This is a genomic window from Halomarina ordinaria (genome assembly GCF_030553305.1).
Lineage (GTDB): Archaea > Halobacteriota > Halobacteria > Halobacteriales > Haloarculaceae > Halomarina > Halomarina ordinaria.
This window is the reverse complement of sequence record NZ_JARRAH010000003.1, coordinates 1-56,171: the sequence shown is the minus strand read 5'-3', so window position 1 is coordinate 56,171 and position 56,171 is coordinate 1. Positions and strand designations below refer to the sequence as shown.

Below are 56,171 nucleotides of genomic sequence, written 5' to 3'. Positions count from 1 at the left end.
GTCTTCTGGGGCGTCTTCCAGGGCGCGGTGGCCGTCTCGGTGCTGGTGGTCGGCGGGGGCGAGACGCTGCAGGCGCTGGCGGTGCTGACCGGCGGGCCGTTCGCCGTCCTCGCCCTCGTCGCGCTCGCCGGGGTGACGCTGACGTTCGCCCGCCACGAGCGGGGGCACGTCTCGCTGCTCAGGCGGGCGCTCGCGCGCCTGCCGGCGATCCAACTCCACCACGACGTCGACCCGCCCGAGAAGGAGTGAGGGCCTCAGACGCCGGCGAAGCCCCGGCAGAAGTTCTCGACGATGCGCTTGCCGGCGTCGGTGAGGATGCTCTCGGGGTGGAACTGCACGCCGACGTGCGGGCGCTCCGCGTGCTGGACGCCCATCACGACGCCCTGCTCGTCGGCCGTCGTGGCCGTCGTGCGGAGGACCGCGGGGAGGTCGTCGCCCTCGACGGCGAGCGAGTGGTAGCGGCCCACCTCGAAGGGGTCGTCGACGCCGTCGTAGAGGCGCGAGCCGTCGTGGTGGACCGTCGAGGGCTTCCCGTGGACCACGTCCGGGGCGTGGCCGACGGGCGCACCGTGGGCGGCACAGAGCGCCTGGTGGCCGAGACAGACGCCGAGCGCGGGGTAGGTCGTCTCCGCGAAGACCGGAATCGAGACGCCGGCGTCGGCGGGCGTCCCCGGTCCGGGGGAGACGACGATGCCGTCCGGGTCGAGTTCTCGAATCCCGGCCACGTCGATGGCGTCGTTGCGCCGGACCGTCACCTCGTCGAACTCGCCGACGTACTGGACGAGGTTGTAGGCGAACGAGTCGTAGTTGTCGACGACGAGTATCACCGCGCACCCTCCGCGCTGACGGCGAACGACCCCGTCTCGCCGAGCGCCTCGTCGACGGCCGTCACGAGCGCGCGGGCCTTGTCGAGGGTCTCCCTGTACTCGCGGTCGGGCACCGAGTCGTGGACGATGCCGGCGCCGACCCGGAGTCGGTACTGCTCGCCCCGGCGCACGAGCGTCCGGATGACGATGTTGAGCGTCGCGCGGTCGTCGAACCCGAAGACGCCGATGGCACCCGTGTAGGGACCGCGGCGGGTCGTCTCGACCTCGTCGATTATCTCCATCGTCCGGGGCTTCGGCGCGCCGGTGATGGTGCCGCCGGGGAAGACGGCCGCGACGGCGTCGGCGAGGCTCGCATCCGCCCGGCGGCGCCCCTCGACGAGCGAGACGAGGTGCATCACCTCCGAGTAACGGTCGACGCGGCGATACTCACTCACCTCGACGCTCCCGTACTCGCTCACCTTCCCCAGGTCGTTGCGCTCCAAGTCGACGAGCATCGCGTGTTCGGCGCGCTCCTTCTCGTCGGTCAGGAGGTCGCGTTCGAGGTCGGCGTCGGCCGCGGGCGTCTCGCCACGCGGGCGCGTGCCGGCGATGGGTTCGGTCAGCAGGCGGTCGCCGTCGACCGCGAGGAGCAGTTCCGGGCTGGCGCTCACGAGGTCGACGCCCGGGAACTCGAGGAGGCCGGAGTACGGTGCCGGGTTCACGCGCCGGAGCGCGGCGAACGTCTCGACCGGGTGGACGGCGGCCGGAGCCACGAGTCGGTGCGAGACGTTCGCCTGGAAGGTGTCGCCGTCGCGGACGTAGCGCTTGACGGTCCGGACGCGGTCGGCGAACGCCGCCTCGCCGCACTCGCTCTCGAACGTCGCCGCGCGGTCGGCGCTGGGGGGCGGTCCGACCGTCGGGTCGCCGTGGCGTGCCGCCGCCGCGAGCGCCGACGCGCGCTCGACGCCCGCCTCGTAGGCCGCCCGCGGCGACGCGTACTCGTCGACGACGGGACACGCGGTCACGCGAAGGTCCACCTCGCCGTCGCGGGGCTCCCGCCAGGCGGCGACGGTGTCGAACACCCCCAACTGGAGGCGCGGGAGGCCGTCGTCGACCGTCGTCGCGGGGAGGTCCTCCAGTTCACGTGCGACGTCGTAGGAGAGCCAGCCGAACGCGCCGCAGGGGTAGGGAACCTCGCAGTCGCCGCGAGCGAGGTGCTCGCGCTCCAGCAGCGCGTCGATGGCGTCGATACTCGAACTCCCGCCGCTGGCGCCGTCGAGGGGCGTCGCCTCCGGGCTCACCCGGACGCGCTCGACGGGGTCGACGGCGAAGTAGCCCCACCCGGACTGCCCACCGGTCGTCTCCAGGTAGACGCCGTCGCGCTCCGTGGTCCGGACGCGGCGGTACGCCTCGAACGGGTCGGCGACGTCGACCCGGACCTCGACGGGGACGCGCGCTCCCGGCGGCGCCGCTGCCGCCGTCTCGACGAACGATACCTGCCGCGTGACGACCCTCGTTCCTCCCATCTGTCGTGACTCCGCGGGGACCGACCCCCGGTCCCCGCCGTGGCTGTCCGTCACCTGCATGGGTGCGGAGAAAAGCCTTGCGCGACCCGCTGCACCGCCCGAGACGGCATCGAACGGGGAGAACCGCGCGGCGAACAGCGTCCCGGACTTCAAGGGGTGGACTATTCGCCGTGCTGGACTATACCACTGCGACGGGACGTCTTCGGGAGTGCGCGGCGGACGGGCCGCCGCAGGGACTCTCGCGCCGTCGCGCGGCGCGACCCATCCACGAACACACCAACGATGACGACAGTAATCGACGGCAACGAGGTGGCGGACCGCATCAGGAGCGAGGTGACGGCGTGCGCAGACAGGCTAGCCGAGGCTGGCGTGACGCCCGGCCTCGCGACCGTGCTGATGAGCGACGACGGGGCCAGCGAGACGTACGTCTCGATGAAACAGCGGGCCTGCGAGGAGACGGGTATCGAGGGGTCGCACTACGAGCTATCGCCGGACGACCCCGCCGAGGCGCTGTTCGACCGCGTCGAGACGCTGAACGCGGACTCGTCGGTGCACGGAATCCTGGTACAGATGCCGGTGCCCGAGCACGTCGAGACGCGCCGGGTGTTGCGCGCCATCGACCCCGCGAAGGACGTCGACGGCTTCCACCCCGAGAACGTCGGGCGATTAGTGGCTGGAAACGCCCGCTACAAACCCTGTACTCCACACGGTGTCCAGAAGTTGCTGGAGGCGGCCGACGTCGACCCCGAGGGGAAAGACGCCGTCGTCGTCGGGCGCTCCGACATCGTCGGCAAACCCATGGCCAACCTCCTCCTCCAGAAACAACCGGGAGGAAACGCCACCGTCACCGTTTGCCACTCCCGGACGGAGGACTTGGCGGCGAAGACCCGGCAAGCGGACATCGTCGTCGCGGCCGCCGGCGTCCCCGAGATGGTCGATGGAAGTATGCTCTCGGAGGGGGTCACCGTCATCGACGTGGGCGTCAATCGCGTCGACGTCGCCGAGCGAAGCTCGGCGGGCAGTCGGACTCCGTCCGACGATGCCGACACGGAGAAGGGCTACGAACTCGTCGGCGACGTCGACTTCGAGAGCGCCAAAGAGAAAGCCGGCGCCATCACCCCCGTTCCCGGCGGCGTCGGGCCGATGACCATCGCGATGCTCATGTACAACACGGTGAAGGCCGCCAGCGAACAGGAAGGAGTGGCCGTCGACCTCCCGTAGTGTGCGTGCTCGTGGTCGACGCTGTGGGGTCCGGCTCACCCCTCAGTGCGTCTCGGCGACGCCACACTCCGGGCACGTCACCGCCACCCCCTCCTCGTCGGTCGGTTCGTCGACGAGGCCGTGGCCCTCGGCGCACTCCCTGTGGACGTACACCCGGTGGTCGCCGTGGCGGTCCAGCACGAGGTCGTCGGCCTCGCCCGCGAGGACGATGCCCCGACAGAAGTAACACTCCCCGTTCATGGTCCCACGTGGCAACCGAACGTCAAATAGGTGTGCGTCGCTCGGGGGACCGGTCGCTCGGCGGTCCGGCGAGCGCCGACAACTAAGGCGTGCGCGACGGAAGGTGACCTATGGAGTACAGCTACTCCGGCGACGCACACCGGCGGCTGTTCGCCTCCTACCGGGCGGACGACGACCCGTTCCCGGCCCAGCCCTCGACCGGGTTCCCGCGGCGCGAACACCGCTTCGAGGAGGTGAACCTGCTCAAGCGACTGTTCTTTCCCACGTGCTGGAACGCGACGGACCTGTTGCGTGACGAACTGGCGGTCTGCGACTGCCTCGACGACCTCGGTGGGCTGTTCTACGCGGGGGTCCGGTCCTACGGGAGCGACGACCCCGAGGGGACGGTGGCCGACGTCATCGACCGCCTGCCGGCCATCCGAGCGCTGCTCAAGAAGGACGTGGAGGCCGCCTACAAGGGTGACCCCGCGGCGACGTCGTACGTGGAGGTCATCCGGTCGTACCCCGGCTTCCTCGCCATCCTTATCCAGCGCGTCGCCCACGCGCTCTACGAGGCGGGCGCGACGGCGTACGCCCGCGAACTGACCGAGTACGGGAAGACGGAGACCGGCATCGACCTCCACCCCGGCGCCGAGGTGGGCGAGTACTTCTTCATCGACCACGGGACGGGCGTGGTCGTCGGCGAGACGGCCACCGTCGGCGACTGGGTGCGCCTCTACCAGGACGTGACGCTCGGCGCGCTCCACTTCGAGGAGGACGAACGCGAGTCCCACACCCTTCGCAAGGGGTACAAGCGCCACCCGGACGTCGGCGACCACGTCGTCATCGGCGCCGGCACGAAGGTCCTCGGCGCCATCACCGTCGGCGACCACGTCAGTATCGGTGCCAACTCGTGGGTCACTGAGGACGTTCCCGACCGTACGACGGTGTACGTCAGCGACCACCCGACGCAGGAGCGAAAGCGGACCGAAGGACGGTAGCCGGCGAGTCGCCACAGTCCCGTGTGTGCACTCGTCTATGTACAACATAAATAGACGATTAACCGACGTGACGAGGTTCCGCCCGTCGGACCGTGACGGGGCGCCGTCTGCGGGTCCCTCGTCGGGAACGGGCATGTACGTCCGCCACCCGACCGACCGGCCCCGCGGGCGACGGGCCGAATAACACGCTACCGTTGTTATCCTGTTGACATCCCGGCGACAGTACGTCCCGACGTCCGGGAGCACCGTCTCGCTCCCGCGGTGACGGACGCGTCGCCTCGCTCACTCCCCGCGCGTCGATTCACGACCACGCCGGGACGGCGGGGTGCGACCGCGTCGCCCGGACTCTCCTCGCCGACGTGCGACGCGAGCGCGAGGGCGACCGGAGGCACCGCGACGACACCGGCGTCACCTGCGGGGCGGTCCCCCGTCGGTGGGCCCGTCACCGTCCGGGAGGACCGTGTGTCGGACCAGTCGGTCGACGGCGCGTCGGAGGCGTTCGGACGCCGCCTGGTGGGAGATGCCCACCTCGTCGGCGACCGTCGAGAGGTCGACCCTCCGGGGGACCCGGTAGTAGCCCGCCTCGGCGGCCCGAACGAGCATCCGACGCTGTTTCTCCGAGAGGCCGAAGTCGTAGCCGGCGTCCGGCTCGCCGACCTGCTCGAACTTGTTGAGGAGCCTGAACGCGACGTCGCGGTCGACGCAGGCCCGGTGGAACCGGGAGAGGGCCTCGTGGTCGGGAAACAGCACCTGAAAGCACCACCCCTCGTGGGTGGCGGTCAGCTCCTGAACGATGGCGCCCGTCTCGACGAGCGCCGGGTAGACGCTCCGCTCCTTCCCCGCGTCGACCTGTTCGACCCGATAGAGCCGTCGGCCGTCGAACGTGGTGAGGTGGCGCGGGTCGCGCACCGTCGGGTCGTCCGCCATCGCGGCCTCGAAGGCGTCGTAGTCGTCCGACGCCGCCCAGAACAGGACGAAGGTCTCCCCGCAGTCGGTCGCGTCCGTCTGCTCCCAGGTGAGTCGCGTCGACGGGACGGCGGCGAGCGCCTGCATCAGCGTCGGCTGCTGGAGGACGAACGTCGCTATCATCGGCTCGGAGAGGGCGTTGTCGGACGGCACACGGTCTGGAATCGAGTGATTGCCGAGTGGCGCATAAGCGTCCTGCCTGCTCACGAATGCGCCGCGCGGTTCCGGTACGACCCGTTACCCGATGCCTCCTCCCCGGGCACGTTCGGGTGCGTCGTCGGGGAACGCGCGGACGAGGAGGTGACGGACCGCGTCCGTGAAGAACGCGGGGTCGTCGAGGTTCGAGGCGTGTCCCGCGCCCGGCACCACCCGGACCGTGACGTCGGGGAGTTCCGCGCCCAGTGTCGCCGCGTGGCGGCGGACGAACGGCGGTTCGTGTTCGCCGTACAGCACCAGCGTCGGGGCGGTGATGGCCGAGAGGTCGACCGACGTCTCGTGGAAGGCGGCGACGGCACGGATCACCTTCGCGAACTCCTCGGTCGCCATCTTCGGGCCCGTCGCCCGGAGCCCCTCGATGCGTTCGTAGTCGCCGCTGACGCCCTCCCCGTGGAGACGTTCGTGGAGCCACACCAGGACCCGCTCGACGCGCTCGTAGCCGACGAGGCGCACCGGCGGGACGGTCGCGCGCAGCAGGACCGACCGCTGGAGCCACTCGCGCCGGTCGAACAGGGCCGGCGTGAACGTGTCCGCGAGCACCAGCCCCGAGACGCGCTCCGGGTATCGCGCCGCGTACACCTGGGCGATACAGCCCCCGGTCGAGAGGCCGCAGACGACGGGGCGGTCGAGGTCCAGGGCGTCGACGAGCGCCGCGAGGTCCTCGGCGAACAGGTCGACCGAGTAGCGCTCGCGCGCCGACCCGCCGGTCCGGCCGTGGCCCCGCACGTCGTAGGCGACGGTGGTGTACTCGTCCGCGAGCGCCTCGACCTGGGCGTCCCACTGCGAGTGGTCGAGGACGGCACCGTGGACGAACACGACCGGCGGGCCGTCGCCGCGGCGCTCGAAGTACGTTTCGATGTCAGCTGTCCGAACGGTTGGCATGAGGGGATACCGTTGGACGCGGACGGGGATGAACCCGTCTCCCCTCCGTGAACCTCGTGCAGTTGGAGAGTGGAACCAAACAGCAGTACCTCGACGGACGTCCCGCCACGGACCGGGGAGCGCACGTCGGATATTCATCGTTAGAGAATTAACGTTGAAATTATGTTTACTGGTTTCGGACGTATCCGGAATGAGTGTACGTGGTTTCGACGACGGCCGAGGGCAGAGCCACGTCGTCGGCGTCGTGCTGTTGCTCGGGCTCACCGTCATCGGCGTCGGAAGCGTGCTCCTGCTCGGCGGGGAGGTCCTGACGCTGTTGCAGGACAGCGCCGACGCGGAGGCCGCGGAGGTGGCGATGACGACCCTCGACTCGCGCGCGAGCGACGTCGTCCTGGGCACGTCGGGTGGCAAGCGCGTCGAACTCGGGGGGCGCGGGACGACCCGCGTCGACGAGGACGCGGGCGCGATATCCATCGAGTACGTCGGCTGTGAGACGTGTCCCCGGGAGCTCGCGAACACCACCCTCGGGGCCGTCGAGTACACCACGGGGTCGACGACGGTGGCCTACCAGGGCGGCGGCGTGTGGCGAACCGACGGCGAACACGCGGAGATGGTCTCGCCGCCGGAGTTCCACTACCAGCGGACCGTGACGTCGTCGGGCGACCCGACGCTCACGTTCCCGCTGGCGGTCGTCCGCGGCACCGCGTCCGGCGGGACGCTCCAGTTGTCCGAGGGCGACGCCACCGCCGTCTTCCCGAACGAGACGGCGAGGAACCCGCTCGGAGCGGGGAGCGTCCGAATCACCATCCGGAGCCAGTACTACGAGGGGTGGGCGGCGTACTTCGAGTCGCGGACGACCGTCGAGAGCGTCGACGTCGACGACGACGCGGAGACGGTGGAACTCGTCCTCACCATCCCGAACAAGAGCCGCAACGTGACCGACGGCATCGCCTCCCACCGCTCGGACCTGCGCGTCCAGGGCGGCGCGACGGTCGACAGCTACGACTCCTCGCGCGGGAGCTACTCGGAGACGCGGGGGTCGAACGGGAGCGTCTACGTCGGCGACGACCTCCGGAACGCCGGCGGCGGGACCGTCCGCGGCGACATGCGCGTCGCCGGCGACTTCGACGGCGGGGGCGGCATCGACGTGACGGGGGACCTGATAACGAACGGCGACGTGACGCTGAGCGGCGGCGTCGGCGTCGACGGCGAGGTGGTCGCGGACGGCGACTTCTCCATCAGCGGCGGCGGGAAGGTCACCAGTCCCGTGAGCGTCGGCGGGGACGTCGTCGAGACGGGCGGGGGCGTCGCCGTCGAGGACGACGTCGTCGCGGGCGGCGACTACTACGCCAAGAGCGGTTCGATATCCGGCGACGTCCACGTCGGTGGGGACTTCCACGCCGCGAACGGGCAGAACCTGAACGGCGACGTCACCGTCGGCGGACGGTTCGACGACGACGGCGTCAACCCGAACGTCAACGGTCGGGTGACCGAAGGGGCGGCGGGACCGGACCTGAGCCGGGTCGCGGCGGCGAGCGACCTCACGCCGCCGGAGCTGACGCCCATCGACGCGACCATCGACGGCCGCCTCGAGGCGCACGCGGCGCGGAACAACAACACGGGGAGCGACGTCGAGCGCCTCGAGGCGGGGAACTGCGGCGGCCGGTTCGAGTCGTGTACGCTGACGGCGGGCACGTACCACCTCGACGACCTGACGCTGTCGGGGAGCGACGCGCTCACCTTCGACACCAGCGATGGACCCATCCACCTCGCCGTCGACGGCGACGTCAGTTCGACGGGTGGGTCGACGGTGAACACCGTCGGGTCGGACAGGGTCCACGTCTACGCCGGCGGCGACTACACCATCAGGACGCGGTGGGAGAGCGTCGGCGAACGCGGCGACCAACTGTGGCTCTACGGGTCGAGTGGCTCCACGGTCACCGTCCAGGGCGGGGCGACCCTCTACGGGGTCATCTACGCCCCGGCGAACGAGGACGTCACCGTCCGTGGGGGGTCAGAGGTGTACGGCGGCATCGTCGGCAGCACGAGCACCGTCCAGGGCGGCACGGCCGTCCACTACGACACCGTCCTCGCCGACCAGCGGCCGGACCTCCTCGGCGGGGGGACGGCACCGGTGACCTACCTCCACATCAGCGTCAACGAGCTACACGTGAGCGACGGGTGACCCCAGCGACGGACAGCCTCGCGCACCGTCCCCGAATCACTCGGACGACACGCGCTCGCCGTACTGTTCGAACCAGCCGTCGACGAGACGGGCGAGCAGCGCCGCGAACGTGGTGTCCTCGCTCCACATCGCCGTCTCGCGTTCGCCCCCGCCGTCGTCGACCATACCGACGAGCACCGTCCGGTCGTCGACGACGAGGAGCCGGCTGGTCGCGACGTTCGGCGTCCGGCCGTCGGGGACGTGGACGCGTTCGAGACCGGGAACCGACCCGAAGCGCTCGACCACGCGCTCGTGCTCGCTGACCCCGACGACGGTGACGCCGGCGTCGACCAGGACCGCGAGCGCCTCGACCGTCGAGTCGGGGAGGCGAGTCGGCCGGTCGACGCCGACGACGACCCGCTCCTCGGCCGTGGCGAGCAGTTCCTCGACTCGGCGGCCGACGTTCGTCGTGCCCCGGGTGACCCAGATGTTCGGCTGGCGGTCGTCGCCCTCGCGCGCGAGCGACCCCCGCACCTCCCGGAGGTACTCCGTCGCCCGCCGCCGCTCGCGGTCGAGGCGCTCGTAGAGGCGGTCCATCCCCTCCTCGAGGTCGACGGCGCGATAGCGCGTCGGCGAGGCGTTCTGCACCTCGACGAGGCCGCGCGCCTCGAGCGAGTCGGCGGTGCTGTACACCTGCGAGCGCGGCACGTCGACGACCCGCGCCACCTCGCGGGCCGTTCCCGTCTCGAGCTTCTGGAGGCCGACGAACACCCGCGCCTCGTAGCCCGTCAGGCCGAGGTGCGAGAGGGCGTCGACGGCGTCCCCGTCGTCCATCTCAGTCCTCCGCGGGGGAGGCGGTGGCCGCCTGTTCGCCCGTCGTGGCGGACCGTCCCGGCCCGAGGTAGCGGTGCCAGACGACCAGCAGGCTGGGGAGGACGAGCACGCTCGCGAGGAACGCGTAGATGATGGTCAGCCCGGTGATGATGCCGAACTGCCGGAGCGGCGGGAGGATGGCGAACGCGAGCACGCCGAACCCGCCGACGGTCGTCGCCGCCGACCCGAGCAGCGCGCCGCCGGTCCCGGTGACCGCCAGGCGCATCGACTCCCACAGGTCGCCCGTCCGTTCGAGTTCCTGGTTGAAGCGCTCGGAGAGGTGGATGGAGTACGCGACCCCCAGCCCGACGGTGAGACTGGTTATCATCCCCGTCAGGATGTTGAACGGGATGTCGAGCAGGTACATCGTCCCGAGGATCCACGAGACGCTCAGCACGACCGGCAACAGTGTGACCGCCCCGAGCGTCGCGCTCCCCTCCGTGACCCGGTAGGTCAGCATCAGGAAGGCGAACACCGCGACGAGCGTGACGATGAGGCTCTCGACGACGGTCTGGAGCAACTGGTTCTGGACGATGTCGAAGAGGACCGACTGGCCGGTCGCCGTCGCCTCGAGGCCGTCGCCGTCGATGTCGGCGGCGAGCGCGCGCATCTCGTCGGTGACGTCGCTCGACGGCGCGTTCCCCTGCGTGGAGATGACGAGCCGGAGCGCCTCGTACTCGCCGTCGTCGGTCCGGTAGACGACGCTCTCCGCCTCGTCGGGGGCGACCTCGTAGAGCGCGTCGTACACCTCTTCGACGTCCTGGTCGGGGACGCCGTCGCCGTCGGTGTCGGCGTCCTCGAAGGTGGCGTTGAACGTCTCGTTCTCCGCCGCGACACCCTCCATCACCGACAGCGGGCTCTGGATGTCCGCCTCGTCGTCCGACAGCACCTGGACGACGTCGCTCTCGGCGGCGTCGCGCTCGGCGGCGGCCACCCGTTCGAGCGCCGACGGGTCCGTCACCGACCCCTCGACGAGAATCTGCGCCTGGGAGTCCTCACGGACGAAGTTCTCGTTGACGTAGTCGAGGTTCGACTTCGCCGTGTACTCGTTGGGCGCGAACGGTTCGGGGAGGTCGTCCATCCACGCCGGCGGGTCGTCGGCGAGGAAGTCCTCCTGGTTGAAGCTCGTCGAGACCTGCGAGGCGCCGTAGACGCCGCCGGCGCTGACGAGCAGCGCGACGAGGATGACGGCGACGGGTGCCCGCCGGGCGGCCGTCGCACCCGTCGCGAGCACCGACGAGAACCGACCGCCGCCGGTCCCGAACGCCCGCTTCTGCCGGTCGATACCCCGTCCTTCGAGGAACGTGTCGAGCTCGATCTTCAGCGCCGGGATCATGACGCCGAAGACGAGCAGCGCCGCGGTGATGCCGACGGAGCTGACGACGCCGAACTCCTGGATGGGCGGGACGGGGCTGGTGAGGTTCGAGAGGAAACCGATGACCGTCGTGGCGGTCACCCAGACGAGGGCGACGCCGACGCCGGCCATCGCCACCCGCATCGACGGGCGGACGCCCTCGGTGCGCTCGCGTTCCTCGCGGTGGCGCATGAAGACGTGGATGGCGTAGTCGATGGAGAGGCCGATGAGCAGCACGGGGACGGCGACGAACAGCTGGTTGAACGCGATGCCCGCCCAGCCCATGAACCCGAACGTCCAGACGAGGACGGCGAGGATGCCGACGAACCCGAGGACGATGTCGAGCAGGTCGCGGTAGGCGACCGCCAGCGCGAGCAGGACGAACAGCAGCGCCAGCGGCCCGACGATGACGAGGCTGTCGGTCATCGACTGGTTGATCTCCTCGCCGATGATGCCACCGCCGAACACGAGCGTCCGGTCGTCCTGTTCCGTGGCGATGGCCTGCATCGCCAGTTGTGCGTCGGTGATGCGGTCGCTCGCGGCGCCGGTCGACGCGTCGGTCTCCCCGTCCGTCCGCTGGGTGACGAGCAGCATCGTCGCCTCCGCCTCGCCCGACCCCGTCTCGTAGTCGGTAGGGACGAACGCGACGGCGGGCGAGTCGCCCGAACCGCCCTCGTCGTCGCTCTCGCCCAGCAGCAGCGAGAGCGTCTCGTCGACCTCCGATTCGTTCATCGACGCCAGTTGCTCGCGCTGTTCGGCGAGCGTGGCGTTCGAGGCGTTCTCGAACGCCGCGTTGCGGTCCTGGAGTTCCTCGCCCAGGTCACCCAGCCGTTCGCCCTGTCGTTCGAGGTCCTCGCCGCGCTGTTCGAGCGCGCGGTAGTCCTCGGCGAGGACGCCCTGCGTACCGAGCCGGTAGGCCTGGTCGACCTGCGTCTCGTTCTCGGCGACCAGGAGCGCGCCCGTCGCGCGCTGGAAGGTCGCCAGGTCGGTCTCGTTCAACTCGACCGACGTGTTCGCCCGGACCGCGTCGAACTCCGCTTCGGCACTCTCGTTCGCGTCCCCCCGGACGCTCGTCAGCGCCTCGCGGAGGTCGGTGGCGGTCGCGTCGAGGTCGGCGCTTCGCTCCTCGATGGCCCGCCGCTCCTCGGTGACGGCGGCGTTGCGGTCCTGGAGCTCCTCGCCCTGGTCGGCGAGTCGCTCGCCCTGCCGTTCGAGGTCCTCGCCACGCTGTTCGAGCGCACGGTACTCCTCGGCGAGGACGCCCTGTGTACCGAGCTGGTAGGCCTGTCGAACCTCTGTCTCGTTCTCCGCCGTCCGGAGGTCGTCCGCTGCTCGCTGGAAGGTCGCGAAGTCGGTCTCGTTCAGCTCGACCGACGTGTTCGCCCGGACCGCGTCGAACTCCGCTTCGGCGCTCGCGTTCGGGTCCTGCTGGAGCGTCGTGAGTGCCCCCCGGAGGTCGTCGGCGGTCGCGTTGAGTTCGGCGCTCCGTTCCGTGACCGCGCGGCGCTCCTCGGTGACGGTCGCGTTCAACGCCTCGAACTCCTCGGCCCGGTCGGAGAGACGCTCTCCCTGTCGTTCGAGGTCCTCGCCGCGCTGTTCGAGCGCGCGGTACTCCTCGGCGAGGACGCCCTGTGTACCGAGCTGGTACGCCTGGTCGACCTGCGTCTCGTTCTCGGCGACCAGGAGCGCGCCCGCCGCGCGCTGGAAGGTCGCCAGGTCGGTCTCGTTCAACTCGGCCGACGTGTTCGCCCGAACCGCGTCGAACTCCGATTCCGTGCTCGCGTTCACGTCCCCTCGGACGCTCGTCAGTGCCCCCTCGAGGTCGTCGGCGGTCGCGTTGAGGTCGGCGCTTCGCTCCTCGATGGCCCGCCGCTCCTCGGTGACGGTCGCGTTCAGCGCCTGGAACTCGTCGTTCGTCGCCTGAAGCTCCTCGCCGGCCTCCTGCTGGAGGGCCGTCGTCGCGACGAGGGTCGGCATCCCGACGACGGCGTCGTCGTCGGTCAGCGTCCGGTTGACGGTCTCGTTCGCCCGGAGGCGCTGTTCGAGTTCGAGCAGGGCGAGCAGCGACTCCTTGTCGAGGACGTCGTCGTCGCGGGCGACGACCTGGACGGTCGTGGTGTTGTTCGCGCCCGTCGAGAAGTTGGCCTCGATGTACTCCAGTTTCTCCGACTCGGGCGAGTCGCTCTGGAACTGGTCGAGCGAGGAGGACTGGTCTATCATCCCCGCGCCCGACCCGAGGAGGAGGGTCGCGACGAGCATGAGGACGATGGCGACCCGCGTGTGGTCGGTGATGGCGCGAACGAGCCGGTCGACCCGACTCATGCGCACCGCCGGTGTCGTGTCGTCATTGTGAGTATCTACCTACGAACAGTACTGTTGTTCGCTTCCTACTAACAGTACACCACGTTAAGAGCTATCGGAACCGGTGACGAGTTCCGGACGGTTGTCGGGTGTGCTCATCGACGGAGGACGGTGTCGAGGTACGAGGAGAGCGAGACGCGGGCGGCGGCGACGGCGGCCTCCCGGTCGGTCGTCGCGCGCGCCACCATCGCGCCGTTCAACACCGCGAGGACGTGTTCCGCGACCCGGGTCGCGTCCACCTCGTTGAACGTGCCGCGCTCGATGCCGCGCTCGATGACCTCGGTGAGCGTCGTGACGAGGCGTTCGTCGATGTCGGCGAACCGTTCGCGAAAGCGCTCGTCGGTGACGGCCTGCGAGCGGAGGTCCACCAGCAGCGCCTGAATCTGCCGCTGCTCGTCGGTGGGGCGAAGCGGGAGCAGGCGTTCGATGACGCCCTCGAGGTCGGCCATCGGGTCGTCGCTCCGTTCGGTGGCGACCGACGCCTCGAAGCGGTCGACGGCGAAGGTGAGGAACGCAACGAGGAGGTCGTCCTTCGAGTCGTAGTGGTAGTACAGCGACGACTTGCTCTTCTCGAACTCGTCGGCGATGCGCGAGATGGAGAGGCCGCTGTACCCGTGTTTGCAGAGCGCGCGGTACGTCGCCTCCATGATCTCCGTCTCGGTGCTCCCGCGTTCGTCGGCGTCCGGGTCGACCGCCATCAGCGCTCCCCCGTCGCGGACGTGGCCACCTCGACGTCACCGAGGTCGCGCGTACACCAGTGACAGAACGTCAGGTCGGGGTCGAGGTCGCCCCCGCAGGACGGGCACCGCGTGAGACGGCCCCCGTCGTCGACGGCTTCGCGCGCGTGTGCGAGTCGTCTGTCCGCGACGGCGAGGAGGTACGCGTCGACGGTACAGAGCAGTCCGACGAGCCAGACGGGTGCCATCGCCCACAGGTCGACCGATTCGCCCGCGGCCGCCGCTTCGAGGGCCGCCGCCGGGACGAGCGCGGACGCCGCCACCGCGACGCCGAGCCAGACGAGCGCCCGGAGCCACCGGCGGAGGTAGAGGTGACCGAGTCCCGCCACCGCCGCGCTGAGCAGGGCGGCGAGCCATGGACGAACTGTCGAACGTGCGTTACGCATGTTACTGAATGAGCGTTCAGCTCGTATAGTCCTTTCCGTCGGTACGTTCGGGAGAGGAACCCGGAGACGAGCGACGAAGACACTCTCGAAGGGGAAGCGCTGTTCTCGACCGAGGGAAAACGGGCCGCGTGTGGAATGTCGGAGGCGTCGGCCACGATTCGGCGGGAATCGGCCAAGTGCGGCGCGGCCCGCCCGGCATGGCGTCCCTCGGGTGAGCCGGTTCGCGTCCCCCTCCGACGTGTGTACTAATCGTTCGGTCAGTCTTAAGCCCGTCGCTCGTCCGTCCGGGACGCGAGTGCACGAGGCGGTTCGAGGAGAGAACGGGAAGGGTGAGGCGGACGGTAGTCGGGAGTCACTCGACGACGAGCCACGGTACGTCGACGAGCGGGGGGATGTAGGTCTCGATGTGGTGTTCCCAGACGCCCTGCTCGCCGAAGGCCTCGCCGTGGTCGGCCGTGACGACGACCCGTCCGTCGAGGTCCTCGATGAGGTCGGCGGCCGACTCCAGTGCGAGCCGGAGGTTCTCCTCGTGGTAGCGCTTGAGCACGGCGGCGACCCCGTCCGTCCGGAGGTCGGCGAGCGCCGCGACGTCGAGTTCGACGAGCATCCCGAGTTGCATGGCGAGACGGCTGTCGCCGAGCGCCGACTCGACTCTCGAACGCAGGTCGTCGCCGACCGACCGGAGGACGCCCCGGTACCCGTCCGCGTCGCCGTCGGGGGTCGCCGTACCCCGGGAGCGGTCCCCCGCGTCGGTCACGCCGGCGCGTATCTGCCTGAGCTTGCGCCCCTTCCCCCGCCGGAGGTAGGGCGCGTGGGGCTGGAGGTAGTGGACGACCATCCGGCGGTCCGACCCGTCGTCGAGGCGCTCCCGGGCGGCGGCGGTGACGGCCTCCGGCGTGACCGCCCCGAGGTCGTCGTCCCACGCCTCCCGCCAGAGGTCGACGACCTCGTCGATGTGGTCGGCGGCCGCCCAGTCGTAGTCGCACGACGCACCCCACCGCAGGTCGCACAGCGGTATCCCGAGGCTGTTGATGAACGGTATCGTCGAGAAGTAGACGAGGTCGTGCTGGCCGGTGAACGTCTTCGACGCCCACTCCGGGGTCGCCGACCCGGGGCTGCGGCGGCGTTCGAGGTCGCCGTCGAGGTACTCCTCGTAGACCGATTCGAACGCGTCGTACCGGCAGGCGTCGAGGACGATGAGGTAGTCCCAGTCGGTTCCGAACACGTCCTGTTCCTTCGGCGGGGTACGGGTGCTCCGTTGCATGGTTTGTCACGCCCGCGACCGCACGAACCGCGTCGCGTCCCGCGAGGTGGGACCGGGGGACCGTCCCGGAGGGGGAGACGGTCGTCCGGAGGGGGCCGACGACCGGTCGTCCCCCGCCGGGGGGAGACGACGGGAGGCTCGCGTGCGGTCCATCGGGTTCCGTACCCGACGAAGTACTCCGACACCGATAGCTTTTTCCACGGAAGCGGCGCGAGCGGCTTCGCTACACTGATGGGAGCGGGCGACCCAGCGCAACCGTGCGACGGGAGACCCTCATCACGACCGGTGGCGGCGTCCTCGCGGCGCTCGCCGTCTTCGCGGTGATGCTCTGGCTCACCGACGCCCGGGCCGTCGTCGACGCCGTGGTCGACGGCGACCCGTGGCTGCTCGCGGCCGTCGCCGCGACGGTCCTCCTCTGGAACGTCGCCTGGGGGTTCGCGCTGTGGAACGTGCTGTGCACCCAGGCCGTCGACGCCTCGCTCGGACAGGCGCTGCTCGTCCACGCGGCCGCGGGCTTCGCGAACCACGTCACGCCGCTGGGGCAGGCCGGCGGCGAACCCGTCACCGCGTGGCTGCTCTCGCGGACCGTCGACACCGACTACGAGGTCGGCCTCGCCTCCGTCGCCAGCCTCGACGCCATCAACGTCGTGCCGTCGCTCTCGTTCGTCACCGTCGGGGTCTCGTACTACGCGCTGACCGGGACGCCCGCCGTCCGCGACCGACTGGGCCTCGCGCCCGCGGTCGTCCTCGTGCTGGCGGTGGCGCTCCCCACGCTCGCCGTCCTCGGGTGGCGGCGACGGCGGGGCGTCGAGCGACTGTTCGGTGCCGCCGTCGAGGGCGCGTGGCGGCGTCTCGCCGCCGTCGTCCCCTTCGTGTCGCTCCCGGAGCGCGGCGCGGTCGGCGCACGCGTCGCCGGGTTCCGGGCGGCCGTCGAACGCGTCGCCGCCGACCGCCGCCGCCTCGCCGCGGCCGTCTGCCTCTCCGCGCTCGGGTGGGCGTTCCAGGCGGTCGGCCTCTGGGCGACGTTCCTCGCGCTCGGGGCGTCGATACCGGTGGTGCTCCCGTTCTTCGTCGTCCCGCTGGGGACGCTCGGCGGCGCCGTCCCGACGCCGGGCGGTCTCGGGGGGACCGAGGCGGTCAACGTGGGGTTGCTCACCCTCCTCACCGGGGCGCCCGCGTCGACGGTCGTCGCCGCCGTCCTCGTCCACAGCGTCGGGGGCTACCTCCTGACGACGTCGGTGGGTGCGGCCGCGACCGCCGCCCTCGGCGTCAGGGTGGTCCGCTAGAGGTAGCCGAGGTCGCGGAGGTGGTCGTCGATGTCGAGGCGGGTCTCGTCGGCCGGCGGCCGCCCGGGCGGCGGGAGTTCGCGTTCGAGGCGCGCCGCCAGGGCGGGGTCGTCGACCGGTGTCAGCTCCCGGGGGTCGGCCCGCAGGTCGTACACCTCGGGCGACCAGTCGCGGTTCGGGTACTCGACGTACTTCGCCCCGCCGAGGCGAACCCCCCGCGCCCAGTTGCGCTCGCCGTGCAGCGACGCGCCGCAGGCACGCATGTACGCCGGGCGCTCCTCGCTGTCCGCCCGAATCGGCTCGCCGTCCACCGCCGGCACCGGCAGGTCGAGCGCGTCGAGCAGCGTCGGGAGGACGTCGACCTGCCGGACCTGCGCGTCGACGGTCGCCGCCTCGACGCCCGGCCCCGCGAGGACGAAGGGGACGTTCGTCGTCGCGTCGAGGACGTTCTCGCCGTGGCCGTTCTCGACGAACCGGTCGCGGACGTCCGGCCCGAACCCGTCGAGCGCCCGGTTGAGCCGGTTCACCGCCGGCCGCGTGTCCACGCCGCCGTAGTACCGCAGCGCGTCCCGGAGGGACTTGACGAGCAGGCGAACCGGGTTGTGTCGGTGGGTGATGCTCTCGCCGTGGTCGCCGACGACGGCGACCAGCGTGTCGTCGGGGACGACGTCGACGAGCGACCGCACCTGCGGGTCGAGCGCCGAGAGCGCGCGGGCGTAGGGGGTCGCGCCGTAGCGCGGGCGGTCGTACGCGTCCGGCACCTCGACGTCCTCGTGGAGTTCCCAGAGGTGGACGACCGCGGCGAACGGGTCGGTGAGGTCGGCGAGACGCGCGCGCGCCTCCTCGCCCCACGACCCGAACACCGACGCCGACTCGGGACGGTGTCGGTAGACGTCGAACCCGCGGTCGAGCCCCGTCTCGGGGAGCAACGGCCCGGTCACGTGCGCCTCCGTGTGGTAGCCGGCGTCAGAGAGCAGTTCGGCGAGCGACCGGACGTCGGCCGAGAGTTCGCCGTGACGCAACGAGCGCAGGCCGTTGCGCTCGGAGTAGGTGCCGGTCAGCAGGCTGGCGACGCAGGGGGTCGTCGTCGTCGCCGTCGCGTACAGCTCCGTACACGCGAGCCCGCGCTCGCGCAGGTCGTCGAGGAACGGCGTCACCGTCCGGTCGGTCCGCAGGACGTCCTCGCGCAGGCAGTCCACACAGACGACGAGGAGGTTCGGGGGGGCCTCGCGCTCGCCGTCGGTCCCGGGGGCGTCGGCGCTCACGTCCGGTACCCCAGGCTCCGCAGGCGCGCGTCGACCGCGTCCGCGTCCACCGTCGTCCGCTCGCTCCGGCGGTCGGTCGGGACCGTACGAGTCCCCCGGTCGGTCGCGCTCGTCTCGCACCACGGCACCTCACGCAGGCACGGCAGGTCGACGCCCCCCGGGTGGCCGTAGATGTGGCGCTCGCCGAACGCGTTGCCGTGGTCCGCCGTGACGACGGCACGGTCGGCGTCGACGTTCGACAGGAGCGCCGTGACCTCCTCGAGGACGAGTTCGAGGTTCGCGCGGTAGTCGGCCCACGCCCGGTCCGCGTCGCCCCCGAAGCGGAGGTCCTCCCAAATGGACATCGGTTCGTCGCCCCACGCCTCGGCCGTCCGGCGCTCGCCGGTCCCCGTCGCGATGGCCGGGAAGTGCGGTTGCATGTAGTGGACGACCAGCCGATCGGGGGCGGCCTCGCGGGCGGCCGCCACGGCCCGGTCGGTGACCGGCCGCGGCGGGACCGTCCCCAGGTCCGCGTCCCAGGCGTCGCGCCACACCTCGTCGAGGAGGCCGAACGCCTCGGCGTCGAGGTGCGCCTCGCTGTAGGGGTTGGCGGTGACGTACCCGAGGTCGGCCAGCGCGCCGGGGGGCGCGTCGCCGAACACCGCCGCCAGCCACTCGACGGACGAACTCCCCGGCGAGATGCGTGTCTGCCCCGCCTCGAAGTCGTAGTCGCCGTCGGCGACGACCGTCTCGAAGAGGTCCGCCCGGCAGGCGTCGAGCACCACCAGCAGGTCCCAGTCGGCGTCGAGCACCGGGTCAGCCGGCGTCCGGGGACGCACCGACAGGTAGGTCCGCCAGAGCACCTCCCGGACGGCGTCGACGCCGGCGTACCGGAGGTTCCGGGACGCCGCGGAGAGCAGTTGCTTCATCCGTTGGTCCCTCTCGCCGCGACGCAATAGTGTTCACGTCTGACGCGCCGAAAGCGCAGTACTTGTGAGGCCTCCGGCCGTGTAACCGGACGTGACCGACCGAGGGACGCGGGTGGCCGTCGCCCACTACTGCGAAGGGGCGGGACACGCGAGTCGGATGCTCGCGGTCACCCGGGCGCTCGAGACGGCGGGGTACGAGACGGTCCTCGCCGGGGGCGGTCCGGGACGCACCTTCGTCGAACGCAACGGCTACCGGGAGTACGAGCCGACGCCCGTCGACCTCATCGACGGCTACCAGCGCGGGAACCCCGTAACCGCGCTCGCGGGGGCGGCCCCGGCCCTGACCGGCCGGGTGCGCGACTACGCCGGGTGGCTCCGCCGCGAGCGCCCGGCGTTCCTCGTCGCCGACGACATCTCCGCGGCCGTCGCCGCCACCCTCACGCGGACGCCCTACTACTACCTCACGCACGACCCCGCCGGGTTCTACACGACAACCGCCGAGCGCGTCGGCGCGCGCGTCCGCAACCGCTTCGCGGTCGCGACCGCCGAACTGTTCGCGCTCCCGAAGGTGTGGACCGGCGCGCCGACCATCCCCGGCGCCGAGGTAGTCCCGCCCATCGCCCCGGCCGGCGGCGCGCTCGACGCGTCCGTCGACGTGCTCGTCGTCCCCAGCGCGTTCACCGTCAGCGAGGACCGCCTCCGGACGGCGCTCGAACGGCGGGGGCGCTCGGTGACGCTGGTCGGGGGCGACGACTGGACGGTCGCACCGTCGCTCCAGCCCTACATCGAGCGCGCGACCGTCGTCGTCTGCAGCGGCTACTCGACGGTGATGGAGGCGGCCGTCGCCGGGACCCCCTGTATCGTCCTCCCCCACACCTCCGAACAGCGCGGGGTCGTTCGCGCGCTGGCCGACGACGTGGGGTTCTACGCCGCCGCGTCCGTCGATGACGTCGTCTCCCTCCTCGACCGGGTCGAGGCACCCACCCCCCGCCCGAACGGCGTCGACCGGTTCGTCGAACTCGTCGTCGAACACGCCGGCCGGTGACGGGTGGGCCTCGATGGTGGTGAGGCGAAAGAGACTCGTCTCCGAGGGTCGTCTTCGACGAGGAGTGGCTACGCTAGTTCAATCGAAGAGCGACGGCGACGGGGGCGGGCGCCGCGCGCAAGCACGACAGCGTCTAATCGAGTCGGTCCGCGAGGTCGTGGAAGTCCTCGACGACGACGTCGGGCGCCGGACCGAGCGTCTCCGTCGGGAGGTGCTGGTCCGGCCGCGAGACCCACGCCGTCTGCATCCCGGCGTGTTTCGCCCCCCAGACGTCGCGCATCGTGCCGCCGGAGGCGTGGAGGAGTTCCTCGATGGGCGTGTCCGTCCGGTCGGCGGCGTGGCGGTAGAGGCCCGGGTCCGGCTTGTACGTCTCCACCTCGTCGGCGCTGACGGCGTCGGTGACGACGTCCTCCAGGTCGGCCGCCGCGAGGAGGTGGGCGAGCATCTCGGGGGTGCCGTTCGAGAGGACGTACACCTCGTAGCCCGCGTCGGTGATGCGCCGGATGCCGTCGCCGACGTCGTCGAAGACGGCGAGGCGCTCCTCGTAGACGACGCGTCTGATGTCGTCGCGGACGTCTTCGGGGACGTCGTGACCGTGGGCTTCGAGCGCGTAGCGCAATCCCTGGCCGATGAGCTCCCAGAACGGCCGGTAGGCGTCGATGTCGTTCGCGATCATCGAGTACTGGAGGTACTGGCTGCGCCAGAGCTGTGAGACGCTCGCCGCGTCCTCGATGTCGTCGACGTACTCCGCCAGAACGGGCTCCTGCGAGTCGATGTCTACCAGTGTCGAGTACGAGTCGACGGTCACCGTCGTGACCTGTTCCGAGTCCATACGCGTGGTATGGAGGACCGTCTCATAACTGTGCGGTGTCCCTTCGACGGACTCCCGGGGCGAGGTCGTCGTGCGGTGAGGGGTGGAGGAGTCGCTGTACGCCTCGGTGTAGGTGAGTACCGTAATGCTGAGTTGGCGCGCACGCACGCGAGAAACAGCGAGTGAGCGAGTGTTCCGGGAGGCGAGGACGGCGCGGAGCGCGAGAAGAAACGGCGTGGGTCGGGTCGTCCGTCGGTCAGGACGAGATGCGGTCGATACCCCGACTCACGTACGGTTTGATGAACGGCCCGAACAGGACGAAGACGATGGCGACGACGATGGCGGCCGACAGGGGGCGGGTGTAGAAGATGCTCCACTCGCCGCCCGAGATGCTCAGTGCCCTGAAGAGGTTCTGCTCGGCGATGGGCCCCAGCACGATGCCGAGGACGAACGCGATGACCGAGTAGTTGTACTTGACCATGTAGAAACCGTAGATACCGAGCACGAGCACCGCGACGACGTCGACCCAGTTGTCGGCGAGCGTGTACGCGCCCGCGAACGAGAGGACGACGACCATCGGGATGATGACGTTCGTGTCCAGGTCGGTGATGCGACTCGCGTAGGGGATGACCGTGTACCCGGCCGCGAGGATGACGAAGTTACCGAGGAACAGCGAGACGAAGATGGCGTAGGTGAACGAGAGCTGTTCCTCGAACAGCACCGGCCCCGGCTGGAGGCCGTGCATGAGGATGCCGCCGAGCAGGACGGCGGTCGACCCGCTGCCCGGGATACCGAACGACAGCGTCGGGATGAGCGACCCGCTGACCGTCGGGTTGTTCGCCCCCTCGGGGGCGATGATACCGCGAGGGTCACCCTCCCCGAAGGCCCCCTCGACGCGCGAGCGAGCCTCCTCGGCGTAGGCCACGAACGTCGACGTCGTCGCGCCCGACCCGGGGACCATCCCGATGCCGAGCCCGATGACGAGTGCCTTCACCATCGACTTCGGGTACCTGAACACCGTCTTGATACCCTCGGTGATGCTCCCGCCGAGTTCGACCGCCTCCTCGGAGATGGTCTTCTGGGCGGCCAGTTTCATCATCTCGGCGAACGCGAACATGCCGATGAGGGCGGCGACGAAGTTGATGCCCTCGTACAGCGAGAGTTGCCCGAAGGCGAACCGCGGTGTCGGACTGAAGATGGCCACCCCGATGGTGGAAATCATCAGCCCGAAGGCGCCCGACACCAGCCCCTTGACGATGGAGCCGTCGGTGACGATGGTGATGAGCGAGATGCCGAGGAGCGCGAGCAGGAAGTACTCCGGCGACCCGAACGCGAGCACCGCGCCGATGAGTACCGGCGAGAGGATGACGAGGATGACCGCGCCGGCGAAGCCGTTGAGCGCGGAGGCGGTCGTCGCGATGGCGAGGGCGTTCTTCGCCAGCCCGCTCTTCGCCATCGGGTAGCCGTCGAGCGTCGTCGCCGCGGCGGACTCCGTCCCCGGCGCGTTGAGCAGGATGGCGGCGACGCTCCCCCCGAACATCGCGCCGCTGTAGATGGCGACCAGCAGGATGATGGCCGCCTCGGCCGGCAGCGGGAGCGTGAGTGGGAGGACGATGGCCATCGCGACCGGGGAGCCGATGCCCGGGAGCGCCCCGAGGACCATCCCGAGGACGAGGCCGACCACCATCCAGAGGAGTATCGACGGCGTGAGTGCGATGCCGATACCCTCGACCAGCGACGAGACCGCGTTCTGGAGCGGCAGGACGGGGAGCATCTATATCAGCCCCGACGTGAAGATGTACTGCCCCTGGTCGAACGGAATCAGCAGGTACTCGACGAAGAGATAGATGATGACCGTCGCCAGAACGGCGAGGAAGATACTCACCACCCAGCGGACCTTGAACCACTGTGTGTAGGCGATGATGAACAGGGGGGTGACGTACAGCATCCCGGCCGCGTAGCCAACGACGAGGTACAGCGTCGAGAACACCATCATGACGACGGTGTCGTTGATGTGGTAGCCGAGGTCCGTCCCGATGGTCTCGCGTGGCTCGTCGTCGTCTTCTTCGACGTCGTCTTCTTCCTCTGCACTCGGGGCGAACTCCTTGGTCGTGTCCCCGCTCGTGATGCTCACCTCCTCGGTGACGAACTTCTGGAGCGGTCCGGGGAGGTACTTACCGAACAGTAACAGCAGACTGCCGATGATGACGAACGCCCCCGTGTACTGTGGAAAGATCGATGCGTTGCGCGCGTAATCCTCGACGTCCGGTACGACGTAGAAGACCGTCCCGAGCGCTATCAGTGATACGAGCATGATATGCTCTGGAGTTATCACTTCCACTTTGCTTCTCAATGTCATGGATTATGTGGCTGATAGTGAACCGATAAAGATTTCGGTTCGGGGGTTAGTCCGAGTTCTCCTCGACGAGGTCGATGACGTTCAGTTCGTCGTAGGCCTCGAAGGCGTCCGTGATGATCGCGTTGGCCGCGTCCGGCCCCTCGTAGAACGTGGGGTTGCCGGTCTCGTCGGTCCACTCGGTGGTCCGGTCGTCGTTGATGGCCTCTTCGAGGGCCGTGGTGTGGTGTTCGATGATCTCGTCGGGCGTCTCCGGCGGGGCGAACATGCCACGGCTGAGACCGCCGACGAAGTCTATCTCCGGGTAGTCGAGGTCGGTCACCGAGTCGAGGTCGGGGTAGACGTCGGTGCCGTCACTGACGAAGGAGACGACGGGGTAGATGTTCCCGCCCTCGACGGTGGACCGCGTCCCCGCGTCCGTCCCGATACCGGCGGGGACCTCGTTGCTGGCCACCGCCTGTGCGATGGGGCCCGTCCCGGTGTAGGTGACGCGCTGGGTCCACTGCCAGTCGTACTCGTCGAGTTCGTACTTCGCCAGCAGGACGATGATGTCCTGGGAGCTCCCGGGGGACTGGACGCCGATGTTCTCCCACTCGCCGGAGTTGTACTTCTCGATGACGTCGTCGAACGTCTCGACTTCGTCCTGGTACTGCTCGTTGACGACGAGACACCAGGCCGACCGGCCGAAGACGCCGATACCGCTCGCGTCGCGCTGGTCGAACCCGGGGTCCTCGAGCAGTTGCGGGGCGACCTCGAGCGGCGTCGCGCTGCCGAGGATAGTGTGGCCGTCCGGATCGGCCCGCATCAGCTGACCGAAGCCGTTGAGCCCGCCGGCGCCGGGGACGTTGTCGATCTGTACCTCCTCGCCCTCGGCCTCGATGAGCTGTTCGACGATACCGCGGGCGTACACGTCTGTTCCGCCGCCCTCGTCGTACGGGACGATGTAGCGGATGGACTGGGAGGGGTCCCAGCCGTCACCGCCGCCGCCACCGCCGCCGCCGCTTCCGTTACCGCTGTCGTTGTCGTCGCCGTTGCCACCGCCGCCACCGCCACCGCCCATACAGCCGGCGAGCGCGGCGACCGACGCGGCACCACCGGCCTGCAGGAACCGCCGTCTGTCTATCGTCGACCCGATACCACTACTGTCCGACTGTCCTGTGTCGTTTGGTTTGTCGCTCATCTGTCTCCCTGTCTCAGTGGGTTGTCGTCTGACATTTTCGTTCGTTGGTCCGTCCGTGACCCCGCGTGACAACCGCCCGCTTGTCGTACCAGCGTAACGGACACGAACCGCATCGTCGAACGCACGGAACGTACATGGTGCCTGTTACGTCGTACCTTGCCACCGGGTCTCTCTGGTGATTTATAGAGATATATAATAAAACTTTCCGTTGGACCGTCGGCCATTCGTGACAGTATATTATCAGACCCTCCGGAGACCCACGGTTCCTCGACGACGACGACACCGAGGGGGACCGGACGCCCCCTTCATTTATATGGCCCGACGATAGAACGGGTACCATGCCAATCGTTGCAGCAGTCGACCGGACCGACCGAGCGAGCGATATCATCGCGGAGGCCCGACGCCTCGGGGAGGCGTTCGACGAACCCGTCCACGCGGTACACGTCCTGACGCGGGACGAGTTCGTCTCGCTCCAGCGGACGAACGTCAGCGAGACCGGCTCCGCCGTCCCGGTCGAGGAGATAGAGGCCATCGCCACCGAAATCGCCACCGAAGCGATACAGGACGCCGACGCGGACGCCGAGCCCGTCGGGCTGGTCGGCGACCCGGCCGACGAAATCGTCAGCTACGCGACGCGGGTGGGAGCCGAGTACATCGTCGTCGCGGGGCGCAAGCGCTCGGCGGTCGGGAAGGCGCTCTTCGGGAGCGTCTCCCAGTCGGTCATCCTCTCGGCCGAGACGCCCGTCGTCATGGTGAAACCCGACACCGACCAGTAGAGACGACTCCCGTTCCTTCGACCGCCGCTCGCTCAGAGCCGTGTCTCCAGCGCCGCGACGACGTCGACCGTCGACGCGTCGCCGCCGAGGTCCGGCGTCCGGGGCGCGTCCCCGTCCGCGAGGAGGTCGCGCACCGCCGCCCAGAGCGCCTCCGAGACGGCCTCCTCGCCGAGGTCTTCGAACAGCATCGCGCCGGAGAGCACCGTCGCGAGCGGGTTCGCGACGCCCTGTCCGACGATGTCGGGGGCGCTCCCGTGGACCGGTTCGAACATCGAGGGGTAGTCGCCGTCGACGTTGATGTTGCCCGACGGTGCGAGCCCCATGCTCCCGGTGACGATGGCACCGATGTCGGTGAGGATGTCGCCGAAGAGGTTGGAGGCGACGACCACGTCGAACTCCTCGGGGCGGCGGATGAAGTCCATGCTGGCGGCGTCGACCAGCAGGCTCTCCACCTCCACGTCGGGGTAGTCCGCCGCCACCTCGGCGACGACCTCGTCCCAGAACACCATGCTGAACGCCTGCGCGTTCGACTTCGTGATGCTCGTCAGGTGCCCCTCGCGCTCCCGGGCGGCCTCGAACGCGGCCCGGAGGATGGCCTCCGTGCCGGCCCGCGTGAACATCGCGCTCTGGACCGCCACCTCGTGGTCGAAGCCGACGTGCTCGCGCCCGCCGATGTCGGAGTACTCGCCCTCGGTGTTCTCGCGGAAGACGGTGAACTCGATGTCGCCGCCCTCGTACCCCCGGAGGGGGCTCTCGACGCCGTCGAAGAGGATGGCGGGACGCTTGCACACCTGCTGGTTGAAGCCCTTGCGAATCGGGAGCAGGAGGCCGTGGAGCGTCACGTGGTCGGGGACCTCCGGGTGACCGACGGCGCCGAGCAGGATGGAGTCCTTGTCCGCTAGGTGGTCGAGGCCGTCGTCGGGCATCATCGCCCCCTCCTCGAGGTAGCGCTGGCTCCCCCAGTCGTAGCCGACGAACTCGACGTCCACGCCGTGGGTGTTCGCGGCGGTCTGGAAGAGCGGGAGCGTCGCGTCGACGACTTCCGGGCCGATACCGTCCCCGGGAATGGTCGCTATCCGGTAAGACATACCTTTCAGAGCCGACGAGAAGGGCTAAAGGCTTGGGATGTCGTCAGCAACTGCCGAATCAGGGGAGGGCGATGACATAATCTTTTTCTCCCCCCCACGGCCTGCAGACACATGGCACGCTACTCGGCCTACGAGAGTATCACCGTCGACGTCGAAGACGGTGTCGCGACCCTCGAGTTCCACCGCCCGGAGGTGTACAACGCCCTGAACGACGACGTCATGCACGACGTCACCCGGGCGTTCGACGAGATTCAACTCGACCGCTCCATCGACGTCGTCGTCCTCACCGGGGAGGGGGAGAAGGCGTTCTCCGCCGGCGCCGACATCACGGAGTACGCGGGCACCCCCGAGGAACACGACCCCAGACAGCGCGACCGCCAGGACCTCTTCTACGACATGTACCGCAAGACGCGGGAGTGTCACGCGCCGGTCATCGCGAAGATCAACGGCTACTGCGTCGGCGGCGGCCTCATCCTCGCGATGTACTGCGACCTCCGCGTCGCCGTCGAGGACGCGAAGTTCGGCGTCCCCACCGCGAACATCGGCCAGATTCCCACCGGCGGGTCGAACCGCCGCGCCATCGAACTCGTCGGCGAGGCGAAGGCGAAGGAACTCGTCTACACCGCCGGGTTCATCGACGCCGACGAGGCCGAACGCATCGGCCTCGTCAACCACGCCGTCCCCCGCGAGGACCTCGACGCCACCGTCCAGAGCATCATCGACGGCATCCAGGACACCGGTCGCCTCGCGGTGAAGAACTCGAAGCGCGCGCTCAACCAGGCCGCACAGGCCCCCGACGAGGCGACCGCCCGCGAGTTCGAGGCCGACCTCTGGTGGGAGCAGTTCGCCACCGAGGAGCGCGAGCGCCTGGTCGACGAGTTCAACGAGGGCGATGAGTGAGGGCCCGCTCGGCGACCTCCGGGTCGTCGAGATGACCGGCCACCGCGCCGGCCCGTTCTGCGGCGCGCTGCTCGCCGACATGGGCGCCGACGTCGTCAAGATAGAGCGCCCCGGCGTGGGCGACCCCTCCCGGAGCCAGGGGGTCGGCCCCGACGGCAAGTCCGGCTACTTCATGGCGAACAACCGGAACAAACGCTCGGTCACGCTCGACCTCAAGACCGACGCCGGCACCGACGCCGCGCTCTCCCTGCTGGCCGAGGCGGACGTCTTCGTCGAGAACTTCGGCTACGGCGTCACCGACAAACTCGGCATCGGCTACGACGACGTCACCTCGCTGAACCCGGACATCGTCTACGCCAGTATCAAGGGCTACGGCGAGACCGGTCCGCTGCGCGAGAAGCCCGGCCTCGACCTCATCCTCCAGGCGGAGGGCGGCATCATGAGCGTCACCGGGCCGGAGGGCGGCGACCCCGTGAAGGTCGGGCAGGCCATCGGCGACCTCACGACGGGGATGTTCGCGGCTATCGGTATCCTCGCACGGCTCTACGAGCGCGACCGGGTCGCAGAGGACTTCACCGGCAAGTTCGACGTCGGCCTGTTCGACTCCATCGTCGTCCTCATGAACGAGTACCTGACGAACTACTCGATGACCGGCGAGGTCCCCGGTCCCCAGGGGACGACCCACCAGACGCTCGTCCCGTACCAGGTGTTCGAGACGGCCGACGGCTACGTCGTCACGGGCGTCCCGAGCGACGACCGCTGGGGCGACTTCGTCGACATGCTCGGCCGCGAGGAGCTACGCGACTACCCGACGAACGACGACCGCCAGGCCAACGAGGAGACGGTCACGGGAATCATCCAGGAGGAGTTCGCGGGGGAGCCGACCGACCACTGGCTCGACCGGCTCACGGAGTACGGCTTCCCCAACGGCCCCATCAACGACGTGGCCGACATCGCGGACCACGAACAGAGCCGCGCCCGGAACCTCGTCGTCGAACACGACGACCCGGACTGGGGGTCGTGTCTCCTGCCCGGCCACCCCGTCAACTTCCCGGACTACGACGCGACGGTCCGGACGCCCGCCCCCCGACTGGGCGAGCACACCGACGAGGTGTTCGCCGAGGTGGCCGGCGACCAGACGAGCCTCGACGAGTGGACGACCGACGGCGCGTTCGGCGACCGCTCGCCCTGACGGCGGAGCGCCGACCACGACCACCCACGGTTAATACCTCCTTCTCCCTCTCGACTCTCACATGGGAGACAGTGACTACCCAACGAAGCGACCGACGGCGGCCATCAGCGACGAGGCGGCCGACTACGAGCGCCCCTACCCCCCCGAGGCGAAGGACATCCCCTGGATAGACATCCACCAGCACACCGGGACGCTGAGCTGGGAGCACCACGAGAAGATGGACGCCAGCGGGGCCCACGCGGTGGTCATGATAGCGGCGTCGTACTTCCAGGTCCCCTACCGGCCCATCCAGCCCGACGACTGGCGGTTCCTCTGGGACGAGGCGCTCCGCCGGGCCGGCGAGGTGTCGCGCAACCACTTCTTCGACGTCCACCTCGCGACGGGCATCCACTTCGGCGCGCGAATCGAGGGGACCGACGACCTGCTGGCGGTGCTCCCCGACTACTGCGAGTTAGACGAAGTGGTCGCCATCGGCGAGACGGGCATCGACCCGGTGCAGTCGGTCAGCGCGTGGCCCATCGAGGACCAGCGAGACGTGCTCCGCGAACAGATGCACGTCGCCGACGAACAGGACCTGCCGGTCATCCTCCACACGCCGGGCAACCGCGAGGGGCCGGGGTCGGTGCCCGCGCAGTTCGGGCGGACGTTCTCCCACAAGTTCGACTACGGGGGCGCTCCGGACGCCGACCCCGCCCCGACGTTCGACCTCCCCACCGCCAAGCGGCAGGCGGCCGAGATGGACGTGGCCGTCGCCGACGAGGCCGGCCTCGCCCACGAACAGGTCGTCATCGACCACGGTCACCCCGACATCGCCGAGTACGTCCTCGAGGAGACGGGCTGTTACCTGAGCTTCTCGCTGGTCCGGAAGACGGAGGCCGTCGGCCCCGAGGACGTCGCCGGCGTCATCGAGGCGTACGGCTCCGAGCGCGTGCTCGTCGACTCGGACCTCCTCGCGGGGCTGTACGCCGACGACGCGGCGCTGACGATGCGGCGGATGACGCTCGACCTCCTCAGACTGGGCGTCGACCCGGGAGACGTGCGAAACGTCGTCTACGAGAACCCGAAACGGATTCTGGGCCTCTAGGCCAGCGCGGCGGCGAGTTTCTCGACGGGGTGGGGCGGCTTCTCGCCCTCGTGGTCGCCGATCTGTGTCTGGCAGGACGCGCCGGGCGCGGTGACGCTGTCCCCGTCGCTCTCGGCTATCTGCTCGAACAGCATGTTCCCGATGGCCTGACTCATGGAGTAGTGTTCGGCCTCGTAACCGAACGTCCCGGCCATCCCGCAGCACGACGAGTCGAGCGGGTCGACGGCGTACCCGGCACGGCGGAGGACGCCCACCGCGTGGTGGTCCTTCTTCGTCGCCTTCTGGTGACAGTGGCCGTGGTAGGTGAGCGACTCGCTCACCGCACCGAACTCGATGGCCTCGTCGAGGCGGTGGGTGTCGAGGTACTCCATGACGCCGTAGGCGTTGGCCGCGACCGTCTCGACGTCGCTCCCCGAGAGGAGGTCGAGGTAGTCAGACTGGAGCATGACGGCGTCCGACGGCTCGACGACGACGACGTCCCACCCGTCGCGGACCTCGGGGGCGAGCGCCCGGACGTTCTCTCGGGCCTGCTCGCGCGACTTCCCGAGCAGTCCCTTGGAGTGGGCGGGCCGACCGCTCCCGGTCACGTCGTCGGGAACCCGGACGTGGACGTTCGCGGCTTCGAGGACGCGAACGGCCGCCTTCCCCGCCTTCGGGCTGTTGTAGTTGGTGTACGTGTCGGGAAAGAGCAGGACGCTCCGGTCGGCCTCCGCGCGCGAGACGCGCGACCCGCCGCGGGCCTCGAACCAGTCGACCATCGACTCGCGGTGGAACTCGGGAAGCGAGCGCTCGCGGGCGATGCCGACGGTCTTCTCCATGAGGAGGCGCGACCCCGGCACCTTGCTCGCCCAGTTCGAGACGGGGGCGAAGGCGCTGCCGAGTACCGAGAGGCGGTCGATGTTCGCGAAGAGCTTCGTACGGAGGCTGGAGCCGTGGCGCTGCTGGTACTCGTTCTCGACTTCCACCTTCATCTTGGCCATGTCGACCTCGCTCGGGCAATCCTTCGCACAGCCCTTGCAGCCGACACAGAGGTCGAGCACCTCGTGCATGAACTCCACGTCGAGGTGTTCCTCCTCCGGGAGGTCGCCGCTCATGGCCTGACGGAGCATGTTCGCCCGCCCGCGCGTCGACGTTATCTCCTCCCGGGAGGCACGGTAGGTCGGGCACATCACCCCGCCGGCCCCCTCCTGGCTGGTGCGACAGCCGCCGCAGCCGTGACAGAGTTCGACCATCCCCTGGAAGCCGTTCTCGTTCTCCCAGTTGAGCGTCGGGTCGAAGCCCGCCTCGAAGTCGTACTCGGGGCCGAAGCGGAGGTTCTCGCTCATGTCGAAGTCGCCGCAGACCGACCCGGGATTGAGCAGCCAGTCGGGGTCGAACGCCGACTTCAGGTCGCGAAAGACGTTCCAGAGGTGGTCGCCGTAGAGCTTGTGGTTCCACTGGGTCCGGGCGCGGCCGTCGCCGTGCTCACCAGAGACCGACCCGCCGTACTTCACGGCGAGGTCGGTCGCCGCGTCGGAGATGGAGACCATCGTCTCGACGCCCTCGGCGGTCTTCGTGTTGATGAGCGGACGGACGTGCATGCAACCCGGTCCGGCGTGGGCGTAGAAACTGCCGAACGTGTCGTGGTCCTCGAATATCTGCTGGAAGTCCGCGGTGTAGGCGGTGAGGTGTTCCGGCGGGATGGCGATGTCCTCGATGAAGGCGATGTGCTTCTCGTCGCCCGTCCGCGAGAGCAGGATGGGCGTCGACGCCTTGCGCATCTTCCAGAACGACTTCTGTGTGGCGGGGTCGTACGCCTCCAGGCCGTCGAACGCCAGGTCGCCGACGCGGTCCGCGAGCAGCGCCTCGACGCGCTCGCGGCGCTCCTCGTCGCTGTCGGCGTAGAACTCGACCAGCAGGAAGGTGTCCGTCTCGTCGGGGAGGATGCCGATGACGTCCTTGAACTCCTCCAGGCCGCGCGCGAGTTCGACCAGCACGCCGTCGAGCACCTCGACCGCGGCCGGTTCGTGGTCGAGGATGGCGGCGACGTCGTCCATCGCGTCGATGAGGCTGTGGTAGGTGAGCAGTCCGAGCGCCTTCGTCTCCGGGATGGGTTCGAGCGAGACGGTCGCCTCGGTGACGATGGCGAGCGTCCCCTCGCTGCCGACCAGCAGGCGCGCGAGGTTCACCGTCCCCTCCCGGGCCTCGTCGACGAGGACGTCGAGGTTGTAGCCGGAGACGTTGCGCTTCAGGCTCGGGTAGCGCTCGTCGACGGCCTCGGCCTCCTCGTCGATGACCCGGACGACTTCGTGGTAGATGCCGGCTTCGAGGTCGGCGTCGGGGTCGGCCTTCTCGCGCAGTTCCTCGACCGACAGCTCTCCGAAGGTGACGACGCTCCCGTCGGCGAGGACGGCCTCTATCTCCTCGACGTAGGCGTCGGTCTTGCCGTAGAGCAGCGAGTGCGCCCCGGTCGTGTTGTTGCCGATGGCGCCGCCGAGGGCGCTCCGGTCGGCCGTCGACGGGTCGGGCGCGAACTTCAGCCCGTGGGGTTCGAGCGTCCGGTCGAGTTCGCCGAGGGTGATGCCCGACTGTGCCCGCGCCAGACGCGCCTCCGGGTCGACGTCGACCATCCGGTCCATGTACCGGGAGAAGTCGAGGACGACGGCCTCGTTGACCGCCTGGCCCGCGAGGCTCGTCCCGCCGCCGCGCGGGAGGACGGGTATCTTTCGGGCGGCACAGTAGGTCATCACCGACGCCACGTCGTCGGTCGACGTGGGGTAGACGACGCCGATGGGCGTCACCTCGTAGGCGCTCGCGTCGGTCGCGTACAGTTGCTTCGAGTACTCGTCGAAGCGGACGTCGCCGGAGACGCGTGCCTCCAGGTCCGTGACGAGGCCCGGCCGGTCGGTCGTGTCGTTTCGGTAGTCGTAGTTCGCCCGACTGTCGGTCGCCGGGTCGCCGTCTGCTGTCTGGTTGCGTGTTCCCATTTATACTCGACTGTGGTGTTGCAGCGTCGTCACGCCCGCCGCGGAGGCAGTGTCGGTCGCTCGTCGTCGGTCGTCAGTCCCCGGTCGACCGTCGGCCCGACCGGTGGGAAAACGACGACGTGCGACGGCGCTCGGGTGCTCGACGACGGGCGCCGCGTGTGTGTTACACCCAACCAGTCGTCGCACATAACTGTTGCGCCATCGCCGGCAGGGCGTGTTGGAGACCGGTTACTCCCGGTCGGGAATGCCGTCCGCCTCGCGGAGCGCCTCGATGTCGTGGTCGTCGTAGCCCGCCGCCCGGAGCACCGACTCGGTGTCCTCGCCCAGCAGCGGCGGCGCCTCCTCGAAGCCGCTCTCCGCGCTCGTGAAGTTCAGCGGGTGTTCGATGACGGGCATCTCGCCCGCGGCGGGGTGTTCGAGCGTCCGGACGACGCCGCGCGCGTTCACCTGCTCGTTGTCGAGCGCCTCGCCCACCTCGTAGACGGGGCCGACCGGGAGGCCGCGCTCGTCGGCGAGCAGGTCGACCCACTCGTCGGTCGGGCGCTCGCGGAGCGTCGCCGAGAGTTCCGCCTCCAGTTCGTCCATGTGCTCGACCCGGTCGGGGTTCGAGGTGAAGCGCTCGTCGGAGAGGAGGTCCTCCCGGCCGATACCCTCGCAGAACTCCTCCCAGAGCTTCTGGTTGCCGCAGGCGACGTTGACGTAGCCGTCGGCCGTGGGGTAGCTCTGGTAGGGGGCGATGACGGGGTCTTTCGTCCCCATGCGACCGGGGGCCTCGCCGACGAACGCCTTCGCCGCCTGCTTGGTGAGCCACGGGAGCGCCGCGTCGAGCATGCCGAGTTCGACGCGCTCGCCCTCGCCCGTCCGCTCGCGGCGGTAGAGCGCGCCGAGGATGCCGAAGGCGGCCCACATCGCCGTGATGAGGTCCGTCTGGGGGAGGCCCACCTTCGCGGGGTCGCCGTCCTCCGGCCCGGTGACGCTCATGATGCCGCTCATCCCCTGGACGAGCAGGTCGTACCCCGGGCGCGCGCTCCACGGCCCGGTCTCGCCGAACGCCGAGATGGAACAGTAGACGACGTCCTCGTTGACGGCCCGGACGTTCTCGTAGCCGACACCGAGGCGTTCGGCGGTGCCGGGACGGAAGTTCTCGACGACCACGTCCGCCTCCTCGATGAGGTCGAACAGCGCGTTCAGGCCGGCCTCGGACTTCAGGTTCAGTTCGACGCTCTTCTTGTCGTAGTTGACCGTCCAGAAGTACGGCGACTCGCCGTGGTCGGACGCCGACCGCCCGGGGCCGTCGTACCCCTCCGTCGAGACGAACGGCGGGCCGGAGTGGCGGCTGTCGTCGCCCGCGCCGGGACGCTCGACCTTGATGACCTCCGCGCCCTGGTTCGCGAGCATCAGGGTGGCGAAGCCGCCGGTCACGAACGTCGTCAGGTCGACGACGGTGATGCCGTCCAGTATCCGGTCGCGAGCCGTGTTCTCGGTACCCATGAGACGACAATGCCGGGTTCCCCGCTTAAACGTTCCCGTCGGCGACGCTGTCTCGAAGAGCGGAGCGCACCGCCGTTCACCGACGGGACAGGCCAGAGCGCGAAGGAATCGAGCCGCCCGTGAGGGCGACGCTACTCGAGGTCGGGCCGCGACAGCTCCGTCTCCTTGGCCGTGATGAACTCCAGCAGCGCGGGCGTCCCCTCCTCCGTCTTCTCGATGGCGCGTTCGAGGGCCGGGGCGACCTCCTCGGGGTCCTCGACGCGCTCGCCGTAGCCGCCGAGCGCCTTCCCGACGTCGGCGAAGTCGCCGCCGAACGGCGTGTCGTAGGACGCCATCTCGTAGTTGTTGAGGTGGATGGTCAGGATGGGGAGGTCCTCGCGGACGGCCGTCTCGAAGTCGAGGCCGGTCATCCCGATGGCACCGTCGCCCATGATGTTGATGCAGAGCTTCTCCGGCTGGTAGAGCTTCGCGCCCAGCGCCAGCCCGAGGCCGTAGCCGAGCTGCGTGGTCTTCCCCCAGCCGATGTACGTGAGCGGCTCCGTGCACTCGTAGAACGGCGCGAGGAAGTCACGCGGGTTGCCGGCGTCGGCCGTGATGATGGTCTCGCTCGCGTCGACGACGTTCGTCAGCTCGTGGATGACGCGGTAGGGGTTGATGGGCGTCTCCTCGGAGGTGAGCTTCCCCTCCCACTCGGCGAGCCACGCCGACCGGACCTCTTCGATCTCGGCGGCGACGTCGTCGAAGCGACCGCGGTCCGCCTCGACGCGACCGTCGACCGCCTCGACGAGCGCCTCGAGGGTGAGCTTCGCGTCGCCGACGAGCGAGTGCGCCGCCTCGACGTCCTTGTTGATGTCGGTGGGGTCGAGCGTCGCGTGGACGACGGTCTTGCCCTCGGGGACGGTGATACCGTAGGCGGTCTGGGTGAAGCTGCAGCCGATGCCGAAGATGACGTCCGCCTCGCGCAGGAAGTGTGCGAGCTGCCCCGGTTCGCTCTTGCTGCCGGCGCCGAGCGAGAGCGGGTGGTCCTCGGGGAACGCGCTCTTGCCGTTGAGGCTGGTCGCGACCGGTGCCTCGAGCGTCTCGGCGAGTTCCGTCAGCGCGTCCCAGCCCTTCGCGTAGTGGACGCCCTGGCCGGCGTAGATGACCGGCCGCTCGGCGTCCGCGAGGACGTCGGCGACCGACTCGACGTTCTCGGGGTCGGGCCCCGAGCGGCTCGCGGAGGTGGTCGTGTAGTCGAGGCCGCTCGGGACGTCCTCCCAGAACACGTCCTTCGGGACCTCGACGACGGCGGGGCGGGGGCGGCCGTTGCGCGCCGCGCTGAACGCCCGGCGCATCGTCTCGCCGACGGCGTCGGGGTCGGTGAGCTGTTCGCAGGACTTGCTGACGTGCTGGTAGTTGAGCAGCGAGTTGAACTTGGGGTCGACGTCCGTCTTCGCCCGGTCGTAGCCGGCGGGGATGGCGACCATCGGGGCGGACTCGCCGTAGGCCTGGGCGATGCCGCCGATGGAGTTCTCGGTCCCCGGGCCGTGCTGACAGGCGAACGCGGCGATGTCGTCGCCCGAGGAGAGCCGCCCGATGGCGTCGGCCATGTGGGCCGCGGTACGTTCCTGGCGGGTGATGATGGTCCGGATGCCGACGTCCTCGGCGATGCCGGTGTCGAACAGGGGGTTGCTCGGGAACCCGAGCAGGTAGTCGATTCCTTCCTCTTTCAGTACGTTCGCGATTGCGGTGTTTACATCCATGAGATTCACTTCGCTCCGGCGATTATCTACAGTCCTTCTTCACCGAGGTCATAAAGCCTTCTACTCGTGCGGATAATTGCCCCTTCCCCGGTCACGCGTCCGGATGGCCGCGCCGCCCCCTCGAAAGCTTCAATACGGTCCACTCCGCACCCGCCGACCATGTCCGAACGGCCCCCCCTCGAACAGCTGTACGTCCACGAGTCGGTCGACAACGTCATCCCCAAGCACGACTTCGTCGAGGCGTTCGACGACCTCTCGATTCCGGTCGAACTCGTCGGGGACGGCCGGGAGTACGAGGCGACCGACGGCGTCGTCTCCTACGTGCCGCGGCCGGAGTACCTCGACGCGGGGTGGGTCCACTGCGCCCGCGCCGGGTACGACGAGTTCGACACCGAAGCGTACGAGGCCGCCGGCATCCCGCTGACCAACAGCAGCGGTATCCACGGCGCGACCGTCGGGGAGGTGGCCGTCGGCCTCATGCTCTCGTTCGCCCGCCTCCTCCACCTCTACCGGGACCACCAGGGGGAGCGAGCGTGGTACACCCCCGACTACGAACGCCCGTTCACCGTCGAGAACGAGCGCCTGTGCGTCGTCGGCCTCGGCACCATCGGGGAGGGCATCGCCCGGCGGGCCGACGCGCTCGGCATGGACGTCGTCGGGGTGCGCCGCTCGGACGACCCCGTCCCCGGCGTCTCCGAACTGTTCGACCCCGACGAACTGCACGACGCCGTCGCCGACGCCCGTTTCGTCGCCATCGCCCTGCCGCACACGCCGGCGACCGACGGCCTGTTCGCCGAGGCGGAGTTCGACGCGATGCGCGAGGACGCCTACCTCGTCAACGTCGCCCGCGGCCCCATCGTCGACGAGTCGGCGCTCGTCTCGGCGCTGGAGTCGGGGGCCATCGCCGGCGCCGGCGCGGACGTCTTCGAGACGGAACCGCTGCCCGAGTCCTCGCCGCTGTGGGACATGGAGGAGGTCATCATCACGCCGCACAAGGGGTCGGCGACGAACCGCTACCACCTCGACATCGCGGACCTGGTGAAGGAGAACGTCGCGCGCTACCAGGACGGCGAGGAACTCAGGAACCGCGTCGCCTGAGCGACGCGGCGAACGGACCTCGGGTCGGGCGTGCGCTCACGCTCGCCGGAGGAGCACCACGCAGAGGAGCGCCGCGGCCGCCGCGATGGCGCCGAGCACCCCGAGCAGGACCGGCGCGTCGAAGTAGGTGAGCAGCGCCCCGGCGAGCGCCGCCCCGGCGGAGCCGATGCCGAACATCCCGAGGTAGGTGAAGCCGTAGGAGAGCCCGTGGACGGTCTCGTCGGCCCGTTCCGCGATGACGACCTGATAGATGGGGGCCGTCGCGTAGAGGGTGAACCCGAGCAGCGCGCAGACGACCAGGAACGGCGCGACGCCGAGCGTCGACGACGGCAGGAAGACGAACGCCAGGGCGGACAGCGCCGCGAGCGCGGCGAGCAACGCGTACTCCGTCCGCACGTGGTCGGTGACGCGCCCACCCGTGTACTGCCCGAGGATGCCCACCATCAGCAGGCCGGTGTAGACGTACTGGGCGGGTTCCGCGGTCCGACCGTACAGGGAGATAGGCTCGAACAGGGGGAGGTCGGCGATCATGTCCGGCAGGAAGGTCAACAACCCGCGGTAGTACGTCCCGTAGAGGAGGACGACGACGAACGCGAGCGTGAAGCCGGCGGTGAACAGCAGGCGCGACTGCGAGAGGACGGACCGGAGGTCGAACGAGTCGTTCCCGCCGTCGGTCGAGGACGGCTCGATGGCCTCGTCGAAGCTGATGCGTGACCCGAAGAGGACGACGGGGATGGCCGGGAGCGCGAGCAGTCGGACCACCCACTGCCAGTCGAGGAACACGAGCAGGAGGGCCGCGACGAGCGGGCCGAGCGCCGTCCCGACGTTCCCGCCGACGCCGTGGTACGCGAAGACGGTCCCGCGCTCGGTCGCACACCGGCTGATGAGCGAGAGGCCGGCGGGGTGGTAGATGCTCGCCGCCATCCCCCAGAGCATGATGGCGAGCGCCAGCACGTAGACGTTCGGCGCCAGGCTCAACAGGAAGAACCCCCCGGCCATACCGACGACGCTCGCGACGATGAGCGTCCGCGACCCGAACCGGTCCGCGAGGATACCGCTGGGGACCGCCCCGACGCCGATGAGGCCGTAGCCGAGACCGATGACGGTCCCGAGGACGGCCGCGGAGACGTCGAAGACGTCGAGCCAGATGACGATGAAGATGGGAATCGACAGCTCGTAGGTGTGGAACGTCCCGTGGGCGAGCATGGTGAACCCCGCGATGGCGTTGTCGTCGTCGGCCACCCTCACCGGCCCCCGTCGACGTGCGTAAGTATCATGGTCGAACGTACGGGATACAGTGAGACCCGGGATATTAAGCGAACCTGTCGGAGCAGTATCGGCCGCAGAGTGACGGGCCGCCACGCGCACCGAGGGACCGTCGAGCGTGGGACACGTCGACGAGTCACACAACTGAACGGCCCTCTATCGGACGTTCCAACCCCAGAGAGGACGTTCATTAACGTAACGGACAATGAATCGAAAGCACGTTGGACGAAGTTTGTACTTTTACAGTTCAGTTCGAGTAGTGTCGAGGTCGCGTCCGTTCAGCCTGAGTGAACAGTTGGTCGGGAGTACAGTAGAGTGACACGAACAGAACCGAACGGGCGGCCCATCCGTCCGTCTTTCACGGGCAGTGTGGTAGTTTCTATTTTCAGACTACTACGTAGTAAACACAGACATACTTTCCTATATATTCTGTTCAGCTCTTCTGAACGTGTGATTCGCCAGAGGAGCTAAGGGTGCGACCAGCGAAGACACGCTATGCAATCGAACGCCCCGACGGTGCAAGCGACCGAAACCAGCTTTCGGATCATCGAGGCGCTCATGGAACGCAAGGGAGCGGGGGTGACGGAACTGGCACATCACCTCGAACTGCCCAAGAGCACCGTCTACAACCACCTGACGACGCTCGAACGCAACGAGTACGTCGTGAAGCGCGACGGTACCTACGACGTCGGCCTGCGCTTCCTCCACCTCGGCGAGTACGCTCGCAACCGACGGCTCCTCTCGCGGGTCGGCCCCCCGGAGATAGACAAGCTCGCCGAGCAGACCGACGAGATGGTGAACCTCCTCGTCGAGGAGCACGGTCGCGGCGTCTTCATCTACCGGGAGAAGGGGTCGGACGCGGTCCACATGGACACCTACGAGGGGAAGCGCGTCCACCTCCACACGATGGCGTTCGGCAAGGCGGTCATGGCGCACCTGCCCGAAGAGCGCGTCGACGCCATCATCGACCAGCACGGCCTCCCGGCGGCGACGCCTCACACCATCACCGACCGCGACGAACTGTTCGCGGAACTCGAGGCCGTCAAGGAGCAGGGACACGCATTCGACCGCGAGGAGCGACTCAAGGGTCTCCAGTGCGTCGCCGCCCCCATCGTCACCGACGACACCGTCGTGGGGGGCGTGAGCGTCTCGGGGCCGAAGAGCCGCATGCGCGGGGAGTGGTTCACCGAGGAACTCCCGCGGCTCATCAAGAGCACGGCCAACGTCATCGAGATCAATCTCACGTACGGGTAAGTTGGTATTACGACTGTACTGTTGTAATACGTCGTCGGAGTCGTCCCGCGCTGGTAGCGTACCGCGTCCGCAGCGCACGGCTGCGCGCGACGCCCGACCGATGGACCACAACGGGAACCAGAGCGCGACTATTCATCAATACACCACTATATAGGTAAATATGACTTGTTTTTAAGAGAGAATCAAGCTGTGCTCGCCTCGCGGTCGTAGTCAGATCGCACGTCTCGGAGCTCTATAAGCGCTACACCGTCGTCTCTAAGCGTTTCGACGTCGAGCGACCGCGAGGGAACACGGCAGACAGCTCTCCCGTGGCACGTGTCGCAGAAGCTCCTCTAGAACGAATCTTTCGCCCAGTAACGACGTTTCTGGTGTCGTAAGGAGGGACGGTCCGACCCGGAGACGAATAGTGACATTATTTATATGTTAAAAGTAAAATAACTCTCGGCTAGTAGTTCCAGCGAGGCGCTCTCGTACACTGCGATATCGACGGCGAATCGTCCGACTGGGTCGGGGGGGAGAAAGCATTTACCCGGAACCCCCCGGGAGGGGGTATGGTCGAGACAGTCCCGCTTCGACTCGTCCCGACGACCGACGGGAACACCGTCCGGTTGGTGGGGACGGCGGGGGACGGCCGATGGATGTACGCGACGAGGCTCGAGGGGGTAGAGGCGACGCTGCGTGCGGTGGTTGACATCGACGCCCTGCCGGCGGGAACCGACGTCGGCGAACTCAAGGCGACGAGCCGGAACGCGGACGGGTTCCGAATCGTCCTGTCCCGGGCGGCGGCCGCCGCTGTCGTCGGCGACACCCCCGAGTCGGTATCGGGGCACGGGTCGACAGCGAGAGCCGGCCCACGCGCTCGGCGGCGGCCGTCGAGCGGACGGCCGTTCGAGCGTTCGGTGACGACGCTCGTGGGTTACTCCCTGCCGGCGACGATAGCGGTCGCCGTCGCGATGCTCCTCGAACTCGTCCAGTGGACGGTCAGGAGGGCGTGAGACGAAGGTACAAGGGCGTCGATGGCGTACAGCGACCCATGACGACACCGCTCGCGCAACAGCCGTGTGAAGCGTGTACCTCCGAGGACGAACCACTCACCGAGTCCGAGTACGCGGCGTACCTCGACGAACTCGACGACGAGGTGTGGCGGGTCGTCGACGACCACCACCTCGAGGGGACCTACGAGTTCGCGGACTTCCGCGACGCCCTGGAGTTCACCTACGAGGTGGGGGAGCTCGCGGAGGAGGAGTGGCACCACCCGGACCTCCACCTGCAGTGGGGCGAGGTCCGGGTCGAACTCTGGACGCACAAGATAGACGGCCTCCACAAGACCGACTTCGTCATGGCGGCACGGATGGACCGCATCCACGAACCCTACACGAACGAGTAGCCCCGGTCGCCGCGCCGTGGCAAAGAACCAAGTATATCGCGAGAGACTGACACGCATGGACCTCGACAACCGAATCCGTGCCGAAGAGGTGATGTCGACGCCGCTGGAGACGATATCGTCGAAGGCGACCGTCAGAGAGGCCGCGCGGACGATGCGCGACAACGACATCAACGCGTTACTCGTGACGACCGGTCCGCCCTCCATCGTCACGAGCACGGACGTCCTCGACGCCGTCGCGGCGGGACACGACACGGCGGACCTGCCGGTCGCGGAGGTGATGACGCGGTCGGTCGAGACCGTCCCGCCGACCATCCTCCTCGAGGAGGTGGCCGCGATGATGACCAGCCTCGGTATCAAACACCTCCCGGTCGTCGACGGCGAGGACTACGTGGGGATGGTCTCCTCGACGGACGTCACCTCCCGCATCGCCTGAGGACCTCGTCGCGGGGACGGGCGGTCACTGGTCGTCCTCCCTGCCGGCGGTGAGGTACTCCATGTTGAGGTACTGGGCCATGTCCTGGTTCCGGCCCGTGACGACGAGGTAGTCGACCCGGTTCACGCAGTCGGCCTCGCGCACCGTCGTCACCAGGTCGTCCGCGTCCCGCACCGACAGGATGCTCCCGACGGCGAAGTAGTCGAAGGTCCCGATGCCACGCGAGACGTGCCAGAACGGGAGGTCACAGAGCAGGTCGAACGCCGCCTCCTTCGCCCCGTCTCTCTTCTCCGTGGTGACCGCGACGCGGAGGATCTCCCACGAGAGTTCCTGCGGGTCGAGGAGGAAGAACACCGTCGTCATGTCGATGATCTTGTCGACCCGGTACCTGACCCCTTCGGGGCTCATCTCGTGGCCGGACTCCGCGAGTATCTCGGTTATCCGGGAGTAGGGGGTCCGGGGGTTCTCGGCGAGGACGCGGAGTATCTTGCCGTCGATCTCGTCGAAGGACTCGAAGTCGGAGTTCGGCATCTCGACTCCACGTCACGCCACCGGGAGGTAAACGTTACCGTCACCCACATAATTTCCGTTCAATATCGAAGAAAAATAAATAGAATCGGCGAATCGATACTACGGAACAAAAATAGAAGTTCGTTTGTGGTAGTGAATATCGAATAAATCCCGTTCTCAGTAGTACTGTCCGCCTAATCAGTAGTATATCAGTATAGTTACCAAAATAGTTAAATCAGCACTCCAGAAGGGATTGTTATGAGTCGAGGTAACACTACCCGACGTTCGGTACTGAAGAAGACGGCCGGGGCCGCCGGGACGGGACTCACGCTGGGTCTCGCCGGCTGTATCGGTGCGAACAACGGTGGCGGCGGGGGCGGCGGCGCGGGCGACCCGGTCGACCCCATCGAACTCATCGTGACGACGTCGGACTACGACCCCGTCCGCTACGAGTTCGGCCAGCTCATCGCCGACCAGTGGCGGGAACTCGGGTTCGAGGTGAACGTCAACCCGCTCGCCTGGAACCAGATCGTCGACCAGGCGATGACCCAGCAGGACTTCGATTCGTTCACCCTCAACTGGGCGGGGCGCGCCGAGCGCATCGACCCGGACGTCTTCTGTTACGACCTCCACCACTCCTCGCAGAACCAGGAGGGGGGGCGGAACTTCGTGAACTACCAGAACGAGGAGTACGACGAGTGGGCGGAGACCCAGCGCGAGCGCTACGACGACGACGAGCGTCAAGAGGCGGTCTACAGGTGCCAGGAGATATTCGCCGAGGACCAGCCCCGGACGCCCATCGCGAACCAGCGGCAGGCGATGCCGTACAACGCCAACCGGCTGGACGACGTCGTGACGATGATGGGCGAGGGGCTGATGTCCTTCTGGACCGCCATCGAGTCGACGCCCGCCGACGGCGTCGACCAGATACGCCTCGGCTACCCCTCCGACGTGAACAACCTCAACCCCGCCGACGGGGCGGCGACCCACGACACCCAGACGATGCGGCTCATCTACGACCGCCTCGTCCGCATCAACAAGGAGGGGCTCCCCGAGCCGTGGCTCGCGACGGACGTCGAGGAGGTCGACGAGACGACCATCGGCGTGACCATCCGCGAGGGCCAGCAGTGGCACGACGGCGAGGACCTCACCGTCGAGGACGTGAAGTTCTCGTTCGAGTACCTCGACGAGTACTCGCCGGTGCTGGGCGCCGCCACCGACCCCATCGAGAGCATCGAGATCACCGGCGACTGGTCGCTCGAGTTCTCGCTCGACCGGCCGTTCGCCCCGTTCATCCCCATCGGCCTCGGACAGGTGTTCATCATCCCGCAGCACATCTGGGAGGAGGTCCCCGACGGCCTCGACGACGTCTCCGACCCGCTCGACTGGGAGAACCCCGAACCGGTCGGCAGCGGACCGTTCCAGTTCGTCGAGTGGCGCCGCGACGAGGAGATGCGCCTCGAGGCGTACACCGACCACTTCAACCCGCCGGTCGTCGGCGAACTCCTCAAGGTGCCCGGGGCGGACATGTCCGGGCTGGTCCGCCTCCTCGAGGACGAGTCCATCGACATGATCGGGTGGGTCCCCGGCCCCGACACCGTCAACCGCCTCGACTCGGAGGTGGACCACGTCGAGATCAGCAGCATCGAGAGCCACGGCTGGTACCACATCAACTATCAGCTCGACCGCGCGCCGTTCGACGACGTCGCCGTCCGCCACGCGCTCGCCGACGGCATCCCGAAACAGGACATCGTCGACACCGTCCTCGACGGCATGGGGACGGTGACGCACACGCCCATGGCGGCGGTCAACGAGTTCTGGCACAACCCGGACGTCCGGCAGTTCGGCGACGACCTCGGCCGGGCCCAGCAGACGCTTGAGGAGGCCGGCTACACGCTCCAGAACGGTCGGCTCCACTACCCGGAGGAGTGAGCGATGGGACACACGGGAACGCACGTCGGCGCGTCCGGTCAGTGGAGACGCCGACGAGCGACCGCGGGGGCCGCACGCCGTGCGGTCCCGGAGGGGAGGTGACGAGTCGAACACATGGGACTGAGAGAGTACATCGCCCGGCGTATCGGGCAGCTGTTCGTCACCTACTGGGCGTTCGTGACGATACTGTTCGTCCTGTTCAGGGCGGCCCCCGGCGACCCGGTATCGATGTTCGTCACCCAGGGGATGTCCGCCGAGGCACGCGAGGAGACCATCGCGAACCTCGGCCTGAACGAACCGCTCTACGTCCAGTACGTCGAGTACATCGGCCAGCTCCTCACGGGGAGCTTCGGGACGTCGTTCCGGTACCGGGAACCGGTCTGGGACATCCTCGTCGTGAAGTTCTGGAACACGATCCTGCTCATGGGGACGGCGCTCGTCATCGCCTACGTCGTCGGCATCCTGTTCGGGTCGCTGCTCGGCTGGTACCGCGGTCGAACCTTCGAGAAGGGCGGCATCCTCGTCGGCCTGGTCGCCCGGTCGTCGCCGGAGTTCTGGACGGGCATCGTCCTCCTGTCTATCTTCTCGTTCTGGCTCGGCATCCTCCCCTCGGGCGGGATGCGGGCGGTCGGTGCCGACATCGACACCTTCGCGTCGCGCTACCTCGCGTGGGACTTCGTCTACCACATGGTACTGCCGGTCATGACGGGGGCGTTCTACTACATGGCGACGCCCATGTTGCTGATGCGCAACACGATGCTCGACGTCCTGAAGGCGGACTTCATCGAGATAAAGAAGGCGGAGGGACTGCCCGAACACCGGGTCCTCTTTCACCACGCGGTTCGGAACTCGGTACTCCCCATCGTCACGGTCGTCGCCATCGTCTCCGGCACCGCCATCGGGGGGTCGCTCGTCATCGAGACGGTGTTCAACTGGCCCGGCATGGGCCGCGAGATGGTCGAATCGGTCAACTACAACGACTACCCCATGGCGATGGGGACGTTCTTCCTCATGGGGTCGGTCGTCATCGTGATGAACTTCCTGGCGGACCTGGCGTACATCTACCTCGACCCGAGGGTGCAGTATGACTAACGACACGACGTTCGGCGACGGCACGCGGCACGCACAGCAGTCGACCCGCGGGTTCGAGACGGGGGGGCGCCGATGAGCGGAGGCGAAGAGACGCCCGGTTCGACCGCGTCCTCGACGACGGACGGGGCGACCACCTCCGGCCTCGGCGACGCCGTCGTCGCCGTGCGACGGGTCGGCCGGTCGGTCGTCGACGTCTTTCGCGACGACCGGATGGGCCAGTTCGGGGTCGTGGTCCTCCTGACGTTCACCCTGATGGGCGTGTTCGCCCCGTGGCTCACCCCCTACGACCCCGGCGACATCAACCGCGACGCCGACGGGAACGCGCTCCGGCTGGAGGGACCCTCTACGGACCACCTCCTCGGGACGACGAACCTCGGGCGCGACGTGGCCTCGCAGGTCATCGCTGGCGTGCGCATCTCGCTCATCGTCGGCTTCCTCGCCGCGTTCATGGCCGTCTTCATCGGCGTCAACGTGGGGCTGATAAGCGCCTACTTCGGCGGCTGGGTCGACGACGTCCTCATGCGGGTGGCGGACATCGCCTACGGGTTGCCGTTCCTCCCGTTCGTCATCGTCCTCGTGTTCCTGCTTGGACCGAGCATCTCGAGCATCGTCATCGTCATCGGGCTCATCCTCTGGCGGTCGACCGCGCGCGTCATCCGCTCGCAGGTCCTCAGCCACAAGGAACGCCCGTACGTCGAGTCGGCGCGCTCCATCGGCGCGAGCGACCTGCGCATCATGTACCTCCACATCCTGCCGAACGTGCTCCCGCTGGCGTTCCTCTACGGGGCGTTCTCGGTCGCGTGGGCGGTCCTCGCCGAGGCGAGCATCTCGTTCCTCGGCTTCGGCGACCCGAGCATGGTGTCGTGGGGACAGATGCTCTTCGAGGCGTACACCGCCGACGCCATCCGCACCGCCTGGTGGTGGGTCGTCCCCCCCGGCGTCTGTATCATGCTGATGGTGATGGCCGTGTTCTTCATCGGCCGCACCCTCGAGCGCATCACCAACCCGGAGCTCCGCCATGCCGAGTGAGCCGACCCCCCGGCACGTCCCGAGGTGCGACCGGACGACGAGGACCCCGACCGGACGCGAGGGCGCACCGACGCGCCGCGTCGACCCGACAGACCGACCCACCCCCCGTCCGACCCGGGCCGACGCCCGCGGACCGGACGGCGAGACGACGGACCACGACCAATGACACTACTGAACATCGAGAACCTCCAGACGTACTATCGGACGGAGAACGGAAGCGTTCGGGCGGCGGACGGCGTCTCGCTCGAACTGGCCGAGAACGAGACGCTCGGTCTCGTCGGCGAGAGCGGCAGCGGGAAGACGACGGTGGCGAAGTCCATCATCCGCCTGCTGCCGGACAACGGCGAGGTGGTCGGCGGGACCATCGAGTACGACGGCGAGGACATCACGGAGCTGTCGATGCGCGAGCTCCGGCGTCGCATCCGGTGGAAGGAGATATCTATGATCCCCCAGAACGCGATGAACGGCTTCGACCCGGTGTACACCGTCGGCGACCAGATCGTCGAGGTCATCCGCGTCCACGAGCCGGAAACGACGAAGGCGGAGGCCCGCGAGCGGACCCGCGAACTGTTCGTCGACCTCGGGCTCGAACCGTCGCGCATCGACGACTACCCCCACCAGTTCTCCGGCGGGATGGCCCAGCGGGCGATGGTCGCCCTCGCGCTGGCGGTCAGTCCGGCCATCGTCCTCGCGGACGAACCGACGACCGCCCTCGACGTCGTCATCCAGGACCGCATCCTGCGGACCATCTCGGAACTGCAGGACGAGCTGAACACGGCGATGATTATGATAACTCACGACATGTCGGTCGTCTCCGAGGTGTGCGACACCATCGCCGTGATGTACGGGGGGCGACTCGTCGAGCGCGCCGACGCGGACACGCTCATCAAGTCGCCGAGACACCCCTACACGCTCGGCCTGCGCAACGCCTTCCCGGACGTCACCGCCGAGTCGCAGGAGCTCATCTCGATTCCGGGGACGCCGCCTGACCTGGTCGACCCGGACGAGGGCTGTCGGTTCGCGCCGCGCTGCCCCTTCGCGGAGGAGCGCTGCTGGTCGGAGACGCCGGAGCCGGAGACGTACGACGACGGCCACGTCGTCGAGTGCCACCGGGCGGACGAAGCCGAGTACCTCCGCACCGAGGCCGCGAAGAAGGAGACGTGGGAGGCGCTCCGGGAGGCCCCGGCGCGCGCGTCGCCGAGCGAGGTGGGCCGATGAGCGCCGACCCCGACGGGGCGGACGCGAAGCTCAGGATAGAGGGGCTCCACAAGCACTTCCCGGTCAATACGGGGATGATCTCGCGCGTGTTCAACCCGGGGGCCCGCGAGTACGTCCGCGCCGTCGACGGCGTCTCGCTCACCGTGAGGGACGGCGAGGCGTTCGGCCTCGCCGGCGAGTCCGGTTGCGGGAAGACGACGCTCGGCAAGACGGCCATCCGGCTCCTCGAACCGACCGAGGGGCGCGTCGTCTTCGACGGCCGGGACATCACCGACCTCTCGGACGACGAACTGTTCGACTTCCGGCGCGAGGCGCAGATCATCCACCAGGACCCCTACCAGTCGCTGAACCCGCGGTGGACGGTCTACCGGTGGGTGAAGGAACCGCTCGACGTCCACGGTATCGGCACGCGCGAGGAGCGCGACGCACGGGTGTACCGGACGCTCGAACGGGCCGGCCTCAGACCCGCGGAGGCGTACGCCGAGCAGTACCCCTCGGAGTTGAGCGGCGGCGAGCGCCAGCGCGTCGGCATCGCCCGGGCGCTGGCGCTCGACCCGTCGTTCCTGCTCGCCGACGAGCCGGCGAGCATGCTCGACGTGAGCATCCGCGCGAGCATCCTCGACCTGTTCGAGCGCCTCCAGCGCGAGTTCGGCCTCACCGCGGTGTACATCAGCCACGACCTCTCGTTGCTGAAACACATGTGCGACCGCATCGGGGTGATGTACGCGGGGAAACTCGTCGAGGTGGGACCGACCGACGAGGTCATCGGCGACCCGAAACACCCCTACACGAGGGCGCTGGTCGGCTCGATGCCCGTCATCAACCCGGACGTGGAGCGCGAGCCGGTGGAACTGGAGGGGACCGTCCCCGACCTGACCGGTGAGATGAACCAGTGTCGGTTCTACGACCGGTGTCCCGAGGCGGTGCCCCGCTGTCGGGAGGGCGAACCGCCGATGTACGCGACGGGGAGCGACCAGGGGGCGCGGTGCGTCCTCTACGACGACCGGACGGAGACCGACGGACGACTGAACGCGGAGCGACTGTGACACAGATGGAGACGGTACTACTCGAGGAGTTGACGTGGACGGAGGTCGAATCGGCGCTCGAAGACGGGACGAAGACGGTACTCGTGCCGGCGGGGTCGGTCGAACAGCACGGCCCGCACCTGGGGCTGCTCAAGGACGCCGCCTGGGCGGAGGCCATCGGCGTGGAGCTGGCGCGCGCCCTCGGCGACGCGCTGGTCGCGCCGGTCATCCGACCCGGCTGTTCGGAACACCACATGGGGTTCCCCGGCACCATCAGCTACCGCCCCGAGACGTTGATGCGGGTGTTCGAGGACTACTGTCACAGCCTCGACGCCCACGGCTTCGAGCACATCGTCGTCTTCTCGATGCACGGGGGGAACTTCCCGGCGCTGAACGCCATCCTCCCCTCGCTCGCCGGCGACCTCGACGCGGCGGTGATCACCCTCCTCGACAAGGGACTGCTCATCGACCCCCTGATGGAGGCGCTCGCGGCCGCCGGGATTCCGGCGTCGGCACGGGGCCACGGCGGGGCGGCGGTGACCGCCTCCGTCTGGCACCTGCGTCCGGACCTCGTCCGCGAGGAGGAGTTCGTCCCCGGCTACGTCGGGGAGGTGTCGACGTCGACGCTCACCACCCACGGCCTCGACGCGGTGACGGAACTCGGCCACATGGGCGACCCGACCTACGCGACACGCGAACTGGGCGAGGACGTGACGAACAGGCTCGTGACCGCCTTCGCGGAGCGAGTGCGGACCGAACGGGGTGACGACCGATGAGTGAACTGAAGGACGCGGTCGACGCGGGGTTACCGTCGTACCGAACACACCTGTTCGAGTTGCTCTCCCAGCCGAGCGTCAGCGCGACGGGCGAGGGGATGGCGGCGTGTGCTGACCTGCTGCTCTCGGTCCTCGGGGAGTACGACTTCGACGAGGTGAGGCGCATCGAGACGAGCCGGAACCCGCTCATCTACGCCGAGCGGGTCGTCGACGAGTCGCGCCCGACCGTGACGTTCTACGGCCACTACGACGTCCAGCCGCCGGGGGACGAGGCCCTGTGGGACTCCCCCGCCTTCGAGCCGACGGTCCGCGACGGCTCGATATACGCCCGGGGGGCCGGCGACAACAAGGGACAGTTCCTCGCGCACGTGTTCGCGCTGGACGCGCTGACGAGCGTCGAGGACCTGGCGGTCAACGTCAAGCTCCTCGTCGAGGGCGGCGAGGAGAGCGGTAGTCCCGGGCTCATCGAGTACCTCTCGGGGACGCCGGCGGAACTCGCCGGGACCGACCTGGTGTACGTCGCAGACGGGCCGATGCACGCCTCCCGACGCCCGACCATCATCTACGGGAACCGGGGCATCGCCTCGGCCCAGCTCGACCTGCGGACGGCGAACGCCGACCTCCACTCGGGGAACTTCGGCGGGCCGGTGCCCAACGCGGCGAACGAACTCGTCGCGCTCGTCGCCACGATGTTCGACGGCGACGAGGTGACCGTCGACGGCTTCTACGACGACGTCCGAATCACGGCGGCCGACCGCGAACTGGTCGCGGACATCCCCGTCGACGAGGCGGCGCTCAGAGAGAGCCTCGGCGTGGCCGCCTTCGCCACGGACAAGCCGTACTACGAGCGCCTGCTGCTGGAGCCGACGCTGACCATCAACGGCATGACGGCCGGCTACCAGGGGGAGGGGAAGAAGACCATCATCCCCCACGAGGCGACGGTGAAACTCGACTGTCGACTCGTCCCCGGGCAGGACCCGGAGCGGGTCGTGGACCTGCTCACCGCCCACGTCGAGGCGCGGAACCCGCACGTCGAGGTCAGCGCGATGGGGTCGTTCCCGCCGATGAAGACGCCGCTCGACACGCCCGCCGCGACGCCGCTCGCGGCGGCCATGGAGGCCGTCTGGGGGGTCGAACCGGTCGAGATGCCGCTGCTCGGCGGGAGCCTCCCGGCGGCGCACTTCCGGACGGAACTCGACGTCCCGGTGCTGGTGGTCCCCTACGCGAACCCCGACCAGGGGAACCACTCGCCGAACGAACACCTGGACCTGGACTGTTTCCGCAACGGCATCGAGACCACCGCGCAGTTCCTCCACCGGTACCCCGACGCATGAGCACCGACGCGTCGTTCAGGGAGATACGCGAGGGGCTGTACTGGATACACGAACCCGGGCCGGACCGCTCTGGGATGGTCGAGTCGATGGACCCCGTCCCGTCGTGGTACGACGAGGCGCAGTCGGTCCACATCCCGCAGTGCGCGTACCTGCTCGACGGCGGGGACGCGACGCTGCTGCTCGACACCCTCTCGCCGGCCAGCACCGACCGTATCCTCGGGGCGCTCGACGCCGTCCTCGACGACCCGCTCGACTACCTCGTCGTCTCGCACCCCGACGTCCCCCACGCCGGGAACACCGCGCGGATACTCGCCGCCCACGACGCGACGCTCGTCGCGCCGCGCTACGGCGACGACCACGAACTCTACCGGCTGGACGAGGCCACCCACGTCGGCGAGGGCGACAGCATCGACCTCGGGCGGTACACGGTCGACTTCCACGAGGCGACGTTCCTCGACGCCCCCGTCTCGCTGTGGATGAGCGAGCGGACCGAGGGGATGCTCTTTCCCGTCGACTGGTTCGGCTTCCCCCACCTCGCGAGCGAACGACTCCGCCTCGTCGAGGAACTCGACGTCGGTATCGCCGAGAGCCGCCTCGTGCAGTTCCACGGGCGCGTCCTGTTCTGGCACCAGTACGTCGACGTGGAGACGGTCCAGCGCGAGATAGACGCCGTCAACCGGCGGTTCGAGCCACGGATGATACTCCCGGCGCACGGCCTCGTCGTCGGAGAAGGCGCGATGGAGTACGTCGACCGGATGAAGGACGTCGTCGCGGAGATAGCGCGCCGAGACAGAATCGGCGCGCTGGGGTGACCACGATGGGAGTCGGACTCACCGACGAGGTCGTGTGGATGAACGAGTGTTACCCCCACGGGGACCGCCACGAGCACGTCTCGGTCTACCTGGTCCGCGGCGACGACGGGAACGTCCTGGTCGACTCCGGGTCGTTCTACCACCGTGAGGGGCTGCGGGGACAGATCGAGGCCGCGACCGACGGGGCCGGCGTCGACGCCATCGTCCTCTCGCACTCCGATTACCCCCACTCGGGCAACGTCTCCGCGTTCCGCGAGGCGTGGGAGAGCGTCGAACTGGTCGCGTCCTCGGGGTCGCCGGAACTGCAGGGGCTCTCCGACGCCCGACGCTGTCGAATCGGCGAGTCGCTGCGCGTTCAGGGCCGGACGTTCAGTTTCGTCGACCCGCCGCTGGCCGACCGCTCGCACACGACGTGGGTGTACGACCACGCCTCGGGCGTGCTGTTCACTGCCGACGGCTTCGGGTCGTACCACCCTGCCGGCGAGTGCGACCGCACCTCCGCCGAGTTCGAGGAGGGTATCCCCGAAGCGCGAATCTACGAGTTCCACCGGGACAACCTCGTCTGGCTGCGCTACGTCGACCCGGCGAAACTCGAACGCGCGCTCCGGGCCATCCTCGACGACTACGACGTCTCCGTCGTCGCGCCCATCCACGGGCACCCGATTCGACGGGCGGACCTCGACGGGTACGTGCGTCGGCTGGTCGACGCGGCCGGACGAATCGCGGACGGGTACACGGTCGGGGACGCCGTGTAGCCCGTCTCGCGTCCCCGTAATCGGGTCGGCGGCTCGCCGGGGGGGGTGACGGTCACTCCCAGGAGACCCACGTCAGGAAGCAGAGGCCGCCGAACTCACAGAGGCGGAGGAGGGTCATGGCGCTCTGTGCGACGAGCGGGACCGACGTCACCCAGACGCGCAGCGTGGGTTCGAACTGGTAGAAGTAGAGCGCGAGGACGTTCTCGAGGAACAGGAACGCCGCGAAGACGACGAGACCGAGGGGCTGCTTCGAGCGGAACTGGAGGTAGTTCCGCCCCCACACGTAGCCGAGCGCGGCCGTGAGCAGGACGTTCGCGACGATGGCGACGCGGGCGACGTCCACCCAGAGCGTCATCGTGCCCCTCCGCGCGCCGTCGGCCCGTCACTCACGGGGGCCGGTCGACCGGCGGTCGTCGTGCTCGAGTATCTCCTCGACGAGCCCCCAGTTCCGTCGCGCGCGCCCGGACAGGAGGTACACCGCGCCGTAGTCGTCGCCGGTGTCGGTGACGATATCGTGTTCCACGAGCACGCCGAGGTGGTGTCTGACCGTCTCGTAGTGGCGGTCGAGCGCCTCGGCGAGGCGGTTCGCGTTGCGAGGGCGCTCGTCGAGCGTTCGCAGGATGCGGACGCGGTTCTCGCCGTCGGACGTGCCGGTGAGTACGTGCCACAGGAGACCCCCCATCCGTCGTCGTCACCCCGCATCGCCACGTCCGTCCGGTCGCACCGGGCGGGACGGTCGGTTCGTCGAGCGGGACGGGCGGGAGCGCCGGTCGCGGTCGGTCACCGGTCCGCAGCGCCCGTGACGGGCGCGCGGTGACCGGGTGCGGTGGCGAGCGCCGGCGGGCGCGCCAGCGGGGAACGGGCGGCGACCCCCGGCGGTCGGACCGCTCCGTCCGGGGGACGACGGCGTGTCGCGCCCGTCGTGTGCTCCCCGCCGGTCGCCGCGGGAGTCGGTGGGGGAACGGTACCACCGCGTCCAGCGGGCCCCAGCCACGGAAACCCGTTCGACCCGGCAGCGGCGTCCCCCGTCCGCGGCGGCCGCAGTCGGCGTCCGGTCGTCGAGGGGAGCGTCCGTCATCGGTGAATCTGTGCAGGCCACCACACGGGCTAACCGAGACCCCGAAACGCTATGAGTATTTTCAGAAGTACGGTCGAATTCAGACCGAAATGTCACGGAAATCCGCCGCGAGCACGCGAATCGTGGTCGACGGTCGTCGCGGCCCGGTGACCGTCGGCGGGTCAGGCGGCGCGCTCGACCAGCCGTTCCAGGTCGAGGTGGCCGGCGCCGTGGTACTCGGCGCCACCGGGGGCGTCGCTCGCGGTCTCCTGGATGAGACGTTCGACCGCCTCGGCGCTGGCGTCGGGTCGCAGCGACCGCACGAGGGCGACGGCGCCCGACACCTGCGGGGCGGCCATCGAGGTGCCCGCCTTCCAGCCGTAGCCGGCGGTGACGGAGCCGTCCTCCTCGACCGTGTTGACCGTCGAGTAGACGAGGTCACGTTCCGCCCCCTCCACGCCGCCGTCGAGTGCGTCGAGGTCGGCGTTCCCGCCGCCGGCGCTCACGTCGACGGCGCTGCCGTAGTTCGTGTAGAACGCCGGCGTCGTCGGTTCCTCGTCGAGGCGGTCGCCCGTCAACCACTTCTCCTCGTTGTCGCTGTGCTTACCGCCCCAGCCGTACCCGATGGGGCCGGTCGCCGAGACGCCGAAGATGCCCTCGACCTCCGTCGGGAGGCTGAGGACCCCCTCGGCGTCCATGTCGAGGGCGTCGTTGCCGGCCGAGTTGACGATGACCATCTCCTGCGAGCGGGCGTACTCCGCGACGCGCCGGTACGCCTCCCGGATGGCGAGCAGTTCCGGATACTCCTCGGGGTCGATGTACGGCGCCGGATAGCCGAGACTGATGTTCGCGGCGTCACAGCCCTGCTCGGCGGCGTACACGAGCGCGGCGAGCGTGTCGCCGGTCGCCCCCTCGACGCCGGAGAAGACGCGCAGCGAGAGCAGTTCGGTCTCCGGGGCGGTGCCGAGGACGCCGCCGTCTGGGCCGTCGTTGCTGTTCGTCGCCGCGATGGTCCCGGCGACGTGGGTCCCGTGACTGCCGGCGCCGTTCGGCCGGAAATCCATGCCGTCGGTGGTGAAGTTCGCCGAGAGGTCGGCGTCGACCACGTCCGCGAGGTCGGGGTGGGCGTCGTAGACGCCGGAGTCGACCACGGCGACGCGCGTCCCCGCGCCCCTCGTGGTGTCGTGGACGAACGCCCCGCCGCCGGGTTTGTCGGTGAGGTCGCCGACGTCCTGGACGCGCTTGTCCCACTGGAGTTCGGTGTTCGTCGCCGGACCGTCGTGGTTGTGGCTCCGGCTCTTCCCGCTCGCCGTCGGCCCGGGACGCTCGACCGCCGGCCCGGCGTCGTCCCGGTAGACCGTCACGTCGGGGGTCGTCGCCGCCGCCGACCCGACCGCGCTCGCGTCACCGCGCGCGACCAGCAGGTCCACCTGTGAGAGGTCGTGGATGACTTCGACGTCGCTCGGAACGTCGGACTTCGCTATCTCCCTGAGGTCGACGAGGAACCGCGAGTCGTCGCCCGTCGCTCCGGCAGCCGTGCCGGCACCGAGTGCGGCCGCACCGACAGCAGCACCCGTGAGCCGAAGGAACATCCGTCTGTTATAGTCTGGCACATAACAAGACCAAGCTCATATGTAATTAAATCTTTTGTTTGATTGACGTAAACTAAAATTTAGTTGTTCGTGAATATTCAGGTGTGGCCGGGCAGCGTTCAAAACGGTACCCCGCAACCTGGGACGCCACCGACGACCCGCACGGCCCACCCCGGCGGGGACGCCGACGGGGACGCGGAGCGCGACAGATATGTCGGTCTGTCACACGACCGATGTGGTGGACGGTGATAGTTATAGACAGCCGAGACGTACGCAGGCGACTGACCGATGGCCGCGGACGCAACGATATCGATTTTCGGACCGGACTTCGTCGGCCGTGTCCGGATTTCGGCGGAATAATCGTTGCAATTACCGCGAGACGGTCGTTCCGAACCACCGACGGACGTTCGTGTCGTCGGACGACGCCCACACCAACGGTATCCGTCAGGTTCGCCGAGCGGGGGTGTTGTGTGCGAAACGCACGCACGGTGCGTCGGTCGCCGCGGCGACGCACCCGGACGAGCATAGCTACAAGTGAGTCGGGACCGACAGCCGAGTAAGGATGAGCGACCAGGACGACGCGGCCGAAACCCGCCCGTCGAGCAAGGTAGCGCGACTCATCGAGGAGTACGACCTGGGGGCCGCCTTCGGTGACCGGCTCGAACGGTCGTGGACGGCCGAGGGCGACGAGCGACTCAGCCTCCGGGCCCTCGCGGACCTGTTCAACGAGCGCCTCCTCGAGAGCGCGATGCGACGGGCGGGGCTGTCGACGGTCGACGGCGAGGTGGACAACTTCTACCGGCTCCTGACGGCGGACGACGTGAGCAGCGGGATGCGGACCGAGGCGCGCGCGCGCCTCGAACGCGACGGCGTCGACGTCGAGCAACTGGAGCGCGACTTCGTCACCTACCAGGCCATCCGGTCGTACCTGAAGGAGTACCGGAACGCCGAGTACCAGGGGACGAGCGACGAGGCGCGAGTCGAGGGCGTGGCGGACACCATCCGACGGCTCACCGCCCGCCTCCAGTCGGTCACCGAGGGGAGCCTCGACCAGCTCCGACGGACCGGGCGGCTGACTCTCGGCGACTTCCGGCTGTTCGTCGGCGTCGACGTCCTCTGTGAGGACTGCGGCGCGCGATACGGGGTGCTCGACCTCCTGGAACGAGGGGGCTGCGACTGCGAGTCCGACTAACAGCGATATACCTGTTAGCTGCAGACGAGAACCGACGGACGGCACCCGGGCGTCCGGAGGTGTGACCCGGTCAGATTTCGGTCACGCGGGTGTAGGAGTCGTCGAGCGCCCGGGCGTCCTCGGGCAGGAGCGCCACGACGAGGAACGGGGCGTACTCCGCCATGTAGGAGACGAGGTGGGCGATGCGGTCGGCGTCGATGGCCTCCAGCGAGTCCAGCAGCATGAACGGACACTTCTCGTAGACCTCGTGGACCAGGTATCCCGCCAGCGCGAACACCAGCCCCGTCACCTCCCGTTCGGACTCGCTCAGGTGGTCCACCGTGTCCTCGTACGCCGTCCCCGA

The 56,171-nt window shown here is 68.8% G+C and carries 50 protein-coding genes and 1 pseudogene (1 of these 51 running past the window's edge); 25 read left to right on the top strand and 26 right to left on the bottom strand.

The genetic code is table 11. The features are described 5' to 3' along the window. Window positions 1-249 carry the 3' portion of a BCCT family transporter gene (locus tag P1Y20_RS16280; protein ID WP_304449763.1) on the top strand. Its footprint begins 1,608 nt before the window's first position, so only the last 249 of its 1,857 coding nucleotides appear in the window; its start codon lies beyond the left edge, outside the window; it ends in the stop codon at window positions 247-249. Between the two features lie 5 nt (window positions 250-254). On the opposite strand, the gene P1Y20_RS16275 is transcribed toward P1Y20_RS16280, so the two are convergent. Both P1Y20_RS16275 and pabB read right to left on the bottom strand, forming a co-directional pair. After that, a complete protein-coding gene (locus P1Y20_RS16275) occupies window positions 255-827 on the bottom strand; it encodes an anthranilate synthase component II (RefSeq protein WP_304449762.1) in 573 nt (190 codons plus the stop codon). Beyond that, the gene (gene pabB, locus P1Y20_RS16270) at window positions 824-2,332 is read right to left on the bottom strand and encodes an aminodeoxychorismate synthase, component I (protein ID WP_304449928.1); all 1,509 of its coding nucleotides are present in this window, start codon (window positions 2,330-2,332) and stop codon (window positions 824-826) included. Before pabB ends, P1Y20_RS16275 begins: the two co-directional genes overlap by 4 nt. A 282-nt stretch (window positions 2,333-2,614) precedes the next feature. On the opposite strand from pabB, the gene P1Y20_RS16265 reads away from it, so the two are divergent. Next, window positions 2,615-3,553: a bifunctional methylenetetrahydrofolate dehydrogenase/methenyltetrahydrofolate cyclohydrolase gene (locus tag P1Y20_RS16265; protein ID WP_304449761.1), complete on the top strand. Its 939-nt coding sequence runs from the start codon at window positions 2,615-2,617 to the stop codon at window positions 3,551-3,553. A gap of 42 nt (window positions 3,554-3,595) precedes the next feature. On the opposite strand, the gene P1Y20_RS16260 is transcribed toward P1Y20_RS16265, so the two are convergent. Beyond that, window positions 3,596-3,793 (bottom strand): hypothetical protein, encoded by a 198-nt coding sequence (locus tag P1Y20_RS16260; RefSeq protein ID WP_304449760.1) that lies wholly within the window; start codon window positions 3,791-3,793, stop codon window positions 3,596-3,598. Window positions 3,794-3,903: 110 nt separating this feature from the next. On the opposite strand from P1Y20_RS16260, the gene epsC reads away from it, so the two are divergent. Further along, window positions 3,904-4,773 (top strand): serine O-acetyltransferase EpsC, encoded by an 870-nt coding sequence (epsC, locus tag P1Y20_RS16255; protein WP_304449759.1) that lies wholly within the window; start codon window positions 3,904-3,906, stop codon window positions 4,771-4,773. A gap of 408 nt (window positions 4,774-5,181) precedes the next feature. Here epsC and P1Y20_RS16250 read toward each other — a convergent pair whose 3' ends face one another. Then, window positions 5,182-5,892: a helix-turn-helix domain-containing protein gene (locus P1Y20_RS16250; protein ID WP_304449758.1), complete on the bottom strand. Its 711-nt coding sequence runs from the start codon at window positions 5,890-5,892 to the stop codon at window positions 5,182-5,184. Window positions 5,893-5,976: 84 nt separating this feature from the next. Then, complete coding sequence (locus tag P1Y20_RS16245) at window positions 5,977-6,837, bottom strand: alpha/beta fold hydrolase (RefSeq protein ID WP_304449757.1); 861 nt, start codon at window positions 6,835-6,837, stop codon at window positions 5,977-5,979. A gap of 190 nt (window positions 6,838-7,027) precedes the next feature. Between P1Y20_RS16245 and P1Y20_RS16240 the strand changes: the two genes are divergently transcribed. Next, window positions 7,028-9,022, top strand: coding sequence for a DUF7289 family protein (locus P1Y20_RS16240; protein ID WP_304449756.1), 1,995 nt, complete (start codon window positions 7,028-7,030; stop codon window positions 9,020-9,022). 36 nt (window positions 9,023-9,058) lie between these two features. Here the strand turns inward: P1Y20_RS16240 and P1Y20_RS16235 are convergent, their stop codons facing one another. From P1Y20_RS16235 to P1Y20_RS16215, 5 genes are all read right to left on the bottom strand, one after another. Then, window positions 9,059-9,835 carry a TrmB family transcriptional regulator gene (locus P1Y20_RS16235; protein WP_304449755.1) on the bottom strand — a complete coding sequence of 259 codons (777 nt, stop codon included), beginning with the start codon at window positions 9,833-9,835 and terminating at the stop codon, window positions 9,059-9,061. A gap of 1 nt (window position 9,836) precedes the next feature. Next, entirely contained in the window at window positions 9,837-13,550 is a 3,714-nt protein-coding gene (locus P1Y20_RS16230) for an MMPL family transporter (protein ID WP_304449754.1), read from the bottom strand. 134 nt (window positions 13,551-13,684) lie between these two features. Then, window positions 13,685-14,287: a TetR/AcrR family transcriptional regulator gene (locus P1Y20_RS16225; RefSeq protein WP_304449753.1), complete on the bottom strand. Its 603-nt coding sequence runs from the start codon at window positions 14,285-14,287 to the stop codon at window positions 13,685-13,687. After that, the gene (locus P1Y20_RS16220; protein WP_304449752.1) at window positions 14,287-14,712 is read right to left on the bottom strand and encodes a DUF7575 domain-containing protein; all 426 of its coding nucleotides are present in this window, start codon (window positions 14,710-14,712) and stop codon (window positions 14,287-14,289) included. The genes P1Y20_RS16225 and P1Y20_RS16220 overlap by 1 nt, the downstream gene beginning before the upstream one ends. A gap of 352 nt (window positions 14,713-15,064) precedes the next feature. Then, window positions 15,065-15,976 carry a hypothetical protein gene (locus P1Y20_RS16215; RefSeq protein WP_304449751.1) on the bottom strand — a complete coding sequence of 304 codons (912 nt, stop codon included), beginning with the start codon at window positions 15,974-15,976 and terminating at the stop codon, window positions 15,065-15,067. A 257-nt stretch (window positions 15,977-16,233) separates the two neighbouring features. On the opposite strand from P1Y20_RS16215, the gene P1Y20_RS16210 reads away from it, so the two are divergent. Next, the gene (locus P1Y20_RS16210; RefSeq protein WP_304449750.1) at window positions 16,234-17,262 is read left to right on the top strand and encodes a lysylphosphatidylglycerol synthase transmembrane domain-containing protein; all 1,029 of its coding nucleotides are present in this window, start codon (window positions 16,234-16,236) and stop codon (window positions 17,260-17,262) included. Here P1Y20_RS16210 and P1Y20_RS16205 read toward each other — a convergent pair. Together P1Y20_RS16205 and P1Y20_RS16200 are read right to left on the bottom strand one after the other, a co-directional pair. Continuing rightward, window positions 17,259-18,527 (bottom strand): sulfatase family protein, encoded by a 1,269-nt coding sequence (locus P1Y20_RS16205; protein ID WP_304449749.1) that lies wholly within the window; start codon window positions 18,525-18,527, stop codon window positions 17,259-17,261. The genes P1Y20_RS16210 and P1Y20_RS16205 overlap by 4 nt on opposite strands. Further along, a complete protein-coding gene (locus P1Y20_RS16200; protein WP_304449748.1) occupies window positions 18,524-19,435 on the bottom strand; it encodes a hypothetical protein in 912 nt (303 codons plus the stop codon). The genes P1Y20_RS16205 and P1Y20_RS16200 overlap by 4 nt, the downstream gene beginning before the upstream one ends. Window positions 19,436-19,526: 91 nt before the next feature. Between P1Y20_RS16200 and P1Y20_RS16195 the strand changes: the two genes are divergently transcribed. Next, entirely contained in the window at window positions 19,527-20,480 is a 954-nt protein-coding gene (locus P1Y20_RS16195; RefSeq protein ID WP_304449747.1) for a glycosyltransferase, read from the top strand. A 133-nt stretch (window positions 20,481-20,613) separates the two neighbouring features. Here the strand turns inward: P1Y20_RS16195 and P1Y20_RS16190 are convergent, their stop codons facing one another. The 4 genes from P1Y20_RS16190 to P1Y20_RS16175 form a co-directional block, all read right to left on the bottom strand. Next, a complete protein-coding gene (locus tag P1Y20_RS16190; protein ID WP_304449746.1) occupies window positions 20,614-21,312 on the bottom strand; it encodes a haloacid dehalogenase type II in 699 nt (232 codons plus the stop codon). A 235-nt stretch (window positions 21,313-21,547) separates the two neighbouring features. After that, window positions 21,548-23,065, bottom strand: coding sequence for a tripartite tricarboxylate transporter permease (locus P1Y20_RS16185; RefSeq protein ID WP_304449745.1), 1,518 nt, complete (start codon window positions 23,063-23,065; stop codon window positions 21,548-21,550). Further along, the gene (locus tag P1Y20_RS16180; protein ID WP_304449744.1) at window positions 23,066-23,605 is read right to left on the bottom strand and encodes a tripartite tricarboxylate transporter TctB family protein; all 540 of its coding nucleotides are present in this window, start codon (window positions 23,603-23,605) and stop codon (window positions 23,066-23,068) included. A 91-nt stretch (window positions 23,606-23,696) separates the two neighbouring features. Then, window positions 23,697-24,827, bottom strand: a complete 1,131-nt coding sequence (locus P1Y20_RS16175) for a Bug family tripartite tricarboxylate transporter substrate binding protein (RefSeq protein ID WP_304449743.1) — start codon at window positions 24,825-24,827, stop codon at window positions 23,697-23,699. Window positions 24,828-25,165: 338 nt separating this feature from the next. Between P1Y20_RS16175 and P1Y20_RS16170 the strand changes: the two genes are divergently transcribed. Beyond that, complete coding sequence (locus P1Y20_RS16170) at window positions 25,166-25,603, top strand: universal stress protein (RefSeq protein ID WP_304449742.1); 438 nt, start codon at window positions 25,166-25,168, stop codon at window positions 25,601-25,603. A 32-nt stretch (window positions 25,604-25,635) separates the two neighbouring features. Here P1Y20_RS16170 and P1Y20_RS16165 read toward each other — a convergent pair whose 3' ends face one another. Continuing rightward, window positions 25,636-26,691 carry an isocitrate/isopropylmalate dehydrogenase family protein gene (locus P1Y20_RS16165; protein WP_304449741.1) on the bottom strand — a complete coding sequence of 352 codons (1,056 nt, stop codon included), beginning with the start codon at window positions 26,689-26,691 and terminating at the stop codon, window positions 25,636-25,638. Window positions 26,692-26,802: 111 nt separating this feature from the next. Between P1Y20_RS16165 and P1Y20_RS16160 the strand changes: the two genes are divergently transcribed. From P1Y20_RS16160 to P1Y20_RS16150, 3 genes are all read left to right on the top strand, one after another. Then, a complete protein-coding gene (locus P1Y20_RS16160) occupies window positions 26,803-27,591 on the top strand; it encodes an enoyl-CoA hydratase/isomerase family protein (protein WP_304449740.1) in 789 nt (262 codons plus the stop codon). Next, entirely contained in the window at window positions 27,584-28,783 is a 1,200-nt protein-coding gene (locus P1Y20_RS16155) for a CaiB/BaiF CoA transferase family protein (protein ID WP_304449739.1), read from the top strand. The genes P1Y20_RS16160 and P1Y20_RS16155 overlap by 8 nt, the downstream gene beginning before the upstream one ends. A 61-nt stretch (window positions 28,784-28,844) precedes the next feature. Further along, window positions 28,845-29,867, top strand: coding sequence for a TatD family hydrolase (locus P1Y20_RS16150; RefSeq protein WP_304449738.1), 1,023 nt, complete (start codon window positions 28,845-28,847; stop codon window positions 29,865-29,867). Here P1Y20_RS16150 and P1Y20_RS16145 read toward each other — a convergent pair. The 3 genes from P1Y20_RS16145 to P1Y20_RS16135 all read right to left on the bottom strand — a co-directional run bounded on the left by P1Y20_RS16145 (window position 29,864) and on the right by P1Y20_RS16135 (window position 36,075). Next, window positions 29,864-32,833, bottom strand: a complete 2,970-nt coding sequence (locus P1Y20_RS16145; protein WP_304449737.1) for an FAD-binding and (Fe-S)-binding domain-containing protein — start codon at window positions 32,831-32,833, stop codon at window positions 29,864-29,866. The two genes, P1Y20_RS16150 and P1Y20_RS16145, sit on opposite strands and share 4 nt — an antisense overlap. Window positions 32,834-33,061: 228 nt before the next feature. Beyond that, complete coding sequence (locus P1Y20_RS16140; protein ID WP_304449736.1) at window positions 33,062-34,324, bottom strand: CaiB/BaiF CoA transferase family protein; 1,263 nt, start codon at window positions 34,322-34,324, stop codon at window positions 33,062-33,064. A 131-nt stretch (window positions 34,325-34,455) separates the two neighbouring features. Next, the gene (locus P1Y20_RS16135) at window positions 34,456-36,075 is read right to left on the bottom strand and encodes a thiamine pyrophosphate-requiring protein (RefSeq protein WP_304449735.1); all 1,620 of its coding nucleotides are present in this window, start codon (window positions 36,073-36,075) and stop codon (window positions 34,456-34,458) included. 150 nt (window positions 36,076-36,225) lie between these two features. Between P1Y20_RS16135 and ddh the strand changes: the two genes are divergently transcribed. Then, complete coding sequence (gene ddh / locus P1Y20_RS16130; RefSeq protein ID WP_304449734.1) at window positions 36,226-37,164, top strand: D-2-hydroxyacid dehydrogenase; 939 nt, start codon at window positions 36,226-36,228, stop codon at window positions 37,162-37,164. A gap of 36 nt (window positions 37,165-37,200) precedes the next feature. Here the strand turns inward: ddh and P1Y20_RS16125 are convergent, their stop codons facing one another. Then, a complete protein-coding gene (locus P1Y20_RS16125) occupies window positions 37,201-38,406 on the bottom strand; it encodes an MFS transporter (protein WP_304449733.1) in 1,206 nt (401 codons plus the stop codon). Window positions 38,407-38,925: 519 nt separating this feature from the next. On the opposite strand from P1Y20_RS16125, the gene P1Y20_RS16120 reads away from it, so the two are divergent. The 4 genes from P1Y20_RS16120 (at window position 38,926) to P1Y20_RS16105 (ending at window position 41,504) form a co-directional block, all read left to right on the top strand. Continuing rightward, complete coding sequence (locus P1Y20_RS16120) at window positions 38,926-39,684, top strand: IclR family transcriptional regulator (RefSeq protein WP_304449732.1); 759 nt, start codon at window positions 38,926-38,928, stop codon at window positions 39,682-39,684. Between the two features lie 551 nt (window positions 39,685-40,235). Further along, window positions 40,236-40,679 carry a hypothetical protein gene (locus P1Y20_RS16115; protein WP_304449731.1) on the top strand — a complete coding sequence of 148 codons (444 nt, stop codon included), beginning with the start codon at window positions 40,236-40,238 and terminating at the stop codon, window positions 40,677-40,679. Window positions 40,680-40,717: 38 nt separating this feature from the next. Further along, on the top strand, window positions 40,718-41,071 hold the full coding sequence (locus P1Y20_RS16110) for a 4a-hydroxytetrahydrobiopterin dehydratase (RefSeq protein ID WP_304449730.1): 354 nt from the start codon (window positions 40,718-40,720) through the stop codon (window positions 41,069-41,071). 55 nt (window positions 41,072-41,126) lie between these two features. Next, window positions 41,127-41,504 carry a CBS domain-containing protein gene (locus P1Y20_RS16105; protein ID WP_304449729.1) on the top strand — a complete coding sequence of 126 codons (378 nt, stop codon included), beginning with the start codon at window positions 41,127-41,129 and terminating at the stop codon, window positions 41,502-41,504. 24 nt (window positions 41,505-41,528) lie between these two features. Here P1Y20_RS16105 and P1Y20_RS16100 read toward each other — a convergent pair whose 3' ends face one another. Continuing rightward, entirely contained in the window at window positions 41,529-42,035 is a 507-nt protein-coding gene (locus P1Y20_RS16100; protein ID WP_304449728.1) for an Lrp/AsnC family transcriptional regulator, read from the bottom strand. Between the two features lie 237 nt (window positions 42,036-42,272). On the opposite strand from P1Y20_RS16100, the gene P1Y20_RS16095 reads away from it, so the two are divergent. The 9 genes from P1Y20_RS16095 (at window position 42,273) to P1Y20_RS16055 (ending at window position 51,987) form a co-directional block, all read left to right on the top strand. Further along, complete coding sequence (locus P1Y20_RS16095; protein ID WP_304449727.1) at window positions 42,273-43,946, top strand: ABC transporter substrate-binding protein; 1,674 nt, start codon at window positions 42,273-42,275, stop codon at window positions 43,944-43,946. Window positions 43,947-44,060: 114 nt separating this feature from the next. After that, window positions 44,061-45,038: an ABC transporter permease gene (locus P1Y20_RS16090; protein ID WP_304449726.1), complete on the top strand. Its 978-nt coding sequence runs from the start codon at window positions 44,061-44,063 to the stop codon at window positions 45,036-45,038. 72 nt (window positions 45,039-45,110) lie between these two features. Then, entirely contained in the window at window positions 45,111-46,067 is a 957-nt protein-coding gene (locus P1Y20_RS16085) for an ABC transporter permease (protein WP_304449725.1), read from the top strand. Between the two features lie 162 nt (window positions 46,068-46,229). Next, complete coding sequence (locus P1Y20_RS16080) at window positions 46,230-47,285, top strand: ABC transporter ATP-binding protein (RefSeq protein WP_304449724.1); 1,056 nt, start codon at window positions 46,230-46,232, stop codon at window positions 47,283-47,285. Continuing rightward, window positions 47,282-48,331 (top strand): ABC transporter ATP-binding protein, encoded by a 1,050-nt coding sequence (locus P1Y20_RS16075; RefSeq protein WP_304449723.1) that lies wholly within the window; start codon window positions 47,282-47,284, stop codon window positions 48,329-48,331. The genes P1Y20_RS16080 and P1Y20_RS16075 overlap by 4 nt, the downstream gene beginning before the upstream one ends. Before the next feature lie 5 nt (window positions 48,332-48,336). Then, window positions 48,337-49,086 carry a creatininase family protein gene (locus tag P1Y20_RS16070; protein ID WP_304449722.1) on the top strand — a complete coding sequence of 250 codons (750 nt, stop codon included), beginning with the start codon at window positions 48,337-48,339 and terminating at the stop codon, window positions 49,084-49,086. Next, window positions 49,083-50,420, top strand: coding sequence for a M20/M25/M40 family metallo-hydrolase (locus tag P1Y20_RS16065; protein ID WP_304449721.1), 1,338 nt, complete (start codon window positions 49,083-49,085; stop codon window positions 50,418-50,420). Before P1Y20_RS16070 ends, P1Y20_RS16065 begins: the two co-directional genes overlap by 4 nt. Next, window positions 50,417-51,232: an MBL fold metallo-hydrolase gene (locus P1Y20_RS16060; RefSeq protein WP_304449720.1), complete on the top strand. Its 816-nt coding sequence runs from the start codon at window positions 50,417-50,419 to the stop codon at window positions 51,230-51,232. The genes P1Y20_RS16065 and P1Y20_RS16060 overlap by 4 nt, the downstream gene beginning before the upstream one ends. Before the next feature lie 5 nt (window positions 51,233-51,237). After that, window positions 51,238-51,987: an MBL fold metallo-hydrolase gene (locus P1Y20_RS16055; RefSeq protein ID WP_304449719.1), complete on the top strand. Its 750-nt coding sequence runs from the start codon at window positions 51,238-51,240 to the stop codon at window positions 51,985-51,987. 52 nt (window positions 51,988-52,039) lie between these two features. On the opposite strand, the gene P1Y20_RS16050 is transcribed toward P1Y20_RS16055, so the two are convergent. From P1Y20_RS16050 to P1Y20_RS16040, 3 genes are all read right to left on the bottom strand, one after another. Next, the gene (locus tag P1Y20_RS16050; RefSeq protein ID WP_304449718.1) at window positions 52,040-52,342 is read right to left on the bottom strand and encodes a DUF8036 family membrane protein; all 303 of its coding nucleotides are present in this window, start codon (window positions 52,340-52,342) and stop codon (window positions 52,040-52,042) included. A 27-nt stretch (window positions 52,343-52,369) separates the two neighbouring features. Continuing rightward, window positions 52,370-52,669 (bottom strand): winged helix-turn-helix domain-containing protein, encoded by a 300-nt coding sequence (locus P1Y20_RS16045; protein WP_304449717.1) that lies wholly within the window; start codon window positions 52,667-52,669, stop codon window positions 52,370-52,372. A 557-nt stretch (window positions 52,670-53,226) separates the two neighbouring features. Then, window positions 53,227-54,657, bottom strand: a complete 1,431-nt coding sequence (locus tag P1Y20_RS16040) for a S8 family peptidase (protein ID WP_304449716.1) — start codon at window positions 54,655-54,657, stop codon at window positions 53,227-53,229. 541 nt (window positions 54,658-55,198) lie between these two features. On the opposite strand from P1Y20_RS16040, the gene rdfA reads away from it, so the two are divergent. Continuing rightward, a complete protein-coding gene (rdfA, locus tag P1Y20_RS16035) occupies window positions 55,199-55,828 on the top strand; it encodes a rod-determining factor RdfA (RefSeq protein WP_304449715.1) in 630 nt (209 codons plus the stop codon). Window positions 55,829-55,898: 70 nt separating this feature from the next. On the opposite strand, the pseudogene P1Y20_RS16030 reads toward rdfA, so the two are convergent. Continuing rightward, a pseudogene (locus P1Y20_RS16030) lies at window positions 55,899-56,171 on the bottom strand (archaea-specific SMC-related protein); the annotation flags it as partial.

What these genes read in the sequence shown, in the direction of transcription:
- pabB (WP_304449928.1), bottom strand. Translation starts at nt 2,332, where the DNA reads ATGGGAGGAACGAGGGTCGTCACGCGGCAGGTATCGTTCGTCGAGACG.
- P1Y20_RS16265 (WP_304449761.1), top strand. Translation starts at nt 2,615, where the DNA reads ATGACGACAGTAATCGACGGCAACGAGGTGGCGGACCGCATCAGGAGC.
- P1Y20_RS16260 (WP_304449760.1), bottom strand. Translation starts at nt 3,793, where the DNA reads ATGAACGGGGAGTGTTACTTCTGTCGGGGCATCGTCCTCGCGGGCGAG.
- epsC (WP_304449759.1), top strand. Translation starts at nt 3,904, where the DNA reads ATGGAGTACAGCTACTCCGGCGACGCACACCGGCGGCTGTTCGCCTCC.
- P1Y20_RS16245 (WP_304449757.1), bottom strand. Translation starts at nt 6,837, where the DNA reads ATGCCAACCGTTCGGACAGCTGACATCGAAACGTACTTCGAGCGCCGC.
- P1Y20_RS16240 (WP_304449756.1), top strand. Translation starts at nt 7,028, where the DNA reads ATGAGTGTACGTGGTTTCGACGACGGCCGAGGGCAGAGCCACGTCGTC.
- P1Y20_RS16235 (WP_304449755.1), bottom strand. Translation starts at nt 9,835, where the DNA reads ATGGACGACGGGGACGCCGTCGACGCCCTCTCGCACCTCGGCCTGACG.
- P1Y20_RS16230 (WP_304449754.1), bottom strand. Translation starts at nt 13,550, where the DNA reads ATGAGTCGGGTCGACCGGCTCGTTCGCGCCATCACCGACCACACGCGG.
- P1Y20_RS16225 (WP_304449753.1), bottom strand. Translation starts at nt 14,287, where the DNA reads ATGGCGGTCGACCCGGACGCCGACGAACGCGGGAGCACCGAGACGGAG.
- P1Y20_RS16220 (WP_304449752.1), bottom strand. Translation starts at nt 14,712, where the DNA reads ATGCGTAACGCACGTTCGACAGTTCGTCCATGGCTCGCCGCCCTGCTC.
- P1Y20_RS16215 (WP_304449751.1), bottom strand. Translation starts at nt 15,976, where the DNA reads ATGCAACGGAGCACCCGTACCCCGCCGAAGGAACAGGACGTGTTCGGA.
- P1Y20_RS16200 (WP_304449748.1), bottom strand. Translation starts at nt 19,435, where the DNA reads ATGAAGCAACTGCTCTCCGCGGCGTCCCGGAACCTCCGGTACGCCGGC.
- P1Y20_RS16190 (WP_304449746.1), bottom strand. Translation starts at nt 21,312, where the DNA reads ATGGACTCGGAACAGGTCACGACGGTGACCGTCGACTCGTACTCGACA.
- P1Y20_RS16185 (WP_304449745.1), bottom strand. Translation starts at nt 23,065, where the DNA reads ATGCTCCCCGTCCTGCCGCTCCAGAACGCGGTCTCGTCGCTGGTCGAG.
- P1Y20_RS16180 (WP_304449744.1), bottom strand. Translation starts at nt 23,605, where the DNA reads ATGCTCGTATCACTGATAGCGCTCGGGACGGTCTTCTACGTCGTACCG.
- P1Y20_RS16175 (WP_304449743.1), bottom strand. Translation starts at nt 24,827, where the DNA reads ATGAGCGACAAACCAAACGACACAGGACAGTCGGACAGTAGTGGTATC.
- P1Y20_RS16170 (WP_304449742.1), top strand. Translation starts at nt 25,166, where the DNA reads ATGCCAATCGTTGCAGCAGTCGACCGGACCGACCGAGCGAGCGATATC.
- P1Y20_RS16165 (WP_304449741.1), bottom strand. Translation starts at nt 26,691, where the DNA reads ATGTCTTACCGGATAGCGACCATTCCCGGGGACGGTATCGGCCCGGAA.
- P1Y20_RS16160 (WP_304449740.1), top strand. Translation starts at nt 26,803, where the DNA reads ATGGCACGCTACTCGGCCTACGAGAGTATCACCGTCGACGTCGAAGAC.
- P1Y20_RS16155 (WP_304449739.1), top strand. Translation starts at nt 27,584, where the DNA reads ATGAGTGAGGGCCCGCTCGGCGACCTCCGGGTCGTCGAGATGACCGGC.
- P1Y20_RS16150 (WP_304449738.1), top strand. Translation starts at nt 28,845, where the DNA reads ATGGGAGACAGTGACTACCCAACGAAGCGACCGACGGCGGCCATCAGC.
- P1Y20_RS16145 (WP_304449737.1), bottom strand. Translation starts at nt 32,833, where the DNA reads ATGGGAACACGCAACCAGACAGCAGACGGCGACCCGGCGACCGACAGT.
- P1Y20_RS16140 (WP_304449736.1), bottom strand. Translation starts at nt 34,324, where the DNA reads ATGGGTACCGAGAACACGGCTCGCGACCGGATACTGGACGGCATCACC.
- ddh (WP_304449734.1), top strand. Translation starts at nt 36,226, where the DNA reads ATGTCCGAACGGCCCCCCCTCGAACAGCTGTACGTCCACGAGTCGGTC.
- P1Y20_RS16120 (WP_304449732.1), top strand. Translation starts at nt 38,926, where the DNA reads ATGCAATCGAACGCCCCGACGGTGCAAGCGACCGAAACCAGCTTTCGG.
- P1Y20_RS16115 (WP_304449731.1), top strand. Translation starts at nt 40,236, where the DNA reads ATGGTCGAGACAGTCCCGCTTCGACTCGTCCCGACGACCGACGGGAAC.
- P1Y20_RS16110 (WP_304449730.1), top strand. Translation starts at nt 40,718, where the DNA reads ATGACGACACCGCTCGCGCAACAGCCGTGTGAAGCGTGTACCTCCGAG.
- P1Y20_RS16105 (WP_304449729.1), top strand. Translation starts at nt 41,127, where the DNA reads ATGGACCTCGACAACCGAATCCGTGCCGAAGAGGTGATGTCGACGCCG.
- P1Y20_RS16100 (WP_304449728.1), bottom strand. Translation starts at nt 42,035, where the DNA reads ATGCCGAACTCCGACTTCGAGTCCTTCGACGAGATCGACGGCAAGATA.
- P1Y20_RS16095 (WP_304449727.1), top strand. Translation starts at nt 42,273, where the DNA reads ATGAGTCGAGGTAACACTACCCGACGTTCGGTACTGAAGAAGACGGCC.
- P1Y20_RS16090 (WP_304449726.1), top strand. Translation starts at nt 44,061, where the DNA reads ATGGGACTGAGAGAGTACATCGCCCGGCGTATCGGGCAGCTGTTCGTC.
- P1Y20_RS16085 (WP_304449725.1), top strand. Translation starts at nt 45,111, where the DNA reads ATGAGCGGAGGCGAAGAGACGCCCGGTTCGACCGCGTCCTCGACGACG.
- P1Y20_RS16080 (WP_304449724.1), top strand. Translation starts at nt 46,230, where the DNA reads ATGACACTACTGAACATCGAGAACCTCCAGACGTACTATCGGACGGAG.
- P1Y20_RS16075 (WP_304449723.1), top strand. Translation starts at nt 47,282, where the DNA reads ATGAGCGCCGACCCCGACGGGGCGGACGCGAAGCTCAGGATAGAGGGG.
- P1Y20_RS16070 (WP_304449722.1), top strand. Translation starts at nt 48,337, where the DNA reads ATGGAGACGGTACTACTCGAGGAGTTGACGTGGACGGAGGTCGAATCG.
- P1Y20_RS16065 (WP_304449721.1), top strand. Translation starts at nt 49,083, where the DNA reads ATGAGTGAACTGAAGGACGCGGTCGACGCGGGGTTACCGTCGTACCGA.
- P1Y20_RS16060 (WP_304449720.1), top strand. Translation starts at nt 50,417, where the DNA reads ATGAGCACCGACGCGTCGTTCAGGGAGATACGCGAGGGGCTGTACTGG.
- P1Y20_RS16055 (WP_304449719.1), top strand. Translation starts at nt 51,238, where the DNA reads ATGGGAGTCGGACTCACCGACGAGGTCGTGTGGATGAACGAGTGTTAC.
- P1Y20_RS16050 (WP_304449718.1), bottom strand. Translation starts at nt 52,342, where the DNA reads ATGACGCTCTGGGTGGACGTCGCCCGCGTCGCCATCGTCGCGAACGTC.
- P1Y20_RS16045 (WP_304449717.1), bottom strand. Translation starts at nt 52,669, where the DNA reads ATGGGGGGTCTCCTGTGGCACGTACTCACCGGCACGTCCGACGGCGAG.
- rdfA (WP_304449715.1), top strand. Translation starts at nt 55,199, where the DNA reads ATGAGCGACCAGGACGACGCGGCCGAAACCCGCCCGTCGAGCAAGGTA.